Source organism: Flavobacterium sp. FlaQc-52 (assembly GCF_044007495.1).
GTDB lineage: Bacteria > Bacteroidota > Bacteroidia > Flavobacteriales > Flavobacteriaceae > Flavobacterium > Flavobacterium cupriresistens.
This window is the reverse complement of the sequence record NZ_JBIPCV010000005.1, coordinates 288,357-346,027: the sequence shown is the minus strand read 5'-3', so window position 1 is coordinate 346,027 and position 57,671 is coordinate 288,357. Positions and strand designations below refer to the sequence as shown.

General features: G+C 35.1%; 53 protein-coding genes (2 of these 53 cut by a window edge). 28 read left to right on the top strand and 25 right to left on the bottom strand.

The features are described 5' to 3' along the window. The 9 genes from ACHRV5_RS11875 to ACHRV5_RS11835 all read right to left on the bottom strand — a co-directional run. Nucleotides 1-4,320: the 5' portion of an RHS repeat-associated core domain-containing protein gene (locus tag ACHRV5_RS11875; protein WP_395426893.1), read on the bottom strand. The gene continues 2,811 nt to the left of window position 1, outside the view; only the first 4,320 of its 7,131 coding nucleotides appear in the window; the start codon lies at nt 4,318-4,320; its stop codon lies off the left edge, out of view. A 3-nt stretch (nt 4,321-4,323) separates the two neighbouring features. After that, nucleotides 4,324-4,770: a T9SS type A sorting domain-containing protein gene (locus ACHRV5_RS11870; protein ID WP_395426892.1), complete on the bottom strand. Its 447-nt coding sequence runs from the start codon at nt 4,768-4,770 to the stop codon at nt 4,324-4,326. 29 nt (nt 4,771-4,799) lie between these two features. Beyond that, a complete protein-coding gene (locus ACHRV5_RS11865; protein ID WP_395426891.1) occupies nt 4,800-5,813 on the bottom strand; it encodes a hypothetical protein in 1,014 nt (337 codons plus the stop codon). 136 nt (nt 5,814-5,949) lie between these two features. After that, a complete protein-coding gene (locus tag ACHRV5_RS11860; RefSeq protein ID WP_395426890.1) occupies nt 5,950-7,224 on the bottom strand; it encodes an O-antigen translocase in 1,275 nt (424 codons plus the stop codon). Nucleotide 7,225: 1 nt separating this feature from the next. Beyond that, nucleotides 7,226-8,347 (bottom strand): DegT/DnrJ/EryC1/StrS family aminotransferase, encoded by a 1,122-nt coding sequence (locus ACHRV5_RS11855; protein WP_395426889.1) that lies wholly within the window; start codon nt 8,345-8,347, stop codon nt 7,226-7,228. Next, entirely contained in the window at nt 8,344-9,321 is a 978-nt protein-coding gene (locus ACHRV5_RS11850) for a GNAT family N-acetyltransferase (RefSeq protein ID WP_395426888.1), read from the bottom strand. Before ACHRV5_RS11850 ends, ACHRV5_RS11855 begins: the two co-directional genes overlap by 4 nt. Before the next feature lie 11 nt (nt 9,322-9,332). Beyond that, nucleotides 9,333-9,935 carry a trimeric intracellular cation channel family protein gene (locus ACHRV5_RS11845; protein WP_047775506.1) on the bottom strand — a complete coding sequence of 201 codons (603 nt, stop codon included), beginning with the start codon at nt 9,933-9,935 and terminating at the stop codon, nt 9,333-9,335. A 96-nt stretch (nt 9,936-10,031) separates the two neighbouring features. Then, nucleotides 10,032-10,898 (bottom strand): hypothetical protein, encoded by an 867-nt coding sequence (locus ACHRV5_RS11840; RefSeq protein ID WP_395426887.1) that lies wholly within the window; start codon nt 10,896-10,898, stop codon nt 10,032-10,034. A gap of 410 nt (nt 10,899-11,308) precedes the next feature. Continuing rightward, a complete protein-coding gene (locus tag ACHRV5_RS11835) occupies nt 11,309-12,052 on the bottom strand; it encodes an RDD family protein (protein ID WP_047775503.1) in 744 nt (247 codons plus the stop codon). Between the two features lie 20 nt (nt 12,053-12,072). Between ACHRV5_RS11835 and ACHRV5_RS11830 the strand changes: the two genes are divergently transcribed. The 15 genes from ACHRV5_RS11830 (at nt 12,073) to ACHRV5_RS11760 (ending at nt 29,269) form a co-directional block, all read left to right on the top strand. Beyond that, nucleotides 12,073-13,053, top strand: a complete 981-nt coding sequence (locus tag ACHRV5_RS11830) for a stage II sporulation protein M (protein WP_395426886.1) — start codon at nt 12,073-12,075, stop codon at nt 13,051-13,053. A 12-nt stretch (nt 13,054-13,065) separates the two neighbouring features. Further along, nucleotides 13,066-13,839 carry a DUF4129 domain-containing protein gene (locus tag ACHRV5_RS11825; protein WP_230005011.1) on the top strand — a complete coding sequence of 258 codons (774 nt, stop codon included), beginning with the start codon at nt 13,066-13,068 and terminating at the stop codon, nt 13,837-13,839. Further along, on the top strand, nt 13,832-15,037 hold the full coding sequence (locus tag ACHRV5_RS11820; RefSeq protein ID WP_395426885.1) for a DUF4350 domain-containing protein: 1,206 nt from the start codon (nt 13,832-13,834) through the stop codon (nt 15,035-15,037). The genes ACHRV5_RS11825 and ACHRV5_RS11820 overlap by 8 nt, the downstream gene beginning before the upstream one ends. A 42-nt stretch (nt 15,038-15,079) precedes the next feature. Next, on the top strand, nt 15,080-16,093 hold the full coding sequence (locus tag ACHRV5_RS11815) for an AAA family ATPase (protein ID WP_395426884.1): 1,014 nt from the start codon (nt 15,080-15,082) through the stop codon (nt 16,091-16,093). Nucleotides 16,094-16,207: 114 nt separating this feature from the next. After that, nucleotides 16,208-17,539, top strand: a complete 1,332-nt coding sequence (locus tag ACHRV5_RS11810; RefSeq protein ID WP_395426883.1) for a DUF58 domain-containing protein — start codon at nt 16,208-16,210, stop codon at nt 17,537-17,539. A gap of 58 nt (nt 17,540-17,597) precedes the next feature. Further along, nucleotides 17,598-18,494, top strand: coding sequence for a hypothetical protein (locus ACHRV5_RS11805; protein ID WP_395426882.1), 897 nt, complete (start codon nt 17,598-17,600; stop codon nt 18,492-18,494). 62 nt (nt 18,495-18,556) lie between these two features. After that, nucleotides 18,557-19,642 (top strand): phosphoglyceromutase, encoded by a 1,086-nt coding sequence (locus ACHRV5_RS11800; RefSeq protein WP_395426881.1) that lies wholly within the window; start codon nt 18,557-18,559, stop codon nt 19,640-19,642. Nucleotides 19,643-19,943: 301 nt separating this feature from the next. Beyond that, on the top strand, nt 19,944-20,735 hold the full coding sequence (locus ACHRV5_RS11795; RefSeq protein ID WP_395426880.1) for a TrmH family RNA methyltransferase: 792 nt from the start codon (nt 19,944-19,946) through the stop codon (nt 20,733-20,735). 19 nt (nt 20,736-20,754) lie between these two features. Beyond that, nucleotides 20,755-22,290: a serine hydrolase gene (locus tag ACHRV5_RS11790; protein ID WP_230005005.1), complete on the top strand. Its 1,536-nt coding sequence runs from the start codon at nt 20,755-20,757 to the stop codon at nt 22,288-22,290. A gap of 367 nt (nt 22,291-22,657) precedes the next feature. Beyond that, a complete protein-coding gene (locus ACHRV5_RS11785; RefSeq protein WP_047775487.1) occupies nt 22,658-24,877 on the top strand; it encodes a bifunctional (p)ppGpp synthetase/guanosine-3',5'-bis(diphosphate) 3'-pyrophosphohydrolase in 2,220 nt (739 codons plus the stop codon). Between the two features lie 38 nt (nt 24,878-24,915). Beyond that, nucleotides 24,916-25,458, top strand: coding sequence for a hypothetical protein (locus tag ACHRV5_RS11780; protein ID WP_395426879.1), 543 nt, complete (start codon nt 24,916-24,918; stop codon nt 25,456-25,458). Between the two features lie 184 nt (nt 25,459-25,642). Further along, nucleotides 25,643-26,101 carry a Fur family transcriptional regulator gene (locus ACHRV5_RS11775; protein ID WP_047775485.1) on the top strand — a complete coding sequence of 153 codons (459 nt, stop codon included), beginning with the start codon at nt 25,643-25,645 and terminating at the stop codon, nt 26,099-26,101. A 92-nt stretch (nt 26,102-26,193) separates the two neighbouring features. After that, entirely contained in the window at nt 26,194-27,465 is a 1,272-nt protein-coding gene (locus ACHRV5_RS11770) for an adenylosuccinate synthase (protein ID WP_047775483.1), read from the top strand. A gap of 57 nt (nt 27,466-27,522) precedes the next feature. After that, on the top strand, nt 27,523-28,104 hold the full coding sequence (locus tag ACHRV5_RS11765; RefSeq protein ID WP_395426878.1) for an NUDIX domain-containing protein: 582 nt from the start codon (nt 27,523-27,525) through the stop codon (nt 28,102-28,104). A 301-nt stretch (nt 28,105-28,405) separates the two neighbouring features. Beyond that, nucleotides 28,406-29,269: a L,D-transpeptidase gene (locus tag ACHRV5_RS11760; protein WP_395426877.1), complete on the top strand. Its 864-nt coding sequence runs from the start codon at nt 28,406-28,408 to the stop codon at nt 29,267-29,269. Nucleotides 29,270-29,671: 402 nt separating this feature from the next. Here ACHRV5_RS11760 and guaB read toward each other — a convergent pair whose 3' ends face one another. From guaB to ACHRV5_RS11740, 4 genes are all read right to left on the bottom strand, one after another. Beyond that, complete coding sequence (guaB, locus tag ACHRV5_RS11755) at nt 29,672-31,144, bottom strand: IMP dehydrogenase (protein WP_047775477.1); 1,473 nt, start codon at nt 31,142-31,144, stop codon at nt 29,672-29,674. 884 nt (nt 31,145-32,028) lie between these two features. Next, nucleotides 32,029-33,429 (bottom strand): DUF5723 family protein, encoded by a 1,401-nt coding sequence (locus tag ACHRV5_RS11750; RefSeq protein ID WP_395426876.1) that lies wholly within the window; start codon nt 33,427-33,429, stop codon nt 32,029-32,031. Further along, nucleotides 33,426-33,980, bottom strand: a complete 555-nt coding sequence (locus tag ACHRV5_RS11745) for a hypothetical protein (RefSeq protein ID WP_395426875.1) — start codon at nt 33,978-33,980, stop codon at nt 33,426-33,428. The genes ACHRV5_RS11750 and ACHRV5_RS11745 overlap by 4 nt, the downstream gene beginning before the upstream one ends. An 84-nt stretch (nt 33,981-34,064) precedes the next feature. Further along, a complete protein-coding gene (locus ACHRV5_RS11740) occupies nt 34,065-34,931 on the bottom strand; it encodes a hydroxymethylglutaryl-CoA lyase (protein ID WP_395426874.1) in 867 nt (288 codons plus the stop codon). Nucleotides 34,932-35,136: 205 nt separating this feature from the next. Here ACHRV5_RS11740 and ACHRV5_RS11735 point away from each other — a divergent pair, with 205 nt between their 5' ends. Further along, complete coding sequence (locus tag ACHRV5_RS11735; protein ID WP_395426873.1) at nt 35,137-35,742, top strand: hypothetical protein; 606 nt, start codon at nt 35,137-35,139, stop codon at nt 35,740-35,742. Nucleotides 35,743-35,746: 4 nt separating this feature from the next. Then, nucleotides 35,747-36,463 carry a DUF3307 domain-containing protein gene (locus ACHRV5_RS11730; RefSeq protein WP_395426872.1) on the top strand — a complete coding sequence of 239 codons (717 nt, stop codon included), beginning with the start codon at nt 35,747-35,749 and terminating at the stop codon, nt 36,461-36,463. Here ACHRV5_RS11730 and ACHRV5_RS11725 read toward each other — a convergent pair. Beyond that, nucleotides 36,449-37,483 (bottom strand): quinone-dependent dihydroorotate dehydrogenase, encoded by a 1,035-nt coding sequence (locus ACHRV5_RS11725; protein WP_395426871.1) that lies wholly within the window; start codon nt 37,481-37,483, stop codon nt 36,449-36,451. The two genes, ACHRV5_RS11730 and ACHRV5_RS11725, sit on opposite strands and share 15 nt — an antisense overlap. Nucleotides 37,484-37,676: 193 nt before the next feature. On the opposite strand from ACHRV5_RS11725, the gene ACHRV5_RS11720 reads away from it, so the two are divergent. From ACHRV5_RS11720 to ACHRV5_RS11705, 4 genes are all read left to right on the top strand, one after another. After that, on the top strand, nt 37,677-38,669 hold the full coding sequence (locus tag ACHRV5_RS11720; protein ID WP_395426870.1) for a DUF6515 family protein: 993 nt from the start codon (nt 37,677-37,679) through the stop codon (nt 38,667-38,669). Nucleotides 38,670-38,856: 187 nt separating this feature from the next. Continuing rightward, nucleotides 38,857-39,993 carry a formylglycine-generating enzyme family protein gene (locus ACHRV5_RS11715; protein WP_395426869.1) on the top strand — a complete coding sequence of 379 codons (1,137 nt, stop codon included), beginning with the start codon at nt 38,857-38,859 and terminating at the stop codon, nt 39,991-39,993. A 118-nt stretch (nt 39,994-40,111) separates the two neighbouring features. Next, nucleotides 40,112-41,389: a peptidase T gene (pepT, locus tag ACHRV5_RS11710; protein WP_395426868.1), complete on the top strand. Its 1,278-nt coding sequence runs from the start codon at nt 40,112-40,114 to the stop codon at nt 41,387-41,389. Continuing rightward, nucleotides 41,390-41,977 (top strand): YdeI family protein, encoded by a 588-nt coding sequence (locus ACHRV5_RS11705; RefSeq protein WP_047775460.1) that lies wholly within the window; start codon nt 41,390-41,392, stop codon nt 41,975-41,977. Nucleotides 41,978-42,731: 754 nt separating this feature from the next. Here ACHRV5_RS11705 and yajC read toward each other — a convergent pair. The 3 genes from yajC to ACHRV5_RS11690 all read right to left on the bottom strand — a co-directional run bounded on the left by yajC (nt 42,732) and on the right by ACHRV5_RS11690 (nt 45,605). Next, complete coding sequence (gene yajC / locus ACHRV5_RS11700) at nt 42,732-43,007, bottom strand: preprotein translocase subunit YajC (protein WP_047775458.1); 276 nt, start codon at nt 43,005-43,007, stop codon at nt 42,732-42,734. Between the two features lie 76 nt (nt 43,008-43,083). Continuing rightward, the gene (gene nusB, locus ACHRV5_RS11695) at nt 43,084-43,995 is read right to left on the bottom strand and encodes a transcription antitermination factor NusB (RefSeq protein WP_395426867.1); all 912 of its coding nucleotides are present in this window, start codon (nt 43,993-43,995) and stop codon (nt 43,084-43,086) included. A 503-nt stretch (nt 43,996-44,498) separates the two neighbouring features. Continuing rightward, complete coding sequence (locus ACHRV5_RS11690; RefSeq protein ID WP_047775457.1) at nt 44,499-45,605, bottom strand: Glu/Leu/Phe/Val dehydrogenase; 1,107 nt, start codon at nt 45,603-45,605, stop codon at nt 44,499-44,501. 204 nt (nt 45,606-45,809) lie between these two features. Between ACHRV5_RS11690 and ACHRV5_RS11685 the strand changes: the two genes are divergently transcribed. The 4 genes from ACHRV5_RS11685 (at nt 45,810) to ACHRV5_RS11670 (ending at nt 49,527) form a co-directional block, all read left to right on the top strand. Continuing rightward, the gene (locus tag ACHRV5_RS11685; protein WP_395426866.1) at nt 45,810-47,588 is read left to right on the top strand and encodes an ABC transporter ATP-binding protein; all 1,779 of its coding nucleotides are present in this window, start codon (nt 45,810-45,812) and stop codon (nt 47,586-47,588) included. A 68-nt stretch (nt 47,589-47,656) separates the two neighbouring features. Beyond that, entirely contained in the window at nt 47,657-48,025 is a 369-nt protein-coding gene (locus ACHRV5_RS11680; protein WP_029268690.1) for a PUR family DNA/RNA-binding protein, read from the top strand. Between the two features lie 102 nt (nt 48,026-48,127). Beyond that, a complete protein-coding gene (locus ACHRV5_RS11675; RefSeq protein ID WP_230004993.1) occupies nt 48,128-48,952 on the top strand; it encodes an alpha/beta hydrolase in 825 nt (274 codons plus the stop codon). A gap of 23 nt (nt 48,953-48,975) precedes the next feature. Beyond that, nucleotides 48,976-49,527 carry an RBBP9/YdeN family alpha/beta hydrolase gene (locus ACHRV5_RS11670; RefSeq protein WP_395426865.1) on the top strand — a complete coding sequence of 184 codons (552 nt, stop codon included), beginning with the start codon at nt 48,976-48,978 and terminating at the stop codon, nt 49,525-49,527. 151 nt (nt 49,528-49,678) lie between these two features. Here ACHRV5_RS11670 and ACHRV5_RS11665 read toward each other — a convergent pair whose 3' ends face one another. After that, a complete protein-coding gene (locus tag ACHRV5_RS11665; protein WP_047775451.1) occupies nt 49,679-50,014 on the bottom strand; it encodes a tRNA-binding protein in 336 nt (111 codons plus the stop codon). Nucleotides 50,015-50,144: 130 nt separating this feature from the next. Between ACHRV5_RS11665 and ACHRV5_RS11660 the strand changes: the two genes are divergently transcribed. Then, entirely contained in the window at nt 50,145-51,044 is a 900-nt protein-coding gene (locus ACHRV5_RS11660; RefSeq protein ID WP_395426863.1) for an alpha/beta fold hydrolase, read from the top strand. 62 nt (nt 51,045-51,106) lie between these two features. On the opposite strand, the gene ACHRV5_RS11655 is transcribed toward ACHRV5_RS11660, so the two are convergent. Further along, nucleotides 51,107-51,835: a hypothetical protein gene (locus tag ACHRV5_RS11655; protein ID WP_047775449.1), complete on the bottom strand. Its 729-nt coding sequence runs from the start codon at nt 51,833-51,835 to the stop codon at nt 51,107-51,109. A gap of 248 nt (nt 51,836-52,083) precedes the next feature. Here ACHRV5_RS11655 and ACHRV5_RS11650 point away from each other — a divergent pair, with 248 nt between their 5' ends. Then, nucleotides 52,084-52,638 (top strand): thioredoxin family protein, encoded by a 555-nt coding sequence (locus ACHRV5_RS11650; RefSeq protein WP_395426862.1) that lies wholly within the window; start codon nt 52,084-52,086, stop codon nt 52,636-52,638. Between the two features lie 377 nt (nt 52,639-53,015). Further along, nucleotides 53,016-53,396, top strand: a complete 381-nt coding sequence (locus ACHRV5_RS11645; RefSeq protein WP_395426861.1) for a GreA/GreB family elongation factor — start codon at nt 53,016-53,018, stop codon at nt 53,394-53,396. 92 nt (nt 53,397-53,488) lie between these two features. Here ACHRV5_RS11645 and ACHRV5_RS11640 read toward each other — a convergent pair whose 3' ends face one another. The 6 genes from ACHRV5_RS11640 to ACHRV5_RS11615 form a co-directional block, all read right to left on the bottom strand. Next, on the bottom strand, nt 53,489-53,806 hold the full coding sequence (locus ACHRV5_RS11640; protein ID WP_395426860.1) for a cytochrome c: 318 nt from the start codon (nt 53,804-53,806) through the stop codon (nt 53,489-53,491). Nucleotides 53,807-53,906: 100 nt separating this feature from the next. Then, nucleotides 53,907-54,839 carry a peptidylprolyl isomerase gene (locus ACHRV5_RS11635; protein WP_047775443.1) on the bottom strand — a complete coding sequence of 311 codons (933 nt, stop codon included), beginning with the start codon at nt 54,837-54,839 and terminating at the stop codon, nt 53,907-53,909. Between the two features lie 61 nt (nt 54,840-54,900). Next, on the bottom strand, nt 54,901-56,067 hold the full coding sequence (locus ACHRV5_RS11630; RefSeq protein ID WP_395426859.1) for an MFS transporter: 1,167 nt from the start codon (nt 56,065-56,067) through the stop codon (nt 54,901-54,903). 365 nt (nt 56,068-56,432) lie between these two features. Beyond that, nucleotides 56,433-56,783, bottom strand: a complete 351-nt coding sequence (locus tag ACHRV5_RS11625; RefSeq protein WP_395426858.1) for a cupin domain-containing protein — start codon at nt 56,781-56,783, stop codon at nt 56,433-56,435. A 13-nt stretch (nt 56,784-56,796) separates the two neighbouring features. Further along, on the bottom strand, nt 56,797-57,339 hold the full coding sequence (locus ACHRV5_RS11620) for an NADPH-dependent FMN reductase (RefSeq protein ID WP_395426857.1): 543 nt from the start codon (nt 57,337-57,339) through the stop codon (nt 56,797-56,799). 8 nt (nt 57,340-57,347) lie between these two features. Further along, nucleotides 57,348-57,671 carry the final stretch of an aspartate/glutamate racemase family protein gene (locus ACHRV5_RS11615; RefSeq protein ID WP_230004984.1) on the bottom strand. 375 nt of this gene lie beyond the right edge of the window, so the window shows 324 of its 699 coding nt (coding positions 376-699); its start codon lies off the right edge, out of view; it ends in the stop codon at nt 57,348-57,350.

Genomic DNA, 57,671 nt, shown 5'->3' with positions numbered 1-57,671 from the left:
TTTACTGTTGGTATTGGTTCCTGTAATTGTTTTTTCGGTTGGTTTCCCTGATGTATCGTATACAAAAGAGGTTGTACCATTAGGCGTGGTTTCTGTTATGAGTTGTCCAAAAGCATCATAACTATAGGTATAGATTCCTGCACTCGGATCTTCCATCCTTATCTTATTCCCCCAACCGTCTATATTTATTTTTACTTTGTTTCCCTGATAATCTGACTCTTTTAATTGTCCATTTGCATAATAAGTGAAATTTATTGTCCCCCCGGGGTCTGTACTCTGCACTTTGTTCCCTAAGGCATCTACCGTAGCAGTGGTAATCTTACCGTCATCATTGCTTGTAGTGGTTAAAACGGAATACGAAAGGGTTTGTATTTTCCCTGTAGGTGTCGTTATTTTGGTTGGTCTCATTAAGTAATCATACTCGTAAGTCGTCCAAAGATTGGGTACCGAAAAATAAGGTTCACTTTCTTTTTGTTTGCGTCCCAATCCATCATAAACGATTTGTTTAGATACCATCGTATTTACAGTAAATCCTTTTGTAGAACTTAACACAACTCTTCCTAAGACATCATACTGGGTAACTGTTTTGGCCTCTAAATTATTAGTGCTAATGGTAGTATACCCACCATCTGCCAATTTTGCATATACGATTGTTGTAGAAATTGGAGTTGTTGAAGAATTCGTTACCGTGGTATTGATTAATTTCCCCCAATTGTCATAGATAAAATTACTAACAACTCCCATATAATTCTTTGACTGCGTTACCTGTCCCAGCGGATTGTAGGTAAAATCAGTTGCAAATCCTTGATGATCTGTTTTTTTAATTACAAATCGTTTGGTGGTATCATAATCATCTTTTATTGTTCTGGCAGTCGGCACCGGTACTGCTGTTGGAGCAGAAACTGTTTTGGTTAGTAAATTACCCAATGCATCATACGTCATGTCCTCAACAATAGCATAGGTATTATGTCCTTTTTTCTCGGTTTTGGTTAAATTTGATCCTATATAGGTATATACTTCTTCAGAATTACGGGTATCTCCTGAGCCAGCATTAGTAGCAGATGTATTCACTTTTTTAGGTCTTCCGATATAATAGGCGTTTGCTAATCCTGTTGGATTGTTATCGTATTCAGTATCTGTGGTCACTGAACCCTGAAGTGTAGCGCCACTATATTTTTTAGTAACAGTTCTGGTTTCCAAACCAAAGTAATTATGACTATTAGTAACACCGTCATAAGAGAAAACAGTTTCGTTTTTTACTCCCGTCAAATGGTCTATTGTAGTTTGTTTGGTTAACAAAATATTAAAAACACTATTATTTGAAACCGTGGCATTACTTCCTCCTTGAGGAGTTGTTGGCGTAGCTGTAAATAGACTATTAGTAGCTGAACTAACCATGAATCCTGGCTTCAGAATTATCTGAGGTGATTGATAATTGACTGACAGGTCATCATTTATTTTCGACGAAGCCGTTATTGAATTATTGGCTTTATAACTCTGACCTACGGTTACAGGATCGGTAATGTTAATAACATTTTGAATAGTACTTGGAGAAATAGCATCCCCTCCTCCTTTTGTATAAGCAGCAAATACATTGTTTTTAGTACTTATCAGATTAGAAGGTATTGCATCAAAAACAGTAGTACCGGTAGTACTGGACCATGTTGTGACATTCGCCCCTCTCAGATTGATATCATTGTGCTGGGTTGTCCAAATTTTATCATCAGCATCAGATAAATACCAGCTGCTTCTTGTGGTTCTGGTAAAGCCAACGGTTCCATAATTAAAACTAGACACATATCCTCTGTATCTGAAATCCTGATACTTAGAAATTCCGTTTATGCTAGCGGTCAGTTTAGACACCAAATAACTTTCGGGATTTCTAATCATTTCTATATTGGGATAACTGACCGTATTGGCCGAAGAATAGAAATCAGTCACAGCATTACCCAGACCTCCTTCGGTAGCTTCCATAGGCAAATAATCAATAGTCTGTTTGATAGTGCCATTGGATTCTGTTACCGACTTTAACCGGTTTTCGGTATCTACATTTTTATTGAATTGGTAGTATTCGATTCTATTAAAATGTCCTCTAACTACAACAAGATCCGTATTAGCTCCATCGTATCTGTAATTAGAAGTAATCGGAATTGGAATATCCGGTGAATTTGAAGTAAAAACAGAAGAATCATAGACTAAACTAAAACCGGAACCTGACGTTTTTCCTATATTATTTGCGAAACCGGTTACTTTCCACTGCGTATCATGATCATTAATGCTCCAATCATCTTTGTAATAACTTCTCCAGACACGAACCAAATCTGATTTTCCGTCTTTATTAATGTCCATAGCAAAATAACTACTTAAATGTCTTTGAGTGTCAAAAACCTTTCCGGTATCCGGCCAGTACTCTACAATATTCATTGTTTCCTTTGTAAAAAACTCTCCTCCCGAAGGATTTGGATTACTATAGTAAATATTCCATTCTATTTTACCGGATCCACCCAAATCCGTTGGAATCATAATATCTGTTTTACCGTCTCCATTATAATCTCCAAATAACAAATGTTTTCTCAAATCACAATCAGGTATAACTCCCTGACCGATGATCTCTAACTGAACCCAAGGAGATTGAGTAAGTTGCTTAAAACTAAATATTTTATAACTTTTATCCTGATTTAATGTTAAAATGTCTGATTTACCATCACCATTAAAATCCATTACAAATTGTTTATTCCATTGGTCAGATACATTAATAGGAACACTGGTTTCAATTTTAATATAACCCGGAGATCCAATTGTATTCGAACTATTAGCATTCAAATCCAGTAGATGATACTCAAAACCATCATTCTCATCACCATAAATACAACGTCCAACATGTATCGGATCTTCTGCACCAACTCTACTGCTAATATAAAGTCGCTCATTTTTAGTTGAAATTATAAACATCTCAGAAATTCCATCTCCATTAAAATCTCCTTCAAAATAAATATTATTTCTTTTTATCTGAAAAGGCTCCTCTTCGTTTACGCAACGAGAATCTTGTTCAGCAGTTAATGTATTATTAAATAAAATACTTTTCGTATAAACATTGGGAACCGAATTATTAGTTAAGTTATAAACTTTAAAATCTAACTTGTCCAATGATTCGTTTATTTCAACTAAAGACTGAAATTGGTTTAATTTATTATTTGTTAACGTAGTGGCAGAGAACAACAACCTCCCATAAACTGCAAAAGGTAAGTTAACAGGTGTATTCCCTGTGTTTTCTTTAAATAAATTAGTAAAAATTTGATTGTTAGCAACAAAATCCAGTCTACCATCTCCATCAAAATCACCCGCAAGGTTTACCTGTTCAAATGCTAAATTATTATTATATTCTTTTACCGTTCGTTCTGCTATAGTGGGACTAACATTATATGCAAAAACAATAGGATTCGACAGCTCGTTTTGAGCATTGATTTCCTGTATTTCTTTTACTCTCTCATACCCTAGTCCGGTATCAACTTCATGTGTTAATTTATAGGTTCTAAAAACTAAATTGTTAGCATAAACTTTAATATTATCTAACAGCTGAGTGGCATAAACTACCTGTCCTTTCAGATAGTCTCTCTCAACACGGCCGGCCGCTTTGTAAAAAAAACCGATTTTATCCTGAGCTGCAATACCCGCTGTAGTATTTCCACTAAACACGATAGTGTCAATATACAGCTGGTTTGTATTGTTATAGGTAATTGTTTTATAATTATAATCAATAAAATTACCATTTACATCTTCAAAACGAACGATGTACCAAGCATTTACAGAAACTGAATTCTGCAGATTACCCAGCCCTTTAGAACCATACCAGCTTCTTGATCCATCGGGAGCCGTTACGATAAAATAGGTCGTAATTCCTTCAATTTTCAGCTCTATTTTGGTATTGCTTTTGTATTCCGTTTCATACGTTGACCCTGATCCCCAATAGGTTCCTGTTTTAATCAGCAATCGCTGTCCGTCTAAGGCTAACTTATCATCGGCATCAAAATCTACGCCGTCAACAAAACCGTCAATATCCCTACGGGTTGCTATACGACTTATAGCCGAAATACTGTTTATACTCCAGCCCTGACCGGCTATACCACCTCGTACACCACTACTGTAGTTAAGGCTTATTATCGGCGCTACTCCTTTTATACTGGGCGGTGTTGCGATTGGTAAAGTATAAGTTGCCGTACCCGAAGCCGAAATTTGTAATTCTCCTTTTGTATCTGCAAAATTTTGTGCAAAAGATATTTGGCAAAAAATAAGTATAATTAGTGCGTAAAATTGTTTCATCTGTTATTGTTTGACAATTTTTATATTTTTTTCTTCTCCTACGCTATAAGAAATTTCAACGATGTATAAACCGGAAGGCAAATTTTGAAAAGGAATGATCAAATTTTTAATGGTCTTATTTCCCTGATAGTTTTTTAAAGCCTGACCAGTAACAGAATATACTTTTACCGATGTTACATAATTATCCTCCTTAAGATCCCATTGCAAATACAACTCTTCTTTTACCGGATTTGGATAATAAGAAATTACATCTTCTGAATTTTTTTCCAAACTCTCTTCCGCAATCACTGCATTTTCTTTAATATCATCCTTTGTAACTTTAGATGCACAATTGATACACAGAACTCTGCTTATTTGATTTCCTGCTGCATCGTAACTAAAATTAATTTTCGTCTGTGCTTTAGATAGCAATGAGAATCCCAATACCAATATAACTAGATACTGCTTCATATTTTGACAATTATATGTATTAAAAAAAGTTATTTCTTAATAGTCGATACTAATTGAATCAGTTCTTTTAGTTCTTCAATTTCTTTCTTTTGCTGAATTAAATACAGGGTAAGTTTTTCAATTTCTTTATTCTGCTGAATTAAATACAGGGTAAGCTCTTCGATTTTTTCCTGCTGAATTTTAGTCATTTCCCCTAGTTCTAAACCATTCTCTGTGATTTCTTTAGCAGAGGGTACATTAGGTAAATGGCCGTTTCTAGTAATAAAAGTCTCCACTTCGCTCAAAGAAGGCAATTTATAAGACGGGTTAAAAACATAATCTGCCCAGGTATTGTATACTTTTACTTCCTCGGCTCTGATTTTTCCTTTTACGGAAAGTTTGTAGGTTGTTGTACCATCCGTAATACTAGAAGTTCCGATGCACAGATTAGTTCCAATAAAAACATCATTGTCAAATTTTGATGTTCCTGTTTTTACCCAAAAATTATGCGCAACCGGCCATACAGCCGTACCTCCCACTGTTAAATAGCTACCAGGTTTAGGGAAATCAACAAAAACATTCGTACCATCTTCATAAAGTTGATAAACAAGTTTTTGCGTTTTATCATTAAGCATGAAAAGACTCTCCCCACCAGCTATTGCGGTATGTCTAAGTCTATTTGAGTCATTTCGATCTTCTATGGCAAACATAGTTTTAGCATTGGCTGAAATATTAGAAGGCGGAACGTCATAGAAGGTTAGTAATCGAGTTCCACTTACTGAGGATGCATTCTCTTTCCTTAAAGTCCCTATATTCAACACAATACTTTTAGAAAAAGAATCTCCTTCGTTCAAAAATGTATAGGTCTTTCCAATAGTTGTAAAACCATTCACTTCTAATTTGGCAATTGGATTAGTCGTACCTATGCCTACATTGGTATTCGTAACCGGACTATTAGAAAGAATACTTGCACCACCTCCTGTACCTGTACTTATTTGTCCATTCGCAGTTAATACCCCTAAAAAAATAATTCCTGAATAAATTTTACTTGCAGTTTTTCTCATTACAATTTCTTTATTATCATATTTAAATCTTTCAAAACTATCAAAAAGAATCTACAAATAAAAGAAATCACTTCTTTACAAAGAATCTTATTAACAATTAAAAAATTAAGCCTTTAAAATTCAATAATTTATCACTCTAAACTAAACTCTCCCTAAAGTAAAAACACAATACAACCAAATAAATAAAATTATCAAAAGCTTGAGCAATGACCACACCTTGTATTCCGAAATGAGATATGAAAAATAAGCTCGAAAAATACAAAATCGTAAGCGAAAACAATTCTAGAACGATGAAGACAACTGTTAATCTTTTAGCAAAAAACTGATATCCCAAAATTAAAGAAGCAACTTTAAAAATATCGCCAATCAACTGCCAAAAGAAAAGAGATCCAACTGGCAAAAATTCTTTGGTAAACAACAATTGTATAATAAAATATCTCGCAAAATAGAGACCAATTAAACCTACTATAAAAACAGGTAATATAAACTTATAAAACTGCCAAAAAACAGCTTTTGTTTCCTGGTTATTTTGCGCTATGGATAGCTTGGGTAAAAAATAAACCGTTAGAATTGTACTTATGAAAAGCATATAATAAGACGAAATCCGGGTCATCGTTTCCCAGAAACCAGCCTGTTCAATTCCTAAATTTTCAATTACATTATTTCGTATCAACAAAAAAACAATTGACCCTAAAACAGAAGAAACTAGAGCCATTAAAGAATATGGCACTAAACTCTTTATGATTTTAAAATCAAATACAGTAAACCGAATTGTTTCTAAAAAACTAATTTCTTTATGGACAAAATAAAAAGTTACAAAGAATATTAAGGCCGGCGTTATAATAATAGCCAATAAAGCTCCAAATGTTTGTAACTGCAAAATCAGGAAAAGAGAAACCAATAATCCAATTGTATTTCCGATAATATTTACCCAAATAACTCTTTTAAATTTACCTAACCCGTTTAACAAGGCTAATAAGGAAACAGAAACAGCACACCAAGGCAAAGACAAAGCGAGAATTTTGAAAACAAATTGATACTTAAAAGCAAATCCAAAAATTCTACTATTCCAGAAGTCGGCAAAAAAATACAAGAATCCACTTAAAACTAGCGCTACAATAGTTAAACTAATAAAAACAGTAGCTACTATTTTTTTTAACTCTTCTTTGTTATTTTGATTTTCAGCGACATATTTTATAATACCGTTCTGAAAACCTAAGGTCGAAATACTTTCTAATGAGGTCAAAAAATTACGCAAATTACCAACCAATGCTATTCCACTGGGTCCTACAAAAATGGCAAGAAGTTTAGATGTTATTAAACCGATTCCAATTTTTAAACCAATGCTAAGACTGTTCAAAGAAGTAACTTTAAAAAGTGTAGTTTGAATTATTTTTTTTATAAAGTTCAATTTAATACTTATTTAAAACCTCAACAATAAAATCTACTTCCAACTCCGTTAAAACCGGGCTCATTGGTAAACTCAAAACTTCATCATGAATCTTCTCTGTAATTGGAAACGATAACTGATTCCAATTCGGGAATGCTTGCTGTTGATGTGGCGGAATTGGATAATGAATAACCGTCTGAATATTGTTTCGTACTAAATATTCTTGCAAACCTTCTCTATTTTCTGTTCGAATAACAAATAAATGAAACACATGATTATTCGAAAAATCCCAAACAGGAAGTATTATTTTATCGTTTTTAATTTCTGTTAAATACCGTTTTGCAATAACACGACGTTTGTCATTGTCAAGATCTAAATTGGGCAGTTTTAAGTTCAAAAAAGCAGCTTGCAATTCGTCTAATCTGGAATTGACACCGATATACTCGTTATAATATTTTTTTTGAGAACCGTAATTCCGCAGTGAAAACAGCACTTTTGCCAACGCTTCATCATTTGTTGTAATGGCTCCACCATCGCCTAAAGCTCCCAAATTTTTCCCCGGATAAAAACTGTAGGCGACTGCTGATTGTAGATTATTGCTTTGAGTCTTTTGACTTTCGACTTTCGACTTTAAACTTCTTCCTGCTCCGTGAGACTGTGCTGCATCTTCAATAATTAGCAAATTATTCTCCCTTGCAATGCTGTTAATCTGATCCATTTCTGCCCATTGCCCGTACAAATGAACTGCTAAAATGGCTTTCGTTTTTGAAGTGATTTTTTCCGAGATTAAATCCGGATTTAGCGTATAGGTCTCTAATTTGGGTTCTACCAAAACCGGAACCAAATCGGCTTGCAAAATGGCTAAAATACTCGCAATATAGGTATTGGCAGGAACAATAACTTCGTCTCCTTTTCGGAGTTTCCCTAATTGAACATAGGCTTTAAAAATCAATGTCAAAGCATCCAGGCCATTCCCCACTCCAATACAATATTCGGCATTACAATATTTAGCAAAAGCCTTTTCAAATGTCTCGGTTTCTTTCCCTAATATATACCAACCGTTATGCAAAACCGATTTCAGTTTTTCCTGAAAAGCAGCTTCATAAGGCTCGTTTATTTTTTTCAGATCTAAAAAAGAAATCATATCAAAACGTTATTTAGTAAGCTATAATTGGAAGTTTCAACTTCGTAAAAATCGTGAATTATGGTACTGGCTCCGAAGCTTTCCTTCCAATAGGACAATCCTTCATTTAGTTTTTTGCCTTGATTTTCATTTGAAATCCCAAAGTCAAAAAAACGCTTTTTAGCATATCTTTCCTGAATCAGATGTTGATATAAGAAATCTAAACTTCCTAAACGATCGTCTTGTTCCAATTTCGAAATATATTGGCAGTGTGCTACTGTTTCTGTTTCAAAAACAGTTGTTCCCCCTACGATTTTGTCTTCAAAATACACGTTAAACTGATGAATATTATCTGGAAAAAGTACCTTTAACCGACTAATTTCTTCTAAGGAATGAACCGGTATTGCCTTGTGTTTTTTATCCAGATTGGGAATCAAAATTTCATTCCAGAACAATTCAAAATCATTTTCTTCTTTGATATGCAACTGATTTGAAACTGCTTTCTGAAAACCTCTTTTTCTAATTTTTGAAACCGTATTTTTTTGCGACAAATCAATAACAGAAAGGGAATCCCGACGGATCAACTTCCCTTGAGCTACAAACAAAACATATAAAATTTCTTCGGCGGGTTTTAAATGATAAATTGAAGGAAGCGTTTTAACAATTAATTTTTGAATTCCACTTTCATTCAAAAATAACAGAACAGACTGAAAAACAGCAAGCACTGTGCTCAACTTGGTCTGATCTTTATAAACCAAGCCTCCGTAGGTAAGTCCCTGATGCGAATACACCAAATCACCTTCTTTATTGGCTGGTAAAACCGCTAGTAATTTTTCATTTTTAAAAACAAGAAGCGAAAAATCTTCAAAACGATCCTGATGATACTGCATAAAATTACGATGAAATAAAAAAGTTGCATTTTTGGCCTTCGCAAGGAAGTCATTCCAAATTGCAAAATCATTTTGATCGTATTTTTTTACCGTATACTTTGTCATCCCTGATTTAACTATTTGTGATCAAATGCTTTCAGATACCATTTGTATTTTACCGCCATCAGCCTCACTATAATGATTACCAAAGAAGTTATCAAATACAAAAGATCATCCTCCAGATTCATTTTTTTTAGTATAAAGAAAACGGCTCCTCCTAAAATACAGATCGTAGCATAAATTTCTCTTCTGAAGATTGTTGGAATCTCCGTACATAAAATATCCCGAATAACACCTCCAAAACAAGCCGTCATGGTGCCAAGAGCAATACAAATTATGGGATGTAAACCAATTGAAATTCCTTTTTCTAATCCAATTAAGGTAAAAACGCCCAACCCAATGGTATCAAAAAGAAACAAAGAAGTTCGTAGTCTGTCAAACTTTTTTCTGAAAAGAATGGCCAGAAAAAATCCGAATGTAATAACGTAAACATATTGCAGATCTTTCATCCATCCAACCGGGGTTCTGCCTATTAAAACATCACGCAGGGTTCCTCCTCCAACGGCTGTAACAAAAGCAATAATAAAAACCCCAAACGGGTCTAATTTTTTATGCATTGCTGTTAAAGCGCCGGACATAGCAAAGGCCATCGTACCGATCAGGTCTAATAAATGAAACATTTTTTATTTTTAGTTACTAAGATTCAAAGGTGCATAGGTACAAAGATTTGACTAAATTATTTTACTTTATTCCTTGTTTTTACAGCGAACTCGCCATTATTTTTTGGTATAAATCGGGCTTCTTTTCAATAAATACGAAACAGAATCGATCCAACTGTCTTTTATACTGAACAACGGTTTTCTGGTTTGAGAATATATTTTTGTGTTGTTTTTGTACATATCAAAATATACTGTATAGTAGTAATACGTCTGGGTATTGGTACTGGTTGTCCCAATATCGCTTGTTTTTACCTTTTTATTGTTATCGCTAATTTTAGCATTCCCACTATTATAGGCTACTGATGTTGCGCTTTCGGCCGTTGTAAAAGAAATTTTGGCAGCCACGATGTTGTCAACTCCAAGAATTTTTTGAAGGTCTTCAATCGGAGTCTCGTCGATGTTTTTATAATCAATTCCGGCTTTATGCAACAAACTGTTTGTTGTTCGCAAATCCTGAACTGTCAGCGGGAAAATATTAGAAGACTTATCTAATAATTTGTTATAAAGGTCGTTTTGAGCAAATTTAGACATCTCCTCAGAACTTTGCAGATTGTCTGCATTTACATAAGGAACGGGCAATACCGCAATAGTATTGGGCTTCATGTCGGCACTGGCTAGCGTTTGATTTGAGTTGTTGTTTGCATTAGTGCTACTTACCACATTAGTGTTTGTAGAAACATCAAAGGTCTGAGAACGACCACTGGCAAAATCAATTCTGGCAATTTGGGAGATATCCAGTGAAATTTGCAACGTCTCACCCGGTAAAGAATATTCTACGGTTTTATCAGACATTTTTGCAATAGTACATTCAATAATCTGGTAGTCACGTTTTATTATTTTATCTAACTTTTTGCTTCCATTTTGAGCAAAACCTGCAATCGTAACCAATAACATAATTATCGCAAAAAACTTTGTAGTTTTCATAATCTTAATCATTTAAATTACCCTACTCTTATGGCTTTTCGGTCACTCCATTCAAAATACAGATAACAATGCTACCTGCCTGATTAAATTGATAAACGGTATTTGTCCGCTTATAATTGTTTCAATTTGATTAGTCAAAGTTATCAACTTAGAGGCTCGCAAAAAATGATATATGTCATACCTTTTGAATGCAATTAATTTCACCACATAGAGACATAGTCAACAAAACCTAAAAAAGACGTTTCACTCCAAATAAATCACGTAAGCCCATGCGAAAAAATTATGATTTTCTTAAAACACCTCAAAATAATTTTTTACCACGAATTGACGCGATTTTTTAAAGTTTGACGACTATTATAATTCGTGTTAATTGGTGAAATTCGTGTCAACCCTTATTTTGTTCCCTGCCCCTACATATTCTGCGTGTAAAAATTATAATCTTTTAAAATTACCCTTAAAAAATCACGTTCATTGCCGGATTGATTTTTGATTCCGGTAACACTTTCAATTTTAGTAACCAATTTAGTAATGGTTTCATAGTCGTTTTTAAGATCTGCTTTTTGAAATGTTTCCTTTATAATTCGCATATCATTATCAGACAATTTTATCACCAAAGGATAAGTCGGAATATAAGCGTCTCCTATCTCTTCGAGAATGGTATGACTTATATTAATTTTATTCTTTAAAGTAATAACAGCAGTTCCCGCTACCATGTCCCCCAAACGTTGTCCTTTTTTACTCGAAACTACAGCTACCAAAGCAATAACACCGCTAAAAATAGAAATATCTACAAGTCTGAAAAACCATCGCATCAAGTAGTCTCCAAAACCGGCCTGATAGCCATCAATTTTCACCACTTTTATCTTAACCAGCTTTTTTCCGATCGTTTGACCTTCAAAAATGCTTTCTAATGTGAGCGAATAAATGACAACCGGGAAATAAAGCAGCAAAAGGATCGATATTCTGGACCAATTATCCATACCGTCTAATGCCATATCTAAATGGAATGCGTAAAAAAATATCCCGTAAATGACTATGAGATAGGCAAATTTAATAATCAAATCGATAAAATAAGAGCCGATCCGCTCGCCGGCAGATGCTGCTATAAAATTTATTTTAACATTTTGCGTAGTATTTATTGATAATTCTGACATATTTTATATTTTAGCCCATAATGAGAGAGATCGCCTTCATAAAACAAAATAAAGAAAAATGGCTGGAATTTGAGCTAGCTATTTTCGGTAAAGCTAAAAAAAATCCTGATGAGTTAGCCAATTTGTACATTCAAATGATGAATGATTTGTCTTACGCTCAAACGTATTACCCAAAAAGCAAGACTGTCGTTTATCTAAATCATTTGGCTTCACAGATCTATCAGAAAATTTACAAAACCAAACGAGCTGAGAAAAACAGGTTTTTGGAATTTTTCAGAACCGAAGTGCCTTTGCTGGTGTACGAATACAGAAGATATCTCTTGTATTCTTTTGTCTTATTTTTTATAATGGTGGGTATTGGTGTTATTTCGGCACGATACGACACTAATTTTGTTCGCTTAATTTTAGGGGACGGTTATGTAAACATGACTTTAGAAAACATTAAAAAAGGAGATCCTATGGCCGTTTATGCCTCTGGAAGTAATTGGGGAAGTTTTATTGGTATCACCATGAACAACCTTTATGTAGGAGCCAGATGTTATATTTATGGTCTTTTTGCAGGAATTGGCACTTTTTATATTGCCATGCAAAACTGCATTATGTTAGGGGCTTTTCAGTACTTTTTTTACGAACAAGGTGTTTTCTGGAAAAGTGTTCGTGGAATCTGGATTCATGGTTCAATGGAAATTTTTGCCATCGTAATCGAAACCGCTGCCGGATTTATTCTCGGAGCCTCGATATTGTTTCCAAAGACATTTTCCCGGGTAAATTCTTTTAAAATAGGTTTCAAAAACAGTTTCAAAATCTTCCTGAGCACCTTTCCTTTTACCATTGGCGCAGGATTCCTTGAAGGTTTTATCACCCGATATTCAATCGATATGCCCAACGTACTAAGCAGTTTCATCATACTGTTAACCTTAGGTATTATCTCTTTTTACTATTTGGTTTATCCTTTTATCGTACACAAAAAAATACAACAACTATCAGCCAAATTGATCTAATCAGTACCGATAATGAATAAAATTTTCTTTGTTTTATCTTTTCTTTTTTTCTTTAGCATCACAAATGCTCAAGATACCTTGGTGACTGTTGATCCGCCAAAAATTACTTCGGTAAAATATACGGAGAAAGATATCATAATCGATTCGGATACGGTTGAGGCCAAAACTTTTCATACAGATTTCAAGAAAAAATATACTTCCTCAGACTTTGTGTACGAATACAAAGCCCCTGAGAAAAATCTCTGGGATCATTTTAAAGAATGGCTGGCCAGTATTTTAAGAAATCTGTTCACTTTCAGCAACCCGCAGGCCGCATTAAATTTTGTGTCTATTTTATTGAAAGTGCTCGCCGTACTGATTATTGTTTTTGTAATCTATCTGATCGTAAAAGCAATAATTAATAAAGAAGGTAAATGGATTTTCGGAAAAGATTCTCATAAAAAGACCATCTATTATTCTGAACTCGAGAAAAACATACATCTGTTAGATTTCAAAAAACTCATTCAGGAGAGTATCGAAAAAGGAGAAAGAAGAATCGCAATACGCTACTATTACCTTTGGTTATTAAAAGTTATGGCGCAAAACCATTATATCGAATGGGATATCGAAAAAACCAATTCCGATTATTTATACGAGCTTCAAAGCCCCGTTTATAAGGAAGAGTTCACTTATTTATCCTATTTGTACAACTATATTTGGTATGGCGAATTTGAAATTGATGAAACCACTTTCAAAAAAGCAGAAAACCGTTTTAAGAATTCAATAAAAACCTTTAGCAATGAATAAATCCGTAAAAATTTACATCGCTATTCTGGTTTTTGTTTTTGCTCTTATTGTAATAACCAGTGCCAATAAACCCAAACCGATCGATTGGAGACCAACCTACTCTGTCAATGATAAAATTCCATACGGATTATATATTTTTGACAAAGAAATTGGTGGCTTACTAAAAAAGCAAAAAATTGAACGCATCGCTACTATAACTCCATATGAGTTTTTAGATTCAAAATATATTCCCGATACTGTTTCCGGAAAATACAGCATTAAAGGTACTTTTTTCAATATAGCCGAACTTGGCGATATTGACGATCAGTCCATAACTGAGCTTTTTTACTTTGTATCTCATGGAAATAATGCTTTTTTGAGCATGAAAACATTCCCCCAGTCGATATTAGACAGTTTGAAGATTGAGATAAACACCAACTTTCAAGCTGCGCCTAATGCAAAGGTCTGGATGGCTAACACAAAAGTAAGTTCCAAAAAATACCTGCTTAAAGATGTTGGTATTGAAAATTATTTCACAAAAATAGATACGGCAACGACTACCATTTTGGGCTATCAGGGTAATCAAAAAGAAAAACATGTCAACTTTATAAAAGTCCCTTATTCAGGTGGCTATTTTTATTTGCACATGCAACCTGTTGCTTTTACCAACTACCATTTATTAAAAAAGGATCATTATCAGTATGCCGAAAATGTGCTTTCGTATATGCCAAAAGGAAACATTTACTGGTACACCAAAGGACAAAACAGCGAATCCATTTCTGATTCACCGTTGCGATACATTTTAAGTCAGCCCGCATTAAAATGGGCATGGTACCTGTTGCTAATTGGAATTCTGATTTTTATTATTTTTAATGCCAAACGAAAACAGAGAATCGTTCCAATCCTAAAACCGCTCCCTAACTTAACCGTTGATTTCACCAAAACTATCGGAAACTTATACTACCAGGAAGGCGATCATGATAACATTATCGATAAAAAAATCATTTATTTCCTCGAAAGAATACGAAATGAGTACCTAATCGACACCACAAAACTCGACGATACTTTTATCCAGAAACTGCATCACAAATCAGGAAAAGAGGAAAAAGACATCCGCGAACTTGTATTTTTGATCAACGAATACCGAAGAAGTTATCACGGAAGTCTCGAAGAAGATTTAATTCGAATTAATAATGCCATCGAGAAGATTTTAAATTAATACTTTTAACAGAAATTCATTCAAAAGAAAACATACCACAACATGGACGATATAAATACAACAAAAACAGAAATTACAAACGAAAATGTAAATTTTGAAACCCGACTAAACCTAACGCCACTTTTAGATCACGTTAGCAGTATCAAAAAAGAGTTGGAAACGGTAATTGTAGGTCAGCATAAAATGATTGATCAGCTTTTGGTTGCTATACTATCAAACGGACATGTTTTGTTGGAAGGAGTTCCCGGAGTTGCTAAAACCATTACGGCAAAATTACTCTCAAAAACGTTAAACATTGGTTTCAGCCGAATCCAGTTTACACCGGATTTAATGCCTTCCGATATTTTAGGAACTTCGATTTTTAACCTGAAAAACTCTGAATTCGAATTTAAAAAAGGACCAATCTTCTCTAATTTAATTCTAATCGATGAGATTAACCGTGCTCCTGCCAAAACACAGGCTGCCCTTTTTGAAGTTATGGAGGAACGTCAGATTACTATTGATGGGTCTGCTTATAAATTAGAAACTCCCTTTTTGGTAATTGCCACGCAAAACCCTATTGAACAAGAAGGAACGTATCGTTTACCTGAAGCACAATTAGACCGTTTTTTATTCAAAATCACCATCGATTATCCAAAATTGGATGAAGAAATTCAAATCATTCAAAGAGAACATTTGCTACAAGATCACGGCAAACTGGAAGCGATAAAAACGATACTTTCTGCAGTAGAGATCAAAGACTATCAGGCATTAATCAAACAAATCAGAGTAGAACAAAATCTATTGGAATACATTGCCAGAATCGTAGTAAACACGCGTGAAAATGCCTTCTTGTACCTTGGAGCCTCTCCTCGTGCCTCAATCGCAATTCTAAATGCAGCCAAAGGTTTTGCAGCCATTCGTGGTCGTGATTTTGTAACACCAGAAGATATTAAAGACGCAACTGTTCCTGTGCTGCAACACCGCGTTATCGTCTCACCGGAACGCGAAATGGAAGGAATCACTAGCTCTGAAATCATCAAACAAATCATAGAAACCGTAGAAATTCCAAGATAAATGTTGCTTGCAAAATGTAAAAAGTAACACGGAACATCCTCAACGTGAAACCTGAAACAAAAAAAACCTGAAACAAAAAAACTTGAAACAAAAAAACCTGAAACCATTAAAAACGTGAAATTCATAAAAAGTCTATACATCAACAACTTCTTCTTCTACGTGCTTCTGGGCATTGTCGGACTGTTTTTTTGTGCTTTTATTTTTCCCACTTTATATAACGGCGTTTGGTTTATAGTTTTAGTTCTCACTACTTTTTTAGCATTAGACATTTTACTCCTGTATTTAGCCAGAACCGGTATTGAAGCATCGAGAAATACGCCCGAAAAACTTTCAAATGGCGATTTAAACCCAATACAAATTACAATCAAGAATCAATATACTTTTCCGATTTCGGCGAAGGTCATTGATGAAATTCCGTTTCAATTTCAAGTCCGTGATTTCAAAATTATAAAAAGCATAAAAGCCTCCGCTCAGGAAGAAATTGGATACGATTTGCGTCCGACGGAACGTGGCGAATACTATTTTGGAAATCTTAATATCTATGTTTCTTCCCCATTAAAATTAATCTCCCGAAGATTTACTTTTGATAAAGACCAAATGGTTCCAACCTATCCGTCTTATATTCAATTAAGAAAATACGATCTCTTTGCTATTTCGAACAACTTGTTTCAATACGGAATTAAAAAAAATCGTCGTATCGGACATACCATGGAATTTGAACAAATCAAAGAATACGTTCAGGGCGATGATCTGCGAACTATAAACTGGAAAGCCACAGCAAAGAAAAATGCCTTGATGGTGAATCAATTTCAGGACGAAAAATCACAATCAGTTTATCTGGCAATTGACAAAGGACGTGTCATGCAAATGCCTTTTAACGGCTTAAGTTTATTGGACTATGCTATAAATTCAACTTTGGTTTTATCGAATGTAATTCTGAAAAAACAAGACAAAGCGGGAATTTTCGCCTTCTCTAAAAAAGTAGAAAACAGAGTTTTTGCCGAAAAAAGAGGCTCGCAAATGCAAAAGATCCTCGAGACTTTGTACAACATCAAAACCGATTTTTTTGAGAGTGATTACAGCCGTTTGTATGTTGACATCAAGAAAAACATCAACCAAAGAAGTTTGATCATTCTGTACACCAATTTTGAAACAATGGATGGTCTAAACAGGCAATTGCCCTATTTAAAAGGAATTGCAAAAAGCCATTTATTAGTGGTTATTTTCTTCAGCAATACTGAACTGAATGAAATTATCCATAAAAAAACGGGTACGATACAGGAAATATACGATAAGGTTATTGCTGAAAAATTCATGTTCGAAAAACGACTAATCGCCAACGAACTTAAAAAGTACGGAATTCATTCGATACTTACACAACCCGAGAATCTGACTCTGGATGCTATTAACAAGTATCTGGAAATTAAGTCGAGAGGGATTTTGTAATTAGGTGAAATGTTTTTTGTGAAATTTAAAATGGTTACCGAATTTAAAATATAAAACTATGAAAAAAGTAATTTTGATTGTATTCTTTTTCACAAGCATTTTCTCAAATGCACAGGAAAAAGAAACAATAACAGTTCCAAAAGGAATTGTTTATAATTACTGCAGTCCTAAAGTTCTCGAAAATGCAAAAAAATTAATCACTAGTAATTTATCCAATAGCAACGATTATAAACTTCTACAAGAAAATATGATTGTTGGCCCAGAACTATGGAAAAGATACAAGGACAATAAAAACATTCAAAAACTACAGACAGGAAATGTTCAATTTCATGTTAATAATTCAGTATTAGATGGACAAATGACTCATGACATCAATGACACCAAAATAATATGGGATGAATTCAAAAATGAAGTATCGCAAGGATATAAAATTCGAAAAGCAAATGAAGACGAATTAAAGTATTATTGGTCAGTTATATCATTTGACATTGATGAACCTTTATTAATCATAGAAACAAAAGAGCACAATTACATTTTAAATATCTTAAAAAAGAAACTAAAACTATTGTGGCTGGATGAAGCTCCTAAAAAAGATCAAAAACCAATTACTCAAGGAATGAAAGAAACCAAAATTGAAAAAGTTTTGTTGCTGAGTTCCGATGATGAAATAACCCAAAATAGTTCTGTTGAAGACATTACATTAATCATAGAAAAAACGCAAAAAATATTTAATGAATTGTTTCAAAATTCCGAAAAATCAGGAAAAATTATGATTCAGTTTGAATTAAAAAAAGATACGAATGAAATACAATTCGCCGTTAAAGATGATCTGGATTTAGATATAATGAAAGAATTTGAAAAAAGAATTAATAGCGAGCAATATCCAAATTCAAAAAAAGACCCTGTTAAACTTCAGTTACTTTGTAAAGTAAACTCGTTTGATGAAACGGAATAAATTGTTTTTGGGTTCATTAAAAATAAACTTTTATAATCTTGAATTTTTATAAATCAATAAATATGAAAAAATTACTTTTAATTCCATTCATTTTAATCAGCTTTTTGTCGAGCGCACAAAAAACAGAAAATATTATTATCATCACCACAGACGGTTTCAGATGGCAGGAAGTCTTTAAAGGGATGGATACCGCAATTGCCAACGACAAAAAATTCAATCAGGGAGACAGTACCTACATCTACAAGAAATATTACAGTGCTGACAGCAATGAAAGCCGCAAAAAAATAATGCCCTTTTTCTGGTCCGAAATTGCTTCGAAAGGACAAATTTATGGCAATCGCGATTTCGGAAATAACGTTGACGTTTCCAATCCATACTGGTTTAGCTATCCCGGATACAGTGAGATTATGACTGGAAATGTAGATTTGCAGATCAATGCTAACTCTTACAAAGCCAATCCAAATGTAAATATTTTGGAATTTTTAAATCAGCAGCCAAAGGAAAAAGGAAAAACGGTTGCTTTTGGTGCCTGGGATGCTTTTGACAGAATTCTAAACGAAAAAAGAAGCAACTTCCCCGTAATTTCGGCCTTTGATAAAGTAGGCGGAAAGAAACCAACAGCAAATCATAAATTATTAAACGAAATGCGTGATAACTCGTTTAAGCCTTTTCATGAAGACGAGTGCCTTGATGTTTTTACCCATTATGAAGCCTTAAACGAACTCAAAACCAACAAACCAAAAGTACTCTATATTGCTTACGGAGAAACCGATGAATGGGCTCATGCAGGACATTACAAATCGTATCTGGATGCCGCAAACCAAGTTGATAAATGGATCAAAGAAATCTGGAATTTTGTACAAAATGATCCGCAATACAAAAACAAAACGACACTGCTAATTACGGTAGATCACGGTCGCGGAGACAAAACAAAAGCACAATGGACCGATCACGGTAAAGATATAGAAGGAGCCTCACAAATCTGGTTTGCCGCAATGGGGCCTGAAATAGCGCCAAAAGGAGAAATCAAAACAGCAACGCAATTGTATCAAAAACAATTCGCACAAACCATTGCCAAAATCATGGGATATACTTTTACAGCACCCCATCCCGTAGAAAAAGAAATAACAGAATTGTTTAAAAATTAAGCAATCCGTAAGATATTTTTTTGCCACGAATTTCACGAATTCACACGAATTATAATAGTAGTCAAACTTTAAAAATTCGCGCCAATTCGTGAAATTCGTGGCAATCTTTTAAACCTTTTTCTAAACTCTGCAGCTTTACCTCTCTGAGCCTTTGCAGCTTTAAAAAAAACTCAGAACCTTAGCAACTCAGTACCTCAGCACCTCAAAAAAAAACTCTGCCACTTTGCAACTCAACCCCTATACAACTTTAAAAAAAATCTCAGTACCTTAGCCCCTCAAAAACTTAGTTCCTTTAAAAAAAATGAAACAAATTACCTCAATACAAAATCCGTTTATCAAATCGCTTGTTTTACTTCAGGAAAAAGCAAAAGCCCGCAAACAAACCGGAACATTTTTGATTGAAGGCCTACGTGAAATTTCTATCGCCATAAAAGGAGGTTATGAAATTGAAACCGTTTTATTTTTACCCGAACTGGTTACCGAGAATCAAATTAATAAAATCGTTAATTCGCCGGTTCAACTTATTGAAATCAACAAAGAAGTCTATCAAAAATTGGCTTACAGAGATACTACAGAAGGCATTTTGGCAGTAGCCAAAACCAAATCAATGCAATTATCGGATTTAAAATTATCCGATAACCCCTTAATTTTAGTAGCCGAAGCACCCGAAAAACCCGGAAATATTGGAGCCCTTTTGCGTACCGCAGATGCTGCTAATTTGGATGCCGTTTTAATTGCCAATCCAAAAAGCGATTTATACAACCCTAATATTGTGCGTTCCAGTGTAGGTTGTTTGTTTACCAATCAAATTGCCACAGGAACTACTGCAGAAATTATCGCTTATTTGAAAGAAAAAAAGATTGATTTTTACTGCGCAACGTTGCAAAATTCGACCTCTTACCACACACAAAACTTCACAACTCCAACTGCTTTAGTTGTCGGAACAGAAGCCACAGGTCTGACACAAGACTGGCGTGATGCAGCTACACAAAATATCATTATACCAATGCAAGGCGAAATCGACAGTATGAACGTGTCTGTTGCGGCAGCCATTTTAATTTTCGAAGCCAAACGCCAAAGAGGATTTAACTAACATCAAATTTTAAATAATTATGAATTACAAAGTATCACTTTTAGCTTTATTATTTAGTTTTTCAGTTTCAGCACAAATCACCAATCAGGAGGTCGATGAATTGGTCAATCGAACGATAAAAGCCTTTGATGTCCCCGGAATTTCAGTTGCAATTGTAAAAGATGGAAAAGTAGTTCTGGCAAAAGGATATGGCGTAAAATCAGTTATAACCCAACAAAAAGTAGATGCCAACACCTTGTTTGGAATCGCCTCAAACAGTAAAGCCTTTACAAGTGCCGCACTGGCTATGTTGGTAGATGAAGGTAAAATAAAATGGGATGACAAAGTCGTAAAATACCTCCCGGATTTTAAAATGTCAATCGATTATGTAACGGAAGAATTTACAATCCGTGATTTACTAACCCACCGCAGCGGACTTGGACTTGGTGCCGGAGATTTAATGATCTGGCCTGATGGAAGTGATTTTACCGCTAAGGATATCATTCATAATTTACGCTATTTAAAACCGGTTTCCAGTTTTAGAACAAAATACGATTACGACAATTTAATGTACATCATTGCAGGTGAAATTGTGCATGTTGTAAGCGGTCAAAGCTGGGCAGAGTTTGTCGAAACCCGCATTATGAAACCGTTGGAAATGAACGAAAGTGTCGCTTCGATAAAACGTCTTAAAGATACTTCAAACGTAATTACGCCTCACGTTCCTGTTGATGGAAAGTTAAAAACAATCAAAAGATACGAAAACCAACTTTTCGATGGAGCAGCCGGAATTTATTCGAGTGTCAATGATTTGAGCAAATGGGCCATTTTACAAATCAACAATGGAAAATATGGTGATAAACAACTGTTCTCAGAAAAAGAGCACGACGAAATGTGGCAATTACAAACCATTATCCCTGCCAAAACAAGACCTCCTTACAATACTCATTTCTCAGGATACGGTTTAGGTTGGTTTTTGAATGATGTAAAAGGCTATAAACAAGTTTCTCACACGGGTGGTTTAGAAGGAAACGTAACACAAACGACTTTAATTCCTGAAATAGGTTTAGGAATTATTGTTTTAACCAATCAACAATCAGGAGCAGCGTTTAGCGCCATTACCAATACGATCAAAGACAGTTATTTAGGCATCAAACCCGAAGATTACGTAACGCTTTACAGCAACAGAGTAAAAGCCAACGAAGCATCTGCCGATAAAGTTACCGATGAAGTTTGGGCCACTGTTGCAAAAAACAAAAAAGACAAACTTAAAACAGATTTCAGTAAAATTACAGGAAGCTACCAGGACAATTGGTTTGGAAAAATCACTATTACAGAGAAAAAAGGAAAAGTATACTTTGCTTCTCAACGTTCACCACAACTGGCAGGCGAAATCTTTTTCTATAAAGACGGCAACTATGTCGTAAAATGGAACAATGCGTTTTTCCATGCCGACGCTCATCTCTTATTTAAATATGATGAAAGTGGAAAAGTAGCGAATCTAAAAATGCTCCCTATTTCTGAATTAACGGATTTCAGTTACGACTTCCAGGATTTAGATTTTACGAAGGAATAGTTTTCAGTCGCAGTTTTCAGTCTCAGTCTCAGTTCTGCGTTTTCAATTTAACTTTGAAAACGCAGAACTGAGATTTTTTTTTAATTCTTATCCCAAGTTCTAAACCAGACTGAAAACTGAGACTGAGACTGAGACTGAGACTGAGACCGAAACTGTCAGGCTGAGCGAAGTCGAAGCCCCCCTACTAACCTCACAAGCCTTCAACTTCGCTCAAAGTGACAATCGTTTTCAAAAAAAAGCATTTCACACCTCTAAATTTCTACATTATTCCCTTCAAAAAACTAAAATCTAAAATCTGAAATCAACACGTTATTCCCTTGCGTATGTTCTAACTTATTCTTATTTTTAGTACTTGAACTATGCCGTTATGATAGAAATAGATATTGAAAAAGAAAACAAAGCAATTGCCCAAGAATATAAAGAATTACTTCGGATTAGCTACCAGACTTTATCACCTACCGACAAAAAACTGATTCGAAAAGCTTTTGATGTAGCAGTTGATGCACATAAAGAGCAGCGCCGCAAATCCGGTGAAGCCTATATCTTTCATCCTATTGCTGTTGCAAAAATTGTGGCCTCCGAAATTGGTTTAGGAGCCACCTCTATTGCTGCGGCTTTATTGCACGATGTTGTGGAAGATACTCCAATAACGGTGGAAGATATTGAGCGTTTATTTAATCCAAAAGTAGCGCAATTGGTCGAAGGACTAACCAAGATTTCGATGGTTCAAAGAGATTTGAATGCCTCAATGCAGGCAGAAAATTTCAGAAAAATGATTCTGACGCTTAACGATGACGTTCGTGTGATCTTGATCAAACTGGCAGATCGTTTGCACAACATGCAGACTATGGATTCTATGGCTGAATACAAACAAACCAAAATTGCCTCAGAAACCCTGTATATTTATGCGCCACTTGCCCATCGTTTAGGATTATACAACATCAAAACAAAACTGGAAGATTTAGGTTTAAAATATACCGAGCCGGCAGTTTATGAAGATATTGTCAGCAAAATAAGAGAAACCAAAGAAGAACAGGATGCTTATATCAAAGACATTTCTGATGTTTTGAAAAAATCTTTAGACGCCGAAAATGTAGATTACATTATTAAAGGCCGTCCAAAATCGATCTATTCGATCCGTCGAAAAATGCGTGCTCAAAATGTAAGTTTTGACGAAGTATACGACAAATTTGCCCTTAGAATAGTCTACAAATCAGATCCACACGATGAGAAATTTATCGCCTGGAAAATTTATTCTATCGTAACCGATCATTACAGACCCAGCCCAAGTCGTTTACGTGACTGGATTTCCTCTCCGAAATCAACAGGTTACGAAGCCCTGCACATCACTGTCATGGGACCAAAAGGCCGTTGGGTTGAAGTACAGGTTCGAAGTGAACGTATGGATGAAATTGCCGAAAAAGGATACGCAGCCCACTACAAATATAAAAACGGAGCCACAGAAGAAAGCGGATTAGATGTTTGGTTGAATTTGCTTCGCGAAGCTTTAGAAAATCAGGAGACAAATGCGGTTGATTTTGTGGAAGATTTCAAAATGAATTTATACTCAAAAGAAATCTTCATTTTTACTCCAAAAGGAGAAATCAAGTCCTTACCAAAAGGTGCCACTTCGCTTGATTTTGCTTTTAGTATTCACTCCGAAATTGGAATCAAAACCAGAGGAACACGTGTAAACGGACGTCTTGTTCCTTTAAATCACGAGTTAAAAAGCGGTGATCAGGTTGAAGTTATTACTTCTGCAAATCAGAAACCAACCATAAACTGGTTGGAATATGTAACCACTTCCAGAGCAAAAACCAAGATTAAAAATGTTCTGAACGAGAACACTAAGAAAATCGGTGAGGAAGGAAAAGAATTACTTACCCGAAAACTGAAACATTTAAAAATAACCATCAACGAGCAGGTTATTAATGAATTAGTTAACTTTTTCAAACTAAAAACAAGCTTAGATTTATTTTACAGAGTTGGAATTGGTGCTATTGAGAATCAGCAATTAAAAGATTATGCTGCTCAAAAAAGCAACACCTTTATCAATTTCTTTAAAAATAAAATCAAAAGAAATAAAGATACCGCAGCCGACGACATTCATAAACCTGTTATAAGCAGCAATTATGATATGCTGGTTTTTGGAACCGAGCATGACAAACTCGATTATAAACTTTCGCAATGTTGTAACCCGATTCCGGGGGATGATGTTTTTGGATTTGTAACCATAAACGAAGGAATTAAAGTCCACAAAAAAGACTGTCCAAATGCGATCGGAATGCAGTCAAATTACGCCTACCGTATCATGAGTGCCAAATGGATCGATTCGTCTCAGGAAGAATTCAAAGCCATTATCAACATTACCGGAATGGACGTTTTAGGACTTACAAACCAGCTAACAAGAGTAATTTCAAACAATATGAGTGTCAATATTCAAAGTATTTCTTTGAGTACCGATGCCGGAATTTTCCACGGTCAGATTGCGGTGATTGTTCAAAACAACACCATTTTGAAGAAAATGATTAATGCCATTAAAAAAATTGACGGAGTCGACAAAGTAACTCGTGAATACCGAACCTAAACCGATACTCCTACTCTATTTATACTAAAATTATACTGATGAAAAATAATTCCTTAGAAATTCCGAAATTAAATTTTGACGCAAATGGAAGCCTCGTAATTGTCGCTTCTGAAACTTCCTCAAAACATGATTTTGACTTTTTTCAGGGAAAATCCATTATTCAAAACAGAAAATTAAAAAAAAGATTTGCCAATTGCACCGAATGGATTGAATTTCCCTCCACACAGGAAATGTACAAGATTCTAAACGGAATTGGTAATATTGATAATTTTCTCGCTACGTTTAATGGCGAACCTTTTGAAGGAATGACAGTTCGTTTGTTTAATCCCGCCACAAAATTGTGGAGTATTTATTGGTCCGATTCAACAACGGGGGTTTTAGACCAACCTGTAATCGGTTCCTTTGAAGACAATGTGGGGCACTTTTTTTCAGAAGACACTTTTGAAGGCCGAAACGTAATTCAGGTATTCCGTTGGGATGCCCGCGATAAAAAAAAGCCAATCTGGAGTCAGGCCATGAGTGACGACAAAGGCAAAACATGGGAATGGAACTGGTTTATGTTTATGACAAAAACTGAATAAATATTTTGTTAGTATTATCTCAAATAAAAATAAATATGTTAATAAAGCGAACTTAAACCGGTAAAAAAAAGTAACGCAAAACCCTTAAACAAGAGCTTTTGCCACACATAAACTCCGATTTGAAAGTTAAACTTTAAACCTGAAACTTTTATTCATTAAAATAAAAAATTATCTTTGCCAGATTATGACACTAATTTCAACTGACAATTCTAAAAATCAAGAAATTGTAAAAAATGTTTTTACGATGTATCTTGAGCAAAAAGGGCATCGCAAAACTCCTGAGCGTTATGCTATACTTCAGGAAATTTACGATAGCGAAGAGCACTTTGATATAGAAAATCTTTATATCAAAATGAAGAACAAAAACTATCGTGTGAGTAGAGCAACTTTATACAACACGATCGAGTTATTGTTGGACTGCGCTTTGGTTAGAAAACATCAATTTGGGCAAAATCAGGCTTACTATGAGAAGTCTTATTTTGATAAGCAACACGATCACATTATCATGACTGATTCCGGTGAAGTGATCGAATTTTGTGATCCAAGAATTCAAACCATCAAAAAAACAATCGAAGAAATCTTTGACATCGAGATCACCAATCACTCTTTGTATTTCTACGGGAACAAAAAACAAAAACAATAGTCCGAAAGGAATTATTTTAAAAATAAAAGAAGAAAATTAACTACATTAATCAGTAGGGCAATTTAAATTGTCTCAACGCAAATTAAAACAGAATGACCGTAGACTTATTACTAGGATTACAATGGGGAGATGAAGGTAAAGGAAAAATTGTTGACGTTCTTACCTCTAATTATGATATTATTGCACGTTTTCAAGGAGGACCAAATGCAGGACATACATTAGAATTTGACGGAATCAAACATGTATTAAGAACCATTCCTTCCGGGATTTTTCATAAAAAATCAGTAAACATCATTGGAAATGGTGTTGTAATAGATCCGGTAGTTTTTCAAAAAGAAATCGAAGGTTTAGCAAAATTTAATCTTGATATTAAATCTAAATTGATCATTTCAAGAAAAGCACATTTAATTTTACCAACACACCGTTTGTTAGATGCCGCTTCTGAAGCATCAAAAGGAAAAGCAAAAATCGGTTCTACACTTAAAGGAATTGGTCCAACTTATATGGACAAAACCGGTAGAAACGGATTGCGCGTTGGAGATATCGAATTAGAAGATTTCAAAGAAAGATACAGAGCATTAGCAGACAAACATGAAGCAATGATTGCTTTTTATGATGTTGCGATCCAATACAACTTAGACGAACTTGAAAAAGAGTTTTTCGAAGCTATCGAAGAATTAAAAAAATTAGATTTTATTGACAGTGAAGAATACATGTACCAAGCTCAAAAAGCAGGTAAATCTATTCTATGCGAAGGAGCTCAAGGTTCTTTGTTAGATGTTGATTTCGGAACTTATCCTTTCGTAACATCTTCAAACACTACTGCAGCCGGAGCTTGTACTGGTTTAGGAATTGCTCCTAACAAAATCAAAGAAGTATACGGAATCTTCAAAGCTTACGTTACACGTGTAGGTAGCGGTCCATTCCCAACAGAACTTTTTGACGAAGTTGGCGCCACTATGGCAAGAGTTGGTAACGAATTTGGTTCTGTAACAGGAAGACAAAGACGTTGTGGATGGTTAGACTTAGTAGCTTTAAAATATGCTGTTCAGGTAAATGGTGTAACTCAATTAATGATGATGAAAGGCGATGTTCTTTCAGGATTTGAGACCTTAAAAGTGTGTACGGAGTACAACTACAAAGGAGAAAATATTTCTCACTTTCCTTACAACATCGAGCCGGAAAATGTAACTCCGGTTTACAAAGAGTTCAAAGGATGGCAAGCTGACTTAACTGGAATGACAACTTACGATCAATTGCCAATTGAGCTAAAAGAATATATCGAATTTATTGAAGCAGAAGTTGGAGTGCCAATCAAAATTGTATCGGTTGGGCCAGACAGAAAGCAAACAATAACGAAATAATTAATACTAAACGCTCTGATGATCAGAGCGTTTTTTTTATGCAAAACATTTTCTCCTATGACAAATCCTAAAATTAAAATAACAGAAACTAAATTATTATCAGACAATTGGTATACTTTAAACAAAGTAACTTTTGATTATCAATTAGGAAATAAAGAAACAGAATCGCACATCCGTGAAGTCTACGATCGCGGGAACGGAGCTGCCATTTTACTTTATAACAGAACAAAGAAAACGGTAGTGCTAACGAGACAATTCCGCATGCCAACTTTCCTTAACGGAAATAAGACCGGAATGATGATCGAAGTTTGCGCCGGACTTCTGGATCAGGAAAATGCAGAAGCAGCCATCATTCGCGAAACAGAAGAAGAAACCGGATACCGATTAAGCAAAGTAGAAAAAGTGATCGAAACCTATATGTCACCAGGCTCAGTTACAGAAATATTATACCTTTTTATCGGTGAATATGACGAAACCATGAAAGCAAACGAAGGCGGCGGACTGGATCACGAACAGGAAAATATCGAAGTTTTGGAATATACTTTTGATGAAGCTTACAAAATGATCGAATCCGGTGAAATTTTGGATGCCAAAACGATTCTTTTACTACAACATGCTAAGATAAAAGGGTTAATTTAGTATTTATACCCATTGGATAAAATTAAATAAAAGGTTATTTTAACACATAGAGACATAGATTTAAAGTTAACATTTTTTACATTATGGTTTTCCTGCAAGGTCTTTTTTTGACCTTGTAGGTATCCTTATTTACGCTTTACACCTGCACGAAAAGACCTTGCAGGAGACAACACACATATTAAATACCATTTCTATGATTCAAAAAAATCTTAGAAAAATGCAAATCAAATAAACTATTTCAGGAATTGTGTAATTAATTCCGGCATTAAAAACAGAACTTTAGTACTCTAAAATATTCTGTATGAAAAAGTTACACAACACCCCATTCGTTCTGATTTTAATCCTCTTGATTTTATCTTCTTGTAAAAACGAACGCACTACTAAAACTACAATTAAAGAGAAGAAAACGATAACATACAAAAAGCCTGAATCTTCAGTTTCCTACCATTTTGAAAACACCAAAGAATGGCTAAAAGCAAACAAGGCCGACAGCAGCAAATTAAGCATTACTTGTGCCATAAACCGAACTGACAAGGCCAACCTTACCAAGATGGACTCTCTTATTGTTCCAACTGATTTTAGCGGTGATTTGGTTTATTACCTCCCCTTTCCGCTGCATGTTGCTTCTTTAGAAAACGTTTCAAAAGTCCTGATTTTCTCTTATCCATCTCAGGCATTTGCCGCTTATGAAAACGGCGAATTGGTTTATACCGGCCAAACCAATATGGGAAGAAAAAAAGATCCAACACCAACCGGTTTATTTTTCACCAATTGGAAAGCAGAAAAAACAACCAGTACTTTTAATGATGAATGGGACTTAAAATGGAATTTTAATATCGAAAACAAACTGGGAGTTGGTTTTCATCAATACGAATTACCGGGTTATCCTGCGTCTCATTCTTGCTTAAGACTTCTTGAAAAGGATGCTAAATATCTATACAAATGGGCAGACGAATGGATTTTGAAAGACAGCGAAAATGTAAAAGTAAAAGGAACTCCGGTTATTGTTTTTGGCAATTATCCGTTTGACGGACCAAAACCCTGGTTCGAATTGATTCATAATCCGAAAGCATTGACAATTTCGGAATCAGATATAGACAAACAAGTTGAACCTTTTTTAAAGAGTATTTTAGACAATCAAAAAGTTCGAGAAACAGCTCAATAATTTTTTTTCTAGGAGAGTTGTAATTTTTTAAAGCTGAAATATTGATTTCTCGCAAAGTCGCAGCGTCGCAAAGTTTTTATTACTTTTCATAAAACCCTGTTATTTCATGGTCATCCTCAAAAGGCAATTATAAACTTGTCATTTCGAAGCATGAGAAATCACACACGCAGCTCACGCCCAATTTGTCATTCTGAGGAACGAAGAATCTTCGTTCGCTGAATCAATTGTCTAGTGTTTTACTTTGCGGAGTTTCTTGTAAAGATTCTTCGTTCCTCAGAATGACAAAGTTATGGAAAAGGTTTGCGGAGTTTCTTGTGTGATTTCTCATGCTTCGAAATGACAAAAAAAAGGCTGTTTCACGAATCGCGAAACAGCCTTTATATCTCTATAAAAAAACTCTAATTATCTAGAATAATTTGGAGCTTCTTTAGTAATCGTAACATTATGCGGGTGACTTTCTGTGATTCCGCTAGAAGTGATTCTAACAAAACGTCCAGTCTCTTGCAAAGTTGGAATATCTTTTGATCCACAGTACCCCATTCCGGCGCGAAGACCACCGATGAACTGAAGCATGCTTTCGTTTAATTCTCCTTTGTAAGGAACACGACCAACAATTCCTTCCGGAACTAATTTTTTAACATCGTCTTCAACATCCTGGAAATAACGGTCTTTAGATCCACCTTGCATGGCTTCAACAGAACCCATTCCACGGTAAGATTTGAATTTTCTTCCTTCGAAAATGATTGTTTCTCCCGGAGATTCTTTTGTTCCTGCTAATAATGAACCTAACATTACACAGTCAGCTCCGGCAGCAATAGCTTTAGGAATATCTCCTGTATAACGAATTCCACCATCAGCAATTACCGGAACTCCTGTTCCTTTTATAGCTGCTGCTACTTCAAGAACCGCAGAGAACTGAGGGAAACCAACACCGGCAACGATACGAGTTGTACAGATAGAACCAGGTCCGATTCCAACTTTTACACCATCAGCACCATTTTCCACTAAATATTTAGCCGCTTCGGGAGTTGCGATGTTACCTACAATTACATCAATATTTGGGAATTTTGTTTTTACTTCTTTCAATACATTCACAACACCTTCTGTATGTCCGTGAGCGGTATCAATAATAATAGCGTCTACTCCTGCAGCAACTAAAGCTTCTGCTCTTTGAACAGCATCTCCTGTAACTCCAATTGCAGCAGCAACTCTTAAACGTCCAAAAACGTCTTTGTTTGCGATTGGTTTTTGAGTTAGTTTGGTAATATCTCTAAAAGTTATTAAACCAACTAATTCGTATTTATCATTTACAACCGGTAATTTTTCGATTTTGTGGCCTTGTAAAACTACTTCCGCCTGTTCTAATGAAGTTCCTTCTGCAACGGTAACCAAGTTTGTGCTTGTCATTACCTCAACAATAGGCTTGGCACCATTTTTCTCAAAACGCAAATCACGGTTTGTAACGATACCTTTTAAAATTTTATTCTCATCAACAATTGGGATTCCACCAATTCCGAATTCTTTCATTGCATTTTTTGCATCTGCAATTGTTGAAGTCAACGGTAAAGTTACCGGATCGATAATCATACCTGCCTCAGCACGTTTTACTTTTCTAACCTTTGCAGCTTGCTGCTCAATCGTCATATTTTTATGCAAAACACCAATTCCGCCTTCCTGCGCCATAGCGATTGCCATTGCACTTTCGGTAACGGTATCCATAGCAGCTGATACTATTGGAACGTTTAATGTAATGTTTCTTGAAAATTTTGATTTGATGCTCACTTCGCGTGGAAGCACATTCGAGTAGTTAGGTACTAATAATACATCGTCATAAGTTAAACCTTCGCCGATAATCTTGGAGTTGTGTGCTATCATGTTGCAATTTCTAGTTGAATTGCGTGCAAATATAGTGAATAAATTGGAAACTTGTTCACTAACTTATTCATAAAATTTAATTTACAAGAAAGAACTTACAAATAAAAAGCGCTTGATTCTGCATTCTAACACCCCAACTTCTACCGTTAATGCTAGCGTATAGAATGGCACACAGACGAGATAAATAACTTATTTTTTTTTTGAACCATATAAGTTATATAAGTTCATTTAAATTTTGCTTTCTTTAAAATGAACTAAAAAAACTCGCATTCGAACCAATTAAGACAAGTTATTATATGAATTTACATTACTTATGGTCACTTAATTTTTTAAACCATATAAGTTATAAGTTCATTTAAATTTTGCTTTCTTTAAAATGAACTAAAAAAACTCGCATTCGAACCAATTAAGACACACTATTATATGAACTTATATCACTTATATGGTTTAATATAGCATTATAACATTCTAATTTCTTCAATCATAGCCAATGTAAAGAATAACACATGCGAAATAGGTGACTTAATTTTTAAACCATATAAGTAATAATAAGCTAATTTAAATTTTGCTTTTTCCTAAAATGAACTAAAAAAAACTCCTATTCGCACCAATTAAGCCAAGCTATTATATGAACTTATATCACTTATATGGTTTAATATAGCATTATAACATTCTAATTTCTTCAATCATGGCGATTGTAAAGAATAGCACATAACCAAAAATAGGTCACTTAAATTTTTGAACCATATAAGTGATATAAGTTCATTTAAATTTTGCTTTTCTCTAAAATGAACTAAAAAAAACTCCTATTCGCACCAATTAAGCCAAGCTATTATATGAACTTATATCACTTATATGGTTTAAACACACAACAGTAAAACACATCATTCATCACTATCCTGAAAAACAAAATTGAAACCGAATTGAAATGCCAGACTTTTGGCTTTTGTAACATCTTTATATTCCAAAACATTATTAACAAGGGCATAAAGATTAAATTTTCCGATAGTCCCCGAAAGCCCTAAACCGATATTTTTCTTAGAAAAAGTATCAAATGTATATGTAACTTTTCCATCCAGTTTTTCAAAAATACTACGCTGATAAAAAGCGGTAAAAGCAGCAAAGGGGGCTTTTGGCATTGACATCACAAACAACTGACCTCCCACGGCGTTTACATATTTTCTCCCCACACTTCCTTTACAATTACAATCCTCATCTGAGCGGGATTCTCCGAACGAATACTGCATAGAGGAATAAAATTTAACCGGTCTCCAAGTGGTGTATTTCGAATAAAGTGTATCGCGTGGAATGGCTTTTTTGAACTCATCAAAAGCATTTTCAGGATCATTGGTACCCGAAAAAATAGGATTTACACCATCATACTTGTAAAATCCTTTGTACGTATAAGTTTGAACATCTTTGGACTGTTTAATAAAACCGACATCCACAACACTCGCTGTAAATTGAAGATTTTCTTTAAAATAATACGTAAGTCCGGCATCGAAACCGAGGCCTAAACTTCCGTCAAGAAAGGTATTACGAGCAAGATCGCTTGCTATATTTCCATTATAGTCGTCTTCTCTAAAACTAGCAATTCCTGCAGTTCTGATTTCGAGGTTGGAGGAAATAGCCTGATTGTAAAAATTGGGTGTTCCCGCATTTTGTCCGGTGTAAATATAACCCGAATTCTTTGTCGCTGTTATGTTGGCACCACTTGAATAAATTTTAGCACGACCACCAAGAACTAACTTCTCGCTTACCTTTTTATGAAATCCGATGTGAAAAACAGAAAGTACTTCTGCTTTAAGATTTAAATCTCCTAAATTGAATGATTTTCCAATATGATCCCGATTTCCATCTAATGCCAAAACAGCTACATCTTTGGGGAAATACATCAAGAAATCAAATTCCTGATACACTCCAAACGAAACATATGATTTACTATCCCTGTCTCCTACTCTAAAACCTCCCGAGAATACTTCGAGCTGTTGATTGATATGTGTTTTATCCGTATTCGATGATCGGTTTACGATGCTTCGAACTTTATCATTAAAATCAACTCCATTATCAGCGAATAAATCATAGGCCGAAAAGCTCTTTGATCCTATATTAGCAGAAACTCCGGACAATAATGGAACTCCAAAATAAAATTTGTATGACACATCAGCACCCGGATTTACAAGTGATGATTGCGGAATAGAGGTGAAATTATACAGTACTTCTTTGTTCTGAGAAAAAGAGGAAAACTGAAAAAGCATTATTAAAATTAACCCTATCTTCTTCATTCTATTTCCATATAAACTGTTGCACCTGATCTCAATTTTAAACTTCCCGGACTGCTTTCATTTAAGGGCGGCCCCGCGTCCATTTGTAATACAAAGCCAGCTTTAGTTGTTTGCTTTAACAATGCTAATCTTTGATTTTCAAATACTTCTGTAGGGTACTTTATTACATTTGAACTCCCTGAGTAAGCAGGAACTAAAAGTGTTATCGTTTCCAGCGTTTTGTTATCCTCACTAATAAGCAATAATTTTACCGTAAAAGCTCTGTTTATCGTATTTTCAATTTCAAAATCAAACTCAGCTTTCACCACATCATCCCGTAAAAACTTTTCCTTAAAAACATCAAACTCCTGTACATCAGATGTAATTATTTGCTCAACTCCATTATCAACAAATTGATTCGCGGGCACATTAAAATAAGCCAAATTACCGACCAAGACAGGTTGCAACTTGAAGTCATCAACTTGATCAAAATTTAAATCACTTGAACAGGAAACGAAGAATAAAGAAAAAATAATAAATGGAAGTATTTTATTTTGAAAGTACAATTTCATGACTACCTGATAATTAGATTTAAAGAACTCCAAATTGAGAGTTACTGATTATTATTTTCTATGTCAAACAAAAATACTTCATTTTTAATGATATTTCCCAAACAATTTTGACGCTTCATTATAAGCACTTTCAAAACTTAAAGAATTTAGTTCTGTTCTTTTTTTGTTTGCGGTAAAATAAGAAATCAACTTTTCTGTAGGCATATTTCCGGTTAGTTTATCAGTAGCCATCGGACACCCGCCAAACCCCTGAATAGCGCCATCAAAGCGGATGCAACCTGCTTTATACGCGGCATCTATTTTCTCAAACCAACTATCGGGCGTCGTATGCAAATGCGCTCCGAATTCTATTTGTGGGTATTTCGGAATTAAATTCGAAAAAAGATACGTAATCACTTCCGGTGTAGAACTTCCGACCGTATCGGAAAGCGATAAGATTTTCACTCCCATATTAGACAACTTTTCCGTCCAATCTCCTACTATTTCAACATTCCACGGATCACCATACGGATTTCCGAAACCCATAGAAAGGTAGGTTACTACTTCTTTGTTTTTTTTATCAGCAATTTCAAGAATTTCCGATAACGTAACTAAAGATTCTGCGATGGTTTTATGTGTATTTCGCATCTGAAAATTCTCTGATATAGAAAAAGGAAAACCCAGATACTGAATAGGTTCGTGCTCTGAAGCTGAAATGGCGCCTTGCGTATTTGCAATTATAGCCAAAAGCTTACTGGTTGTTTGAGATAAATCAAGCTGAGCCAACACTTCTACCGTATCCTGCATTTGCGGAATCGCTTTTGGAGATACAAAACTTCCAAAATCAATGGTATCAAATCCTACTCTAAGCAAAGCTTGTATATAGGAAACCTTATTTTGAGTCGGAATAAAATCCTTGATACCTTGCATAGCATCACGTGGACATTCGATAATCTTAATTTCTTTATTCAAAGCTTATTCTTTTATGAAGGCTAAGTTAGTTTCTTTTTTAAAGAAATAAAAACTATAATTTTCTTTAATGCTAAAATTACATGATTGTGTAACATTTGAAGATGTTACGCAATAACGTAACAATACAAAATGTTACACAAAAACGTAACATTTAAAAATATTGCGTACTTTTGTAATACTATTATTATTTATTATATTTGAATCTATGACTAGTGTAATCACAGGAGACTTAATTGACTCCAGAAAACAGAAATCAAAAGATTGGGTAGAAGGTTTAAAAAAGATCCTGTCTTTATTTGGCGAGGCACCCCTGCAATGGGAAGTATACAGAGGAGACGAATTTCAAATCGAAATAAAGAACCCTGAAGACGCTTTATTGTCGGCGATTTTAGTAAAAGCACATTTAAAATCTATCAAACTGGATGCGAGAATGAGCATTGGATTTGGCGACAAAACACATGCTGCTGAAAAAATATCTGAAAGCAATGGCTCTGCTTTCATCCATTCGGGGGAACTTTTTGAGACTTTAAAGAAACAAAAAGTGACTTTAGCGATACAAACAGGTAACTCGCTAATCGACGAAAAAATGAATCTGATGCTTCAGTTAGCCCTTACTTTTATGGATAACTGGCCGGCACAATCTGCCGAATTTGTAGCTATTGCAATAGAAAACCCGAGTTTATCTCAAGAAGAATTAGCACCGAAGTTAGGCATCAAAAGAGCTGCTGTGAGTCGCAGACAAAAACGTGCCCAATTTGATTTGATACTAAGTCTGGATCGTTATTTTAGAAAACAAATAAATACTTTATAGTCTTATGCTTTTATTTATAAAATTACTTTTAGCCCACCTATTAGGCGATTTTATAGGCCAGCCCAATTCATGGGTAGCCAATAAAGAAGCTAAAAAACATAAAAGTATTTATTTATATCTTCATATTCTTCTTCACGGAGTTTTGACGGCCATTCTTGTCGGAGAAATTCAATTTATACCCTATGCCGTTTTTATTACCATTTCACACGGAATAATTGATCTGATCAAGCTACATTTTCAAAAAAATAAAACAAAACGCACCTGGTTTATAGTAGACCAAATTCTGCATGTTTTAGTTTTAATCGGAGTTGTTTTTCTCTATCAAAACAAATCAATCGACATCAGCTGGTTTGGCAATCAGTTTTGGATTTTAATCACAGGAATTTTATTGGTCACAAAACCAACTTCCATTTTTATCAAGATAATTATTTCCATCTGGAGCCCTGAGAGCAGCAATGCGCATAGCGATAATTCACTGGCTAAAGCAGGAAACTATATTGGTATATTAGAGCGTCTGTTTGTTTTCTGTTTTATACTGACGGGTCACTTTGAAGCCATTGGATTTTTATTGGCTGCAAAATCGGTTTTTAGATTTGGTGATCTAAAAGAAGCCAAAGACAGAAAACTTACCGAATATGTTCTAATTGGTACTTTACTAAGTTTTGGCACCGCAATCCTCACCGGACTTATCGTGCAGGCATTACTTTTACAATTGCTTTAAAATCTTTTTATTGATGGCCTTTATCAAGGCCGGGCCTTCATAGATAAAACCGGTATACAATTGTACCAGACTTGCTCCTGCATTTAACTTTTCGATGGCATCATCCGCAGAGTGAATACCTCCTACTCCAATAATAGGGAATGCTTTATTACTTTTTTCAGAAAGAAAACGAATAACCTCTGTAGAACGCTTCGTTAAGGGCTTCCCTGACAAACCACCCATTTCTGTTTGATTCGCAGCTTGCAATCCGTCACGTGAGATGGTAGTATTTGTAGCAATTACACCCGCAATCTGAGTTGTTTTCACAATATCAATAATATCCAATAACTGCTCATCTGTTAAATCCGGAGCAATCTTCAATAGAATAGGTTTTACTTTTTGACTGCTTGTTTTTTGCTTTTCTATATTTCTGTCCTGCAACGTCTGCAACAAAGCTGTTAGTGGCTCTTTGTCTTGCAGCGCTCTTAAATTTGGAGTATTTGGAGAACTTACATTCACCACAAAATAGTCAACGTGATCAAATAAGGCATCAAAACAAATAATATAATCGTCTACCGCGTTTTCGTTTGGAGTGACTTTATTTTTACCAATATTCCCCCCAATTAAAACATTTGAATTCTTTTTTAAACGTTCTACAGCTTCCAGAACTCCACCGTTATTGAATCCCATTCGATTGATAATCGCCTGATCTTCTTTTAAGCGAAACAAACGCTTTTTAGGATTTCCTTCCTGACCCACTGGGGTAACGGTTCCAATTTCAATAAAACCGAATCCAAAATCAGAAAGTTCTTTATACAATTTAGCATCTTTATCAAATCCTGCCGCAAGTCCTACCGGGTTTTTAAATTTAATTCCAAAAACTTCTCTTTCCAGACGATTGTCTTTTACTTCGTAAACGGATTTAATTATTGACGAAACTCCTGGTATTTTTGAAATGAATTTAACGAAAGAGAAAGTGAAGTAATGTACTTCTTCCGGATCAAACCAAAAAAGTATCGGACGAATTATCAATTTATACATAGTGTGTTGTTGTTGTTGTTTTTTCGGTGGCAAATTTAATTATAATACTTGAAAGTGTCCCTATGATAGTTTAATACTGCTACAAAAATTTACTTAAAAACCGGAATTAAATGCACTTGTTCGTTAAAATCAGTTTAATTTTTAAATATTTATACGTTTTTTTTTATAATTTAGTGAACCTAAAACACTGAAGATGAAAAATATAAAAAATGCAATTAAAAAGTTGGCAGTCCAATGCTTGATAAGCTCTTTTTTTCTAATTTCACTTGACGGTATGGCACAACGTCATGGAGGCGGTGGAGGACATGTCGGCGGCGGTGCACATCGCGCAGGCGGAGCTACTCAGGCCAGACCAGCACCAAAAGCCAGACCGGCAAACACAACAAGACCAACAAGGCCAGCTACAGGGAACAAAACCTCCACAATCAACAGATCTGGCAACACTAACAACAAAGTAACCAGACCCAATAATTCCGGAACAAAAATTGGAGACAATAAAGTAACCAATAACAGAGGGAATGCTACAACAAACAGAAACAAAACCGGCAACAGAAACAACATTAGCGGTAATACTGTTAATAAAAACAGAAACAACGTAAACATAAATGTAAACAACAGCGTTCACGTTCGTAACAATCGTAATACGGTTGTAAGAAGAAACAATGTTGCTTATGGTCGTCCCGCATACCGATATGGCGGATACCGATACAATTGTTACCACCCTTATTTCTACCATCCGTACAGACCTTTTTATTGGGGACCGGTTTGGCATCCATGGGGATTCTTTATTACGTCTTTGGCCGTTACAGCAATTGTTGTTAGCGTAGAGAGCACTCAATACCACTATGATCAAGGGGTTTGGTACCAATCATCAAGCGGAGGTTACACTGCCGTACCGGCTCCGGTTGGAGGAACGGTCAACAATATTCCAAGTGGCGCCCAGACGGTCAATACAGGAACGGTCAACAATTATTATTACGGCGGAACCTATTATGAAAAAGACGGTAGCAATTATAAAGTAGTAGCACCAACAGCAGGAACAATAGTTGAAAGTCTGCCTGAAGGTGGTGAAGAAGTTACGGTTGGTGATGTAAAATACATCAAATTTGGTGAAACATACTATCAACCCGTACAAGTTGACGGTAAAGACAAATACGAAGTAGCTCTTGTTGAAGAAGATAAATAGATCCTTCTGATGAAAAAATAAAATAATTCAGATAAAAACTATTTACTCTATAGAAACAGTAGAATTTTTATATATTTGAAATGAAATTAGATAACCTTATTAAACGAATTGTATTTAATAAGGTTATTTTTTTACATCATAGGCATTATTACCCTATACAATACCATTCAAACCAAAATCACCCAAAATGAAAACTAAAACTTATTGGATTTTTGCCATACTTACCATCTCCATTATTACTCTTGCTTTCGGTTATACCACTTTTAAAAGTCCGAAAGAAAAACTGGCTGCCGTAGATTGTGCTGAAACTCCAAATACTGCAGCCGAATCTGATTTTAAACCAACCATTGCAAACAAAACTCCTGCCCCCTCTAAAGCACCAAAAGGAATGGTTTGGATTCCCGGTGGAGAATTTTCGATGGGTAGTAATGTTGAAGATGAAAGTTTGTGCAGCATAAAAGGCGTAACAAAAGACGCTGCTCCTATTCACCGCGTTTATGTAGACGGTTATTTTATGGATAAAACCGAAGTCACCAACGAAGAATATGCAAAATTTGTAAAAGCCACCGGATATGTAACTGTTGCGGAACAGAAACCAACTAAAGAAGAATTTCCAACGGCAGCCGAAGAAGATCTAATAACAGGATCTGTTATATTTACTCCGACACCAGCCGCAGTTAATCTGAACAACTTTTTACAATGGTGGTCCTATGTTGGCGGTGCCGACTGGAAACATCCCGAAGGCCCTCAAAGCAGTATTAAAGGAAAAGAAAAATATCCTGTAGTTCACATTACCTATGAAGATGCTGCTGCCTATGCAAAATGGGCCGGCAAAAGATTACCTACTGAAGCGGAATGGGAATTTGCTGCCCGTGGCGGTAAAACCGGAAACTTATACGCCTGGGGAAATACATTAAAACCAAATGGAAAATTTCAAGCCAATATATATCAGGGGCACTTTCCAATCAAAGACGGAGACACCGGTGAAGATGGATTTAAAGGAATTGCACCAACTGCACAATTTGAGCCAAATACCTATGGCCTCTATGACATAGGCGGAAACGTATGGGAATGGGTCAACGATTGGTATAGTGTAGACTACTACCAAACGTTAGCCGGAGACGGAAAAATCACCAAAAACCCACAAGGACCGAAAGCTTACAATGACCCAAGCGATCCAACAGAGAAAAAAAAAGTACATCGAGGCGGATCCTTTTTATGCACCGATCAGTATTGCACACGCTATATGGTCGGCACAAGAGGAAAAGGAGAAATCAGATCTGCAGCCAATCATCTTGGCTTTAGATGCGTAAAAAGCATCTGAAAATAAAACACAACAAAAGGGTTCTACAAAACAGAATCCTTTTTTATTTGAATTTAGATATTAAGAGCTACAATTTTACAGCTAAGAAAAATGTCTATATTTGCTAAAAAATAAAAAAATGCAACATATTATTGATCGTTTTATAAGTTATGTAACAATTGATACAGAATCTGATCCAAATTCAAAAACAACTCCAAGTACAGAAAAACAATGGAACCTTGCCAATAAATTAGTCGAAGAACTAAAAACAATTGGTTTAGAAGACGTTACAATAGACGACAAAGCATACATCATGGCTACTTTACCAAGCAATGTGGATCATGAAGTCCCTACAATTGGATTTATTTCGCATTTTGACACTTCACCGGATTTTAGCGGAGCTAACGTAAAACCACAAATTGTTGAAAATTACGACGGAAAAGACATTGTTCTGAATGCCGAAAAAAACATCATTTTATCGCCTGACTATTTCAAAGATTTATTACAATATAAAGGGCAAACGATCATCACAACTGACGGAACAACGCTATTAGGTGCCGATGATAAAGCCGGAATTACTGAGATTGTTTCAGCAATGGAGTATCTGGTACAGCACCCTGAAATTAAACACGGTAAAATCAGAATTGGATTTACCCCTGACGAAGAAATTGGTCGCGGTGCACATCATTTTGACGTAGAGAAATTCGGAGCACAATGGGCTTACACCATGGACGGAAGTCAGATTGGCGAATTAGAATACGAAAACTTTAACGCTGCAGGCGCCAAAATTACTTTTAAAGGAAAAAGTGTTCATCCGGGTTATGCAAAAGGAAAAATGATTAATTCAATGCTGATTGCAAATGATTTTATCAATGAACTTCCAAAAGGAGAAACACCACAACAAACTAAAGGATACGAAGGTTTCTTTCACGTTCATCATATTGCGGGACATATTGAAGAAACCGTTTTAGAACTTATCATTCGCGATCACAACAAGAAAAAATTCGAAAAACGAAAAGAATTAGTCGAAAAAATTGCGAAGAAAATCAATAAAAAATTCGCCAAAAAGTTCGGTGAGGACATTGTAACTATTGAAGTAAAAGACCAATATTACAATATGAAAGAAAAAGTACTTCCCGTAAAACATATCGTTGACATAGCCGAAAAAGCAATGAGGGAATTAGACATAAAACCGATCATAAAACCTATTCGTGGCGGAACTGACGGTTCACAACTATCTTATATGGGATTACCATGTCCTAATATTTTTGCCGGTGGTCATAATTTTCACGGAAAATATGAATATGTTCCCGCAGAAAGTATCCAAAAAGCAACTAATGTCATTGTAAAAATTGTCGAGTTAACAGCAGTACCGGGAATTTTTGATGCACCTGAAAAACCTAAAAAAAGAAAATAACTGGAACCAGCATCCGATAAAAAACACGTTTGGGACAAAGTCAATAATTGGGAGGAAGAATTACTTCTTCTTCAATCAATTATTGACAAAACCGAACTGATTGAAACCGTAAAATGGGGCGGCCCGGTTTATGTTTACAATAAAAAAAATGTTATCGGAATTGGGGGTTTTAAGGATTATTTTACCATTTGGTTCTTCAATGGCGTTTTCTTGAAAGACGAGAAAAAGAAACTCATCAACGCCCAGGAAGACAAAACAAAATCATTGCGTCAATGGCGTTTTACCTCTAAAGAAGAGGTAAACGAAAAAGAAGTTCTGGAATATATTCTGGAGGCTATTGAAAACGAAAAACAGGGAAAAGTCATCAAACCAACAAAAAAAGAAACAATCGTTTCTGAGTTGCTCGAAAAAGAAATGAGTCAGAATCCGGCTTTAGCAAAAGCATTTCAGGCTTTTTCTCCTTACAAACAATATGAGTTTTTAGAATATATTGAAACTGCCAAACAGGAAAAAACTAAACTTTCAAGAATCGAAAAGATAATCCCGATGGTTTTAGGACATATTGGGCTGAATGATAAATACAGGTAGTTAAATTCCAATTTTTTAAAATTCCAAATTCCAATTGTTTGGGAACTGGATGTTGTTGTTTACTTGTTTCTACTTGAGAAAAAAGAATGATAACTAAAGTCTCCTACTGATTTTCCAGATTAAATTTGCTTAACACAACTTTTATACTTTAAAGCTACGAAAAATCACGCCAGCAATTCCGCATAGTAAGCGACCAATCTTTGTCGAGTTACGCGTGTGATTTCTCGTACCTCGAAATGACAAAAAAAGGACTGAAATTCCAATACTAAAATTCCAAACTTCTCCCAAATGTCACCCTGAGCGAAGTCGAAGGCTTATTCTCGAAATCGCCTATCTTTTAAACATAATACCTCTAAATTCGAAATGACAAAAAAAAGGGGCTGAAATTCTAATACTAAAATTCCAAATTCCAAACTTCCCCCAAATGTCACCCTGAGCGAAGTCGAAGGCTTATCCCCGAAATCGCCTATATTTTAAACAAAATGTCTCTAAATTCGAAATGACAAAAAAAAAAGGACTGAAATTCCAATACTAAAATTCCAAATTCCAAACTTCCCCCCAAATGTCACCCTGAGCGAAGTCGAAGGCTTATCCCCGAAATCGCCAATATTTGCCGAGTTTCGTGTATGATTTCACGCGTCTCCAAATGACAAAGTTATAACGAGTACTAGTTTTCAGCCATAAAAAAATCCCAAATTCCAGTATTACAACTTTGGAATTTGGGATTTTAATTTTTTTTGGAATTTAAAAAAAACTATGCTTTTTTGTTCAAAGCAGCGCTCATTTCCATAGAAATTGCAGAACGCTCTAATTTTAATTTTCCTGACATTGTTTCAATGATTACGGTAGTTTCTGCAAGTTCAACTACTTTACCGTGAAAACCACTTTTTGTAATTATTTTGTCACCTACTTTTAGGCTGCTTTCAAATTCTTTTTCGTTTTTTGCTCTTTTTTGTTGCGGTCTGATCATAAAGAAATAGATTACCACAAACATTAATAGAAATGGCGCAAATTGAGTTAATTGTCCCATAATTTAAATACTTTTTTGTTTATTATTAATATTCTTTTTGGAATTTGAAATTCTAGTTTTTGAAAATTACTTTCAATTACATCAAACCTCTACCAACTTTAATCATCTTTTTGTTAGCTTCCAGCTCTTTAACTAAATTATCTAAAATTCCGTTGATAAAAATACTACTTTTTGGTGTAGAATACTCTTTGGCAATTTCTAAATATTCGTTAAGAGTTACTTTTACAGGAATTGAAGGGAATTTTAAAAACTCGCAAATTGCCATTTTTAAAATAATAGTATCAATTTCAGCAATACGATCACTGTCCCAGTTTGGTGTTTTATCATCGTATTCTTTTGCAAAAATCGACTCATTTAAAACGGTTCTTCTAAACAAATCTTTTGCAAAATCTTTATCCTCTACATCTTTGTACAATTTTGGTACTCTAAAATCGTCCGGATCTTGTGTTTTAATCGCTTTCAGTTGCTTGATAATATGCGTATTTACAACCGGAATATCATCAACCCATGTTAATTTATCATCTTCCAGATATTCATACAATTTATCATTCGGAACAATAACATCAGCGAACAAGTCAATTACAAATTGTCTGTCTTCTTCAAAAGTATTGGTCGAATTGCTCATGTATTTAGTATACAATTCGCTTGATTTAATATCATTTAAAAGCAATAAAATATAATCATCATTTAATGACCAGTTATTGATTTTACGATTTTCTAAAGCGATACTAAGTGAATTACTTTCGGCAAGTAGTTGAAAAATTTTATTATTGATAAATTTTTCGTTCGGATTACGTTCTGCAGCAGTTGCAAGATGTTTTTTACTTGAAAGATGTAAAAAAACAGACTCTTTTTTACAAATTTCTATCAACGAAGAAAGCATTATAAGGTATAAGTCCTGAATATTATCTATGCTATAAAAAAGAAATTTCTCTTCTTTTTCCATATTATCAGAACCGCTTTGATGCATTGCATAAATGGATTGCATTACTTTAACGCGTATGTGTCTTCTATTTACCACCTTGTAAGAACATTTTAAAATTAGGGTGCAAAAATAAGAATTAAACAGGTTATAATGAAATTTAATCCAATAAAAAACACAATTCGTAATCAATTAAGTTTTAGTCGTAGGGGGAAAGTCGCAGTTTTCAGTCTCAGTCACCGTTTTCAGTCTTACTCGCGGCCTTTAAAATGTACTGATAAATAAAGGAAAGTCGCGGTTTTCAGTCGCAGTTTACAGAATCTATCAATAATCTGAGTTCGATCGTTAAGTATCTGATTTTCATGCATTATATTTTTTATTCGAGGTCATTTTTTGATCTTGCTAGGACAAAACATCAGTCATGATACCTACAAGGTCAAAAAAAAGACCTTGCAGGATCTGTTATTTAAACTTTAATGAATAAAAAAAGTCTCAGTTCTCAGTCACAGTCTTCAGCGTATACTGAGAACCGGGACTGAAAACTGAGACTAAAGACTAAGTCTTAAAAACTACTTCTTAGCGTTCTCGATTTTTCTTTGATCGATACGATTCTGAGCAATTGTAAGTGCTGCTTTATGTGTAGTCATTCCGTTTTTCACAGCGTAATCGATAATTTCTAAAGTTGTATTGTAGATATTTTCGGTTTTACTCATGATTTCGGCTTTACCGTAGTGCTCTAATTCAGCGTAAACATTGATAATTCCACCCGCGTTGATTAAGAAATCCGGTGCATATAAAATACCTCTTTCCTGTAATCTTGCTCCGTGTACATTCTCATCTGCCAACTGATTATTGGCCGCTCCGGCAATAACTTTAGCTTTTATTTTGTTTACAGTATCATCGTTGATGGTTGCTCCCATTGCACATGGTGCATAAATATCAACATCTGCAGTATATAAATCTTCTCCGGTATAAATTGTAGCATTGTATTTTGAAGCTACCTGATACAATTTTTCTTCGTTGATATCGGTAATAGTCACTTGTGCGCCTTCTTTAGTCAAATACTCAACCAAAGTTTCACCCACGTGTCCAATTCCTTGAACCAAAACTTTTTTACCATCTAAAACATCAGAACCAAACTGACTTTTTGCAGCCGCTTTCATTCCTAAATAAACACCGTAAGCCGTTACAGGAGAAGGATTTCCTGAACCACCTCTTTCTTCAGAGATTCCGGTAACATAAGGCGTTACATCTCTAACGGTATCCATATCTTTAGTCTCCATTCCAACATCTTCAGCTGTAATATATCTACCACCTAAAGAGTGAACAAATTCGCCAAACTTACGCATTAACTCAGGAGTTTTTTGCGTTTTGGCATCACCAATAATTACTGCTTTTCCCCCACCAATATTCAGTCCGGTAATTGCAGATTTATAAGTCATACCTCTTGAAAGACGCAAAACATCGTTTAAAGCTTCCCATTCAGTATTATAATTCCACATTCTAGTACCTCCTAAAGCTGGTCCCATAACTGAATTATGAATACCAATAATTGCTTTTAAACCTGTATCTTTGTCATTGCAAAATACAATTTGTTCGTGATCGTTAAAAGATAACTGACCAAAAACAGGATCCATTTTTTGAAGTTCCTTTCCAGTTGTGAAAGTTGCATCCATAGCGCTACTATTTATTTGTTAAAATTATGAATTTGTCAAAAAGACATCTCAAACATAAACAAAAAATACACATGTGCTATTTTTTTGTCTTTAGAATAACAAATTAACAATCAATTTATTGTGAACAAATTGCGTTTTCTATTGCTTTTTATTTAAAGCAATTCACAAAACCAATATCATTTTAACATTGAATATCTTAAAAAAATGAAAGAATTACGCTATTTAAACAAATACTTCATCAAATATAAATATAGTTTCTCTTTAGGAATTTTAATCACCATAATCGCACAAATTTTTTCATTATTCACTCCAAAGCTAATTAGCAGGTCATTAAGTGCTATTGAAAAGTTCGACAAATTACCAAAAGCCGATCAGGTATCTAAAACAATTATAGCTTCGTACCATCAGGATTTGATTCATAATGTACTGCTAATCATAGCTACTACCATTGTTGCGGGCTTCCTGACCTTCTTAATGCGTCAGACTTTAATCGTAATGTCACGTCATATTGAATTTGATCTAAAGAATGAAGTCTTTAAACAATATGAAAATCTCTCGCAAAATTTCTACAAACAAAACAGAACCGGAGATTTAATGAACCGAATCAGCGAAGACGTATCAAAAGTACGTATGTACGTTGGCCCTGCCGTTATGTATACGATTAATACATTCATTCGTTTTGCCATTGTGATTATCTATATGTATAGTGTATCTCCCTTACTGACTTTGTATACGATTTTGCCCTTACCTATACTCTCTTATTGCATTTTCAAACTAAGTTCAGCCATCAATAAAAAAAGTACCATATTCCAGCAATATTTATCTAAAGTTTCGAGTTTCTCTCAGGAAATCTTTTCAGGAATACGAGTAATAAAGGCTTATTCTTTAGAAAATCAACATCAAAACAACATGGTTGCTCTTGCTGATGAAAGCAAGAAAAAGAGCTTGGATCTAGCCAAAGTACAATCCCTTTTTGGCCCCCTAATGATTGCTTTAATCGGAATCAGTAACTTGGTGGTGATTTATTTTGGTGGTGTTATGTACATTAATGGTACTATTCAAAGCATCGGAACTATTGCTGAGTTTATCTTATATGTAAACATGTTAACCTGGCCTGTTGCTTCATTAGGATGGGTTTCTTCTATGGTTCAGGAAGCCGAAGCTTCGCAAAAACGTCTAAATGAATTTTTGAAAATTGAACCGGAAATCAAAAATAACAATCAAAATCCATCCGATATTCAAGGCTCCATTTCTTTTGAAAACGTGAGCTACACCTATGAAGACACCAATATTGAAGCACTTAAAAATGTGACTTTTACAGTAAAAAAAGGAGAAACCTTAGCTATTTTAGGAAAAACCGGCTCCGGAAAGTCAACAATATTATCACTCATTTCACGTTTATATGATGTTACGCAAGGAAAAATCACAATTGACCAACATGAAATAAGTACTTTAAATTTAAATGATTTAAGAAACAACATTGGAATTGTTCCTCAGGATGCTTTTTTATTTTCAGATACTATTAAAAATAATATCAAATTTGGAAATCAGAATGCGACAGACGAAGAAGTTATTAAAGCTGCACAAAACGCTGTTGTTCACGACAATATAATTGCTTTCAACAAACAATATGACACTGTATTAGGAGAAAGAGGTATCACCCTTTCGGGCGGACAAAAGCAACGGGTTTCAATTGCGAGAGCGATTATTAAAAATCCGGCTATTTTACTTTTTGACGATTGCTTATCTGCAGTCGATACAGAGACAGAAGAGACGATTTTGAACAATTTGTTCGAAATTTGTAAAGATAAAACGACAATAATTGTCAGTCATCGAGTTTCTTCAGCGAAAAATGCCGACAAAATTATCATCCTTGAGGACGGTAAAATCATCCAACAAGGCTCTCATAATCAATTAATAAATCAGGAGGGTTATTATTCTTCGTTATATTTGAAACAACTTTCGGAAAAAGAATTACTTTAATTGTTGTGTAATCGATAATTTTTTATGATTTTTGAGTACTATTAATTCCAAAAATGATAGAACGTATTATGAGAGAAAATGACATGTTAGAAAAAGAAGAGATTTTTTCTAAAGTATTACGAGCAGGGAGAAGAACTTATTTCTTTGATGTGAGAGCGACAAAGGCTGACGATTATTATATCACGATTACCGAAAGCAAGAAATTTACTGAAGAAGATGGTTCATTTCACTTTAAAAAACACAAAATCTACTTGTACAAAGAAGATTTTAGTGCTTTCGCTGAAATACTTGAAGAGATGACTTCGTATGTCTTGAACCACAAAGGCGAAGAGGTAATTTCTGAAAGACACCAAAAAGATTTTAAAAAAGAGTACGGTTCTGATAAACCTGAAGGACAGAGATCTAGCTTTACTGATATTGATTTCGACGATATTTAGTCCTAAAAATAGCTTTTTAAAAAGTACGAGTCCAACATGTCCTGCATTTTGGACTTTTTTTATACCTTTAAATTATCGCTTCCTTTTCCAAAACCCGCAACAATGAAAAAAAAACTGCTACTTCTCTATTTCTTCTTTACTGCAAGTATCCTTTTTGCTCAAAAAACGGAGTATGAAATAAAATCCAATATTCAGTATTACGATTCTGCAACAAATAAAAATGACAATTACATTAACCAACGTTGCGTATTAGACATATATTATCCTAAAAACAAAAAGGGCTTCGCAACGATTCTTTGGTTTCATGGCGGTGGCCTAAGCGGAGGGCATATGGAAATTCCGGAAGCTCTGAAAAACAAAGGTTTTGCCATTGTAGGCATCAATTACAGATTATCTCCAAAAGTAAAAGCGGCTAAATGTATAGAAGATAGCGCAGCTGCCGTTGCCTGGGCTTTTAATAATATTGCAGATTATGGAGGTGATCCGGAACTGATTTTTGTTTCCGGACATTCCGCTGGAGGCTACCTGACTTCAATGATTGGTCTGGATAAAAAATGGTTACAAAAAGAAGGCATTGATGCCAATAAAATTGCAGGACTTATCCCTTTTAGTGGTCAATGCATTACTCATTTCGAAATCAGAAAAGAAAATGGAATTCAAAATACACAAGCAACTATCGATAATTATGCACCAATTTACCATGTTCGTTCCGACGCTCCACCAATCTTACTAATAACCGGAGATCGTGAAATGGAAATGCTGGGTCGCTATGAAGAAAACGCTTATATGGCCCGCATGATGAAACTTGTAGGACACAAACAGACCAAACTTTTTGAATTAGACGGTTATGGTCACGGAATGACTGAACCGGGCTTCCCATTACTCTTAAATGAAGTTAACCGAATTATAAAACAACGCGAAAAATAACCTTTAAAAACAAATCCACGGCAATGGAAACAAATTTATTAATACTACCCGGACTAGGAAACTCAGGCGAAAAACATTGGCAAACTTTCTGGCATGAAAAATTCAAAAACTCCAAACGAATTGTTCAGGACAATTGGGATGAGCCTATTCGTACCGAATGGATCGAAAGATTAAACGAGGAAATTTCCAAACTAAACAGCCCAACCATTCTTGTAGCGCATAGCTTAGCCGTCTCATTGGTATTGCATTGGGCTGCTTCAAATCACAACAAAAATATTGTCGGTGCACTCTTAGTAGCTCCCGCAGATGTAGACTCTCCCGAACATACTCCGGAATCCATCAGAAATTTTTCTCCAATACCAACTATAAAATTACCTTTCCCGTCTATTGTTGTAGCCAGCGAAAACGATCCTTACGCCTCCTTTGAGCGAAAAAAATACTTTGCCCAAATGTGGGGAAGTGAACTTGTCAACGTAGGGCAAAAAGGCCACATCAATTCGGACTCTGATTTAAAATACTGGGAAGAAGGACAGTTAATTTTACAACAATTAGTTGCAAAAATTAATACTATTTAGTCTCAGTTTTCAGTCTCAGTCTCAGTCTCGAAAAGCGGAATTGTGGTTGCGAAATGCAACCTGTAAGATGTAAAATGTAAAGCGTCTAATCTAAACTGAATACTGCGACTGAGACCGCGTCTGAGACTGAGACTGTGACTGCGCCTAAAAACTAACCAATCCGCAAGCCATTTTCGATTTTAAAATCGGGAGCCAGTAAGATCACATCACCCTCATCACCTACAGCACCAAGAACCAGGCATTCACTATTGAACTTCCCTATTTGTTTTTTAGGAAAATTAACCACGGCTACAATCTGTCTGTTAAGTAGCTCTTCTTTTGTATATCGTTTGGTAATTTGTGCCGATGATTTTCTGAGGCCAATTTCCGCACCAAAATCAATTGTAAGCTGATAGGCCGGTTTTCGGGCTTCGGGAAAATCATTTACACCGATTATGGTTCCTACTCGCATATCGGTTCTTTCAAATTCACTCCAGGTTAAATCCATTTTTATGTCGTCTTTATTTACAAACCTAAAAATTTTGTAATTATTGCCAGCAATTCTATAACTTTTTTTTGCACTTCATTTTTAATTTTACTAATCAAATTAGTATTGCCAACATTAAAAAACACGAAAAATGGAAAATAGTTTTATAAATACCTTCACTTCTTTTAGAGATACCGATCCTGATCTTGATGTAAAAGCACGAAACACTGATAAATACATACAAACTGCTCAAAACGTAAAACTATATGTAAGGGACTATGGCAAAGGGAAACCGGTCATTTTAATTCATGGCTGGCCACTGTCTAATGAGATGTGGGAATACCAAATTGATTTTTTGGTTCAGAACAACTTCAGAGTAATTGCCTATGACCGACGTGGATTTGGAAAATCTTCACAACCTTGGGATGGCTACGATTTTGACACTTTAACAGATGACCTCAACGAAATAATCGAACAACTTCAATTGGGCGATTTTACACTGATTGGGTTTTCTATGGGCGGCGGAGAAGTCGTACGTTACTTTAGCCGACATGACGGAAGAGGCGCTACTAAAGCGGTTCTAATCTCCTCAATTATCCCTTTTCTGTCAAAAACGGAAGATAATCCTGATGGGCGTCCAAAAGAAAAAGCCGATGCCACTGCTGCTGCTATCAAGGAAGACCGAATTGGTTTTCTGGATAATTTCGGAAAGACGTTTTTTGGCGTAAATGTGATCAACAAACCGGTAAGTAACGCTTTGTTAGAATACTATCGAATGCTTTGCTCCTTTGCCTCGCCACGAGCTACTTTGAAATGTGCCGAATCGCTTACGAATACCGATTTTAGGAGTGAGTTAGATACTATAAAAGTTCCAACGCTGCTCATTCACGGGACAGATGATAAAACCGTACCGATTGACCTAACATCAAAAAAAGCAGCGGAATCAATAGAAAACAGTACCTTCATTACCTATGAAGGTGCACCACACGGATTGTTTTATACCGAAAGACAAAAACTAAACAATGATTTACTGAATTTCTTAAATTCGTAAACCAACCCCAGAATATCCAAAAAGCTCTTTCATAGAGGGCTCTTTGGATATTTTTATTTCTTTTAATCTTTTAAATTATATTCTGCATTAATTTCGGCTACAACTTTCTCTGACTTACTAATACACAAATCGTAGACCTCTACTACTGAAGGATCTTCAAGGAAAAAGCAAATATTTCGACCTTCACTTCTATGGGTTAAAATAGCACTTATATTAGAAACCGAATCGGATGATTTTTTAAAGTTCTTGATATAATAATTAAAAAACATATCTTTTTTGCCCAAGTAGACACCTGATACTGTTTGCAATATTTTATATTGTTCCTGATATAAATCCATAATATCATTTTGCAGGATCAAGTTATCAATATCACCCATCTTTCCGGATGATTTAAATCCTTCAAATCTCCCATCATTTGGCAAAAGCAAAATCTTCAAAAAAATTGATCCTTGGTACTTTTTTAACGAATCGGCATTCACATCCTGATTTGGTTTTACATTTGCCAAATAATGAAATGCCGCCCTTTCTTTCAAACTGCCTTCTTTATCCTCTTTCATTTCTGATATGTCCTTTTTTAAATCAACCTTTAGCCCTAATAAAAATTGTTTAACTTCCATCTCTTTATGATGCAATATACTTTTTTCATGAAACCAAATAGAGAGCATAACAGCAAAAACAATTATTAAGATTTCAACAACTATTTTCTTCAATTTCTCCCATAAACTATATTTTTTACTATTCCAGCTGCTATAAGCATTACTTAAGTGTTTTATTGTTTCTAATTCCTGCATTTTAAATCCTTTACTATCTTACTATTATCTCTATGTACTTTATTTCTCTAGTACCATAATTTAAATTTAAGTAAAAATCTTACTTTTTTAAAATAAAACCAAATAATTTGTAATCAAATATATGTTAAAAATAAAATTAACGATTTTACCAAAAGTAGAAGCTTTGTGCGATACTTCCTTAATATTGGATTCTCTATTTTTTTAAACAGAATTTTAGCCTTATTTTTGAATAATCAATTCTCTACAAAATGGCAAAAACTCCTTCAAATATGTTACCTCTTGGAACTATTACTCCAAACTTCAAATTAAAGGACTCAAATTCTAACTATGAATATTCGTTTGAAGATTTAAAAGGATCAAAAGGGACTCTTGTAATTTTTATATGCAATCATTGTCCTTTTGTACTGCATGTTATTCCCGAAATTATCATGATCGCAAATGACTATCGTGTTCAGGGAATTGGAGTAATTGCGATTTCCAGCAATGATATTGAAAAATATCCTCAGGACGCTCCGGAACTCATGACGGAATTTGCTTTTCAACACAAAATAGATTTCCCCTATTTATTCGACGAAACGCAGGAAGTTGCAAAAGCTTTTGATGCTGCCTGTACTCCCGATTTTTATCTGTTTGATGCCAGCGACCGTTTGTTTTATCGTGGGCAATTAGACGATTCAAGACCTAATAACGGAATTCCACTAAGCGGGAGCGACTTACGAAGTGCTATAGATGCGTTAATCTATAACCGAACTTTAAAAGATTTGCAGAAACCAAGTATTGGTTGCAACATCAAATGGAAATAACCGTCCAGACTTTTCAAAAAGTTTAAGTATCTTTACGAATTCACCCAAACGATCACTCATGGCGAGTATTATACTATCAACCGTTTTTATACTACTGTTTTCTTTCAGGAGAAAACCGCTTGCCGCTGCATTTATTTCACATAGTAAGGCCTTTATTAATTAGGCCTCCGTCTACTTCAATTTCTTCTTTCAGGCGGAGGATTTACCTCTTTTTTTAATTTGTTTTATTTGAAAGAAGCTCTCTTCTGTCAAATAATCCCGTTTCAATCAATATCCCATTTACATTCATTTACTTCTAGTCACAATCTGTATATTTTATACATGTTGAGAACCGGAACCATTACTTTTTTTTCAAATAAATAAACAATAATAACACCATGAAACCAATCCCTATTTTCAGCTCCACAGATTATCAATTACTCCGAGAATTGATTTTAAAAAGTAAAAATGCTATTAATGCAAAAGAAATCGGTCAGCTTTCTCATGAATTAGACCGTGCGATTATCAGTAAAGACAGCACTCCTGATCCTTTAGTGATCCGAATCAATTCATTTGTCACTATTGAAGATGTAAAAGCCAAGAAGCAAATGAAAATTCAAATTGTACTACCTTCATTGGCAGATGTAAAAGCGGGGAAAATTTCTATCCTGGCTCCTTTAAGTGTAGCCATAATTGGATTTAAAGAAAACGATGAAGTCGATTGGGAGTTACCTGCCAGAATAAAATCTTTAAAAATAATTGCAGTGAGCAATACTTAATCTTTTAAACACCTCTTATATGCAGGTGTTTTTTTTATGTCTTGCAGGGAATAAAAAAAAGCATCCCGATTACAGCATGCTTTTTTAAGTCTTTACAATTGTGAATTAATATAATTCGTAATAGATACCATTTGTGTAGCATCTAAATGCGCTTTTTTACCCATTCTTACTAAGATTGGAGTCCATTCTTCCTGTGTAAATTTTTTAGGTTCGTACAATTTATGGCATTTTGCACAATTGTTTGAATACAAGTTTTGACCTTCCGCCAACTCAGGCGTCAATGTTACCCCTTTAGCAGTTTCAGTTGGTGGTACGGCTGGCTCAGTCGCAGCAACCGGAGCTGACTTTTGAGTACCGCAAGAAGCCAAAAATAAGGCCAACGCGGCAAAGGTTAAAAATGTTGATTTCATTAGCTTTGTTTTTTAAGTAAATATAAAAAAATCCCATTCGTAAATGAATGGGATTTATTATTTAGACAGTATTTAAATTAGAACAAAGCGGTCTAATTTCTTATTTTACTTCCATTAATTCAACGTCAAAAATCAAAGTTGCGTTTGCCGGAATAACTCCTCCTGCACCTGCAGATCCGTATGCTAAATGAGAAGGAATAACAAAACGAGCTTTGTCTCCAACTTGTAATAAAGCAATACCTTCATCCCAACCTTCGATAACCTGACCTTGACCTAATCTGAATTCGATTGGTTTTTTACGTGGGTAAGAAGAATCAAAAACTTTTCCTGTTTCTAAAGAACCTTCGTAATGTACTGCAACTGTTTTACCAGCTTCAGCTCTTTTACCATCTCCTTTTTGAATCATTTTGTAACGTAAACCACTTTCTGTTTTATCAAAACCAGCAGCAAGTTCTTCCATTTTAGCTTCAGCAGCCGCTTTTTCATTTGCCTCACGTTTAGCACGAGAACCTTCAAAAGTTCTGAAAGCTTCGATAGCATTCCATTTTTGAGCTTCTTCTCCTACTCTTACAATTTCTAAAGTTTCAAGAGCATCTCCCTGAGCAATTGCATCAACGATATCTTGTCCTTCAATTACGTGACCAAAAACAGTATGTTTTCCGTCTAACCAAGAAGTTGGAACGTGAGTGATGTAAAATTGAGATCCGTTTGTTCCTGCTCCTGCATTAGCCATAGCCAAAACTCCCGGACGATCGTGTTTCAAACTTGGGTGAAATTCATCATCAAATTTGTAACCAGGACCACCTGTTCCAGTTCCCTGAGGACAACCTCCCTGAACCATGAAATCAGGAATTACACGGTGAAATGATAATCCATCGTAATATTTATTCCCTTGTGGTTTGATTTTATTTTCTAAATTTCCTTCTGCCAATCCTACGAAGTTACCAACTGTACCTGGCGTTAAATCGTGAGTCAATTTTACTAAAATTGAACCTTTGCTAGTATTGAATTTAGCGTATATTCCGTTTTCCATTGTTATTATTTTTAATTTTGATTGCAAATTTACAAATTAATTCTATATCAACTTGTGCTTTCTATTTTTTCGATTTTGATTTATAAGTAACTCCATAAACTCCCAATGCCAGTAGGGCCAGAACAGCACATCCTATGGTCACAGCATGCCATCCGCCTAATTTCCACAATAACAATCCGTAAGCCGATCCTGCCGCAGTTCCCAAGAAGCTAAACGACATAAATACGGTATTTAATCTGTTTCTCGCTTCAGGCAAAAGCGAATAAACGCGGGTTTGATTTGAAATGTGAACGCCCTGAATTCCAATGTCAATAAAAACAATTCCGATCACAATTCCGATTACACTTTCTATTGAAAAATAGAAAACCATAAAACTGATTAACATTAACAAACAACCGTAACCCACTGCAACTCTAGGATTTCCTTTGTCTCCCATTTTACCAACCAAAGGTGCTGCTAAAGCTCCTGACGCTCCGACAATTCCAAAAAGTCCTATTGTAGCACTATTAAAATTAAAAGGCTCACCCGAAAGCAATAACACCATTGTAGTCCAGAATGCTCCAAATTGTGCGAAACAAAATACATTGATTAGAGTAGCTTCCCGTAAAACCGGTTGTGTTTTTATCAGTGTAAACAGTGATTTAATTAATTGACCGTAAGAGCCCTCAAATTGAGGTTTATTGACCGGTAATTTCTTCTGAATGGCAAAAAATATCAAAGTACAAATTCCTGCTGCAATCCAAAACATCGATCTCCATCCGAAAAGCTGGCCAATGAATCCGCTTAATGTTCGGGAAAGCAAAATACCAAGTAGTAATCCGCTCATAATTGTTCCAACTACTTTTCCACGTTGTTCAGGAGCAGTTAAAGAAGCTGCTAAAGGCAAAATAAGCTGTGGCACTATCGAAGTGATTCCGATAAGCAATGATGCAATTTGCAGAACAAAAAAGTTCGTAGACGTCGCAGCAATAATTAAAGCAATTACCGTGGCAAAAGTCGTCATTAAAATTTGTTTTTTACGTTCGATTTTGTCCCCAAGCGGTACCATAAAAAACAGTCCGATCGCATAACCTGCCTGAGTCAGATAGGTAATGGTTCCGGCACTTGCTTCGGGAATTTTAAATTCGTTGGCGATTAAAACAATCAGGGGTTGGCAGTAATACAGGTTTGCAACTATCAGTCCGGTGCAAGCTGCCATGAATAAGACATTCGTTTTAGATAAATTCATTTTGCAAAAATACTATTCTAATTTCAACCTAAACTTTAAAAAAATTATAATTTTTTGGTTGTGTTTTTTCTTGAGGGGCAAAGATTCAGAGGTACAAAGGTTCAGCGTTTCTTTGAATCTTTTTTTCAAACCTTTATCCCCTTGTTTTTTTTTAAAAGCTCAATCTCGATGTCAGGCTGAGCGGAGTCGAAGCCCTTTTTACCTAGCCAGCCTTCGACTACGCTCAGGGTGACAATAGTTCATAAAAGAATGTTTAATTGATATCTAGAAGGCGTTTTTAACGAGACAAACAGAGAAGTCGCAGCGTCACAAAGTTTTTTTTCACTTTTCACTTTTTAAACCGCTGTACCTTTGCGCCTTTAAACCTAAAACTTCATAAAATCTTCCCGCATTGGGCTAAAAACATCGGTTAAAAGTCCGCTTTCTAAGCAAACAACACCGTGAATGGCATGAGGAGGAATATAAAAACTGTCTCCTTCTTTTAAAGTCTGTGTGACACCATTAATTGTAACATCAAATTTACCGCTTGCAATATAGGTTACCTGCGAATGATAGTGTTCGTGCAAAACGCCAATTCCACCTTTTTCAAAATGAACATTCACCAACATGACTTTATCATCGTAGGCCAGAATTTTACGCTTGATACCTTCCCCTACTACTTCCCACTCTATTTCATCGCCTTTTATAAACGTTTTACTCGATCCGAAACTTTGCATATTTGTTTTATTTTTAATTGAATTCTTTCATTTGTTTTTCAAAATTCCTGATGAATTTAAGAAGGTTAAGCAAGGTTTTTTCATCCGAAATATTTCCGTCAGAATCCAATTTACCTCTAATTCCTTGTATCAAAAGTTGAGTTTCCTCATTAAATTTAGCTTCAATTGTTTTCATGATCAGGCTTAATTGCTCATGGCCTTTTTCTCCGGACGCAGAAGCCGTGATCAAACCTACATTTTTATTTGAAAACACCGTAGTAGAAACACACCATTCTAAGGCATTTTTCAAACTTCCGGGCAAACTAAATACATATTCGGGGGTACAAATTATGACCCCACTTGCCGTCTCAATTTTATTTCTGAAAGCCTGTACTTCTTCGGGTGGACTTTCGGTATCCAGATCCGGATTAAAATGAGGAATACGTTCTAAATCTTCGAATATTTCTACCATAAAATCACTGCTTATATTTTCCGAAATGAATTTCAGAATTTTAAAGTTACTCGAGTTCTTTCTAGTACTTCCTGAAATAGCCATTATGATTTTCTGCTCGCCCATTGCCTTTATTATTCTGCTGAAACAGCAAATTCTACCGCCGCTTCCGAATGAATTTTTGTCGTATCAAAAACCGGAACCGGAACGTCTTCCTGACTAATCAGCATTGGAATTTCGGTACAACCCAAAATTATTCCCTCTGCTCCGTTTTCAATTAATTTTTCAATAATCGAAAGATAGGCTCTCTTGGTTTGTTCTTTTATTATTCCTCGTCCTAATTCTTCTTTTAAGGTTTGCTGCACAAAATCTCTTTCTTCCTGAAGAAAAGGAACAATGGCTTCTATGTTATTTTCTGCCAGTTTTTTGAAGTAAAAATCCATTTCCATAGTGAATTT

What these genes read in the sequence shown, in the direction of transcription:
- ACHRV5_RS11630 (WP_395426859.1), bottom strand. Translation starts at nt 56,067, where the DNA reads ATGAATTTATCTAAAACGAATGTCTTATTCATGGCAGCTTGCACCGGA.
- ACHRV5_RS11805 (WP_395426882.1), top strand. Translation starts at nt 17,598, where the DNA reads ATGAAAAAAGTAATTTTGATTGTATTCTTTTTCACAAGCATTTTCTCA.
- ACHRV5_RS11620 (WP_395426857.1), bottom strand. Translation starts at nt 57,339, where the DNA reads ATGGGCGAGCAGAAAATCATAATGGCTATTTCAGGAAGTACTAGAAAG.
- ACHRV5_RS11645 (WP_395426861.1), top strand. Translation starts at nt 53,016, where the DNA reads ATGAAACCAATCCCTATTTTCAGCTCCACAGATTATCAATTACTCCGA.
- ACHRV5_RS11760 (WP_395426877.1), top strand. Translation starts at nt 28,406, where the DNA reads ATGAAAAAGTTACACAACACCCCATTCGTTCTGATTTTAATCCTCTTG.
- ACHRV5_RS11770 (WP_047775483.1), top strand. Translation starts at nt 26,194, where the DNA reads ATGACCGTAGACTTATTACTAGGATTACAATGGGGAGATGAAGGTAAA.
- nusB (WP_395426867.1), bottom strand. Translation starts at nt 43,995, where the DNA reads ATGCAATCCATTTATGCAATGCATCAAAGCGGTTCTGATAATATGGAA.
- ACHRV5_RS11680 (WP_029268690.1), top strand. Translation starts at nt 47,657, where the DNA reads ATGAGAGAAAATGACATGTTAGAAAAAGAAGAGATTTTTTCTAAAGTA.
- ACHRV5_RS11730 (WP_395426872.1), top strand. Translation starts at nt 35,747, where the DNA reads ATGCTTTTATTTATAAAATTACTTTTAGCCCACCTATTAGGCGATTTT.
- ACHRV5_RS11720 (WP_395426870.1), top strand. Translation starts at nt 37,677, where the DNA reads ATGAAAAATATAAAAAATGCAATTAAAAAGTTGGCAGTCCAATGCTTG.
- ACHRV5_RS11660 (WP_395426863.1), top strand. Translation starts at nt 50,145, where the DNA reads ATGGAAAATAGTTTTATAAATACCTTCACTTCTTTTAGAGATACCGAT.
- ACHRV5_RS11795 (WP_395426880.1), top strand. Translation starts at nt 19,944, where the DNA reads ATGAAACAAATTACCTCAATACAAAATCCGTTTATCAAATCGCTTGTT.
- ACHRV5_RS11690 (WP_047775457.1), bottom strand. Translation starts at nt 45,605, where the DNA reads ATGGATGCAACTTTCACAACTGGAAAGGAACTTCAAAAAATGGATCCT.
- ACHRV5_RS11865 (WP_395426891.1), bottom strand. Translation starts at nt 5,813, where the DNA reads ATGAGAAAAACTGCAAGTAAAATTTATTCAGGAATTATTTTTTTAGGG.
- ACHRV5_RS11800 (WP_395426881.1), top strand. Translation starts at nt 18,557, where the DNA reads ATGAAAAAATTACTTTTAATTCCATTCATTTTAATCAGCTTTTTGTCG.
- ACHRV5_RS11830 (WP_395426886.1), top strand. Translation starts at nt 12,073, where the DNA reads ATGAGAGAGATCGCCTTCATAAAACAAAATAAAGAAAAATGGCTGGAA.
- pepT (WP_395426868.1), top strand. Translation starts at nt 40,112, where the DNA reads ATGCAACATATTATTGATCGTTTTATAAGTTATGTAACAATTGATACA.
- ACHRV5_RS11650 (WP_395426862.1), top strand. Translation starts at nt 52,084, where the DNA reads ATGGCAAAAACTCCTTCAAATATGTTACCTCTTGGAACTATTACTCCA.
- ACHRV5_RS11735 (WP_395426873.1), top strand. Translation starts at nt 35,137, where the DNA reads ATGACTAGTGTAATCACAGGAGACTTAATTGACTCCAGAAAACAGAAA.
- ACHRV5_RS11670 (WP_395426865.1), top strand. Translation starts at nt 48,976, where the DNA reads ATGGAAACAAATTTATTAATACTACCCGGACTAGGAAACTCAGGCGAA.
- ACHRV5_RS11655 (WP_047775449.1), bottom strand. Translation starts at nt 51,835, where the DNA reads ATGCAGGAATTAGAAACAATAAAACACTTAAGTAATGCTTATAGCAGC.
- ACHRV5_RS11745 (WP_395426875.1), bottom strand. Translation starts at nt 33,980, where the DNA reads ATGAAATTGTACTTTCAAAATAAAATACTTCCATTTATTATTTTTTCT.
- ACHRV5_RS11640 (WP_395426860.1), bottom strand. Translation starts at nt 53,806, where the DNA reads ATGAAATCAACATTTTTAACCTTTGCCGCGTTGGCCTTATTTTTGGCT.
- ACHRV5_RS11825 (WP_230005011.1), top strand. Translation starts at nt 13,066, where the DNA reads ATGAATAAAATTTTCTTTGTTTTATCTTTTCTTTTTTTCTTTAGCATC.
- yajC (WP_047775458.1), bottom strand. Translation starts at nt 43,007, where the DNA reads ATGGGACAATTAACTCAATTTGCGCCATTTCTATTAATGTTTGTGGTA.
- ACHRV5_RS11725 (WP_395426871.1), bottom strand. Translation starts at nt 37,483, where the DNA reads ATGTATAAATTGATAATTCGTCCGATACTTTTTTGGTTTGATCCGGAA.
- ACHRV5_RS11820 (WP_395426885.1), top strand. Translation starts at nt 13,832, where the DNA reads ATGAATAAATCCGTAAAAATTTACATCGCTATTCTGGTTTTTGTTTTT.
- ACHRV5_RS11840 (WP_395426887.1), bottom strand. Translation starts at nt 10,898, where the DNA reads ATGAAAACTACAAAGTTTTTTGCGATAATTATGTTATTGGTTACGATT.
- ACHRV5_RS11785 (WP_047775487.1), top strand. Translation starts at nt 22,658, where the DNA reads ATGATAGAAATAGATATTGAAAAAGAAAACAAAGCAATTGCCCAAGAA.
- ACHRV5_RS11815 (WP_395426884.1), top strand. Translation starts at nt 15,080, where the DNA reads ATGGACGATATAAATACAACAAAAACAGAAATTACAAACGAAAATGTA.
- ACHRV5_RS11685 (WP_395426866.1), top strand. Translation starts at nt 45,810, where the DNA reads ATGAAAGAATTACGCTATTTAAACAAATACTTCATCAAATATAAATAT.
- ACHRV5_RS11750 (WP_395426876.1), bottom strand. Translation starts at nt 33,429, where the DNA reads ATGAAGAAGATAGGGTTAATTTTAATAATGCTTTTTCAGTTTTCCTCT.
- ACHRV5_RS11845 (WP_047775506.1), bottom strand. Translation starts at nt 9,935, where the DNA reads ATGTTTCATTTATTAGACCTGATCGGTACGATGGCCTTTGCTATGTCC.
- ACHRV5_RS11675 (WP_230004993.1), top strand. Translation starts at nt 48,128, where the DNA reads ATGAAAAAAAAACTGCTACTTCTCTATTTCTTCTTTACTGCAAGTATC.
- ACHRV5_RS11790 (WP_230005005.1), top strand. Translation starts at nt 20,755, where the DNA reads ATGAATTACAAAGTATCACTTTTAGCTTTATTATTTAGTTTTTCAGTT.
- ACHRV5_RS11625 (WP_395426858.1), bottom strand. Translation starts at nt 56,783, where the DNA reads ATGCAAAGTTTCGGATCGAGTAAAACGTTTATAAAAGGCGATGAAATA.
- ACHRV5_RS11775 (WP_047775485.1), top strand. Translation starts at nt 25,643, where the DNA reads ATGACACTAATTTCAACTGACAATTCTAAAAATCAAGAAATTGTAAAA.
- ACHRV5_RS11780 (WP_395426879.1), top strand. Translation starts at nt 24,916, where the DNA reads ATGAAAAATAATTCCTTAGAAATTCCGAAATTAAATTTTGACGCAAAT.
- ACHRV5_RS11835 (WP_047775503.1), bottom strand. Translation starts at nt 12,052, where the DNA reads ATGTCAGAATTATCAATAAATACTACGCAAAATGTTAAAATAAATTTT.
- guaB (WP_047775477.1), bottom strand. Translation starts at nt 31,144, where the DNA reads ATGATAGCACACAACTCCAAGATTATCGGCGAAGGTTTAACTTATGAC.
- ACHRV5_RS11870 (WP_395426892.1), bottom strand. Translation starts at nt 4,770, where the DNA reads ATGAAGCAGTATCTAGTTATATTGGTATTGGGATTCTCATTGCTATCT.
- ACHRV5_RS11850 (WP_395426888.1), bottom strand. Translation starts at nt 9,321, where the DNA reads ATGACAAAGTATACGGTAAAAAAATACGATCAAAATGATTTTGCAATT.
- ACHRV5_RS11855 (WP_395426889.1), bottom strand. Translation starts at nt 8,347, where the DNA reads ATGATTTCTTTTTTAGATCTGAAAAAAATAAACGAGCCTTATGAAGCT.
- ACHRV5_RS11765 (WP_395426878.1), top strand. Translation starts at nt 27,523, where the DNA reads ATGACAAATCCTAAAATTAAAATAACAGAAACTAAATTATTATCAGAC.
- ACHRV5_RS11715 (WP_395426869.1), top strand. Translation starts at nt 38,857, where the DNA reads ATGAAAACTAAAACTTATTGGATTTTTGCCATACTTACCATCTCCATT.
- ACHRV5_RS11665 (WP_047775451.1), bottom strand. Translation starts at nt 50,014, where the DNA reads ATGGATTTAACCTGGAGTGAATTTGAAAGAACCGATATGCGAGTAGGA.
- ACHRV5_RS11635 (WP_047775443.1), bottom strand. Translation starts at nt 54,839, where the DNA reads ATGGAAAACGGAATATACGCTAAATTCAATACTAGCAAAGGTTCAATT.